The sequence below is a fragment of the Pseudomonas palmensis genome (assembly GCF_049942755.1).
GTDB classification, from domain to species: domain Bacteria; phylum Pseudomonadota; class Gammaproteobacteria; order Pseudomonadales; family Pseudomonadaceae; genus Aquipseudomonas; species Aquipseudomonas palmensis.
On sequence record NZ_CP187958.1, the window covers coordinates 2544791 to 2600270 of the forward strand.

The 55480-nt window shown below is 65.5% G+C and carries 50 protein-coding genes and 2 pseudogenes (2 of these 52 cut by a window edge); 27 read left to right on the forward strand and 25 right to left on the reverse strand.

Annotation, left to right across the window (positions count from 1 at the left end; genetic code table 11):
- Window positions 1-1037, reverse strand: the 5' portion of a protein-coding gene (locus ACPRTJ_RS11690) for an APC family permease (protein ID WP_213606477.1). The gene continues 328 nt to the left of window position 1, outside the view; the window shows 1037 of its 1365 coding nt (coding positions 1-1037); its start codon is at window positions 1035-1037; the stop codon falls past the left edge of the window.
- A 235-nt stretch (window positions 1038-1272) separates the two neighbouring features.
- Here ACPRTJ_RS11690 and ACPRTJ_RS11695 point away from each other — a divergent pair, with 235 nt between their 5' ends.
- Entirely contained in the window at window positions 1273-2946 is a 1674-nt protein-coding gene (locus tag ACPRTJ_RS11695) for a DUF4153 domain-containing protein (protein ID WP_426428890.1), read from the forward strand.
- A gap of 93 nt (window positions 2947-3039) precedes the next feature.
- Here ACPRTJ_RS11695 and ACPRTJ_RS11700 read toward each other — a convergent pair whose 3' ends face one another.
- A complete protein-coding gene (locus ACPRTJ_RS11700) occupies window positions 3040-4236 on the reverse strand; it encodes a class I SAM-dependent rRNA methyltransferase (protein WP_043860000.1) in 1197 nt (398 codons plus the stop codon).
- Window positions 4237-4312: 76 nt separating this feature from the next.
- A complete protein-coding gene (locus ACPRTJ_RS11705) occupies window positions 4313-4852 on the reverse strand; it encodes a type 1 glutamine amidotransferase domain-containing protein (RefSeq protein WP_043859999.1) in 540 nt (179 codons plus the stop codon).
- A gap of 137 nt (window positions 4853-4989) precedes the next feature.
- On the opposite strand from ACPRTJ_RS11705, the gene ACPRTJ_RS11710 reads away from it, so the two are divergent.
- Window positions 4990-5856 carry an HDOD domain-containing protein gene (locus tag ACPRTJ_RS11710; protein ID WP_043859998.1) on the forward strand — a complete coding sequence of 289 codons (867 nt, stop codon included), beginning with the start codon at window positions 4990-4992 and terminating at the stop codon, window positions 5854-5856.
- Between the two features lie 3 nt (window positions 5857-5859).
- On the forward strand, window positions 5860-6672 hold the full coding sequence (mutM, locus tag ACPRTJ_RS11715) for a bifunctional DNA-formamidopyrimidine glycosylase/DNA-(apurinic or apyrimidinic site) lyase (protein WP_058541780.1): 813 nt from the start codon (window positions 5860-5862) through the stop codon (window positions 6670-6672).
- 9 nt (window positions 6673-6681) lie between these two features.
- On the opposite strand, the gene ACPRTJ_RS11720 is transcribed toward mutM, so the two are convergent.
- From ACPRTJ_RS11720 to ACPRTJ_RS11730, 3 genes are all read right to left on the reverse strand, one after another.
- Entirely contained in the window at window positions 6682-6933 is a 252-nt protein-coding gene (locus ACPRTJ_RS11720; RefSeq protein WP_011531711.1) for a YfhL family 4Fe-4S dicluster ferredoxin, read from the reverse strand.
- A 109-nt stretch (window positions 6934-7042) separates the two neighbouring features.
- A complete protein-coding gene (coaD, locus tag ACPRTJ_RS11725; protein WP_043859996.1) occupies window positions 7043-7522 on the reverse strand; it encodes a pantetheine-phosphate adenylyltransferase in 480 nt (159 codons plus the stop codon).
- 239 nt (window positions 7523-7761) lie between these two features.
- Window positions 7762-9189 carry a coniferyl aldehyde dehydrogenase gene (locus tag ACPRTJ_RS11730; protein ID WP_426428893.1) on the reverse strand — a complete coding sequence of 476 codons (1428 nt, stop codon included), beginning with the start codon at window positions 9187-9189 and terminating at the stop codon, window positions 7762-7764.
- An 88-nt stretch (window positions 9190-9277) separates the two neighbouring features.
- Here ACPRTJ_RS11730 and ACPRTJ_RS11735 point away from each other — a divergent pair, with 88 nt between their 5' ends.
- Both ACPRTJ_RS11735 and ACPRTJ_RS11740 read left to right on the forward strand, forming a co-directional pair.
- Entirely contained in the window at window positions 9278-9943 is a 666-nt protein-coding gene (locus ACPRTJ_RS11735) for a TetR/AcrR family transcriptional regulator (protein ID WP_043859994.1), read from the forward strand.
- Window positions 9944-9979: 36 nt separating this feature from the next.
- The gene (locus ACPRTJ_RS11740; RefSeq protein ID WP_058541851.1) at window positions 9980-10834 is read left to right on the forward strand and encodes a sulfurtransferase; all 855 of its coding nucleotides are present in this window, start codon (window positions 9980-9982) and stop codon (window positions 10832-10834) included.
- Here the strand turns inward: ACPRTJ_RS11740 and ACPRTJ_RS11745 are convergent, their stop codons facing one another.
- From ACPRTJ_RS11745 to ACPRTJ_RS11760, 4 genes and pseudogenes are all read right to left on the reverse strand, one after another.
- Entirely contained in the window at window positions 10835-11830 is a 996-nt protein-coding gene (locus tag ACPRTJ_RS11745) for a hydrolase (RefSeq protein ID WP_426428896.1), read from the reverse strand.
- 303 nt (window positions 11831-12133) lie between these two features.
- A complete protein-coding gene (gene rsmD, locus ACPRTJ_RS11750) occupies window positions 12134-12730 on the reverse strand; it encodes a 16S rRNA (guanine(966)-N(2))-methyltransferase RsmD (RefSeq protein ID WP_043859992.1) in 597 nt (198 codons plus the stop codon).
- Window positions 12730-14097, reverse strand: a pseudogene (locus ACPRTJ_RS11755) (M16 family metallopeptidase); the annotation flags it as partial. The gene rsmD and the pseudogene ACPRTJ_RS11755, both read right to left, overlap by 1 nt.
- 103 nt (window positions 14098-14200) lie before the next feature.
- Entirely contained in the window at window positions 14201-15556 is a 1356-nt protein-coding gene (locus ACPRTJ_RS11760) for a M16 family metallopeptidase (protein ID WP_043859990.1), read from the reverse strand.
- Between the two features lie 229 nt (window positions 15557-15785).
- Between ACPRTJ_RS11760 and ftsY the strand changes: the two genes are divergently transcribed.
- The 4 genes from ftsY to rpoH all read left to right on the forward strand — a co-directional run bounded on the left by ftsY (window position 15786) and on the right by rpoH (window position 19908).
- The gene (ftsY, locus tag ACPRTJ_RS11765) at window positions 15786-17246 is read left to right on the forward strand and encodes a signal recognition particle-docking protein FtsY (protein ID WP_426428898.1); all 1461 of its coding nucleotides are present in this window, start codon (window positions 15786-15788) and stop codon (window positions 17244-17246) included.
- Entirely contained in the window at window positions 17243-17914 is a 672-nt protein-coding gene (gene ftsE / locus ACPRTJ_RS11770; RefSeq protein WP_043860122.1) for a cell division ATP-binding protein FtsE, read from the forward strand. Before ftsY ends, ftsE begins: the two co-directional genes overlap by 4 nt.
- A complete protein-coding gene (ftsX, locus tag ACPRTJ_RS11775; protein WP_043860123.1) occupies window positions 17911-18942 on the forward strand; it encodes a permease-like cell division protein FtsX in 1032 nt (343 codons plus the stop codon). The genes ftsE and ftsX overlap by 4 nt, the downstream gene beginning before the upstream one ends.
- Before the next feature lie 111 nt (window positions 18943-19053).
- Window positions 19054-19908: an RNA polymerase sigma factor RpoH gene (gene rpoH / locus ACPRTJ_RS11780; RefSeq protein ID WP_043860124.1), complete on the forward strand. Its 855-nt coding sequence runs from the start codon at window positions 19054-19056 to the stop codon at window positions 19906-19908.
- Window positions 19909-20003: 95 nt separating this feature from the next.
- Here the strand turns inward: rpoH and mtgA are convergent.
- Window positions 20004-20761 (reverse strand): annotated as a pseudogene (gene mtgA, locus ACPRTJ_RS11785) (monofunctional biosynthetic peptidoglycan transglycosylase).
- Between the two features lie 34 nt (window positions 20762-20795).
- Between mtgA and ACPRTJ_RS11790 the strand changes: the two are divergent.
- The 4 genes from ACPRTJ_RS11790 to trmB all read left to right on the forward strand — a co-directional run bounded on the left by ACPRTJ_RS11790 (window position 20796) and on the right by trmB (window position 23044).
- Window positions 20796-21167, forward strand: a complete 372-nt coding sequence (locus ACPRTJ_RS11790; RefSeq protein WP_043860126.1) for a DUF423 domain-containing protein — start codon at window positions 20796-20798, stop codon at window positions 21165-21167.
- A 101-nt stretch (window positions 21168-21268) separates the two neighbouring features.
- Window positions 21269-21469, forward strand: coding sequence for a sulfur carrier protein ThiS (gene thiS, locus ACPRTJ_RS11795; protein ID WP_043860147.1), 201 nt, complete (start codon window positions 21269-21271; stop codon window positions 21467-21469).
- Window positions 21470-21517: 48 nt separating this feature from the next.
- Complete coding sequence (locus tag ACPRTJ_RS11800) at window positions 21518-22312, forward strand: thiazole synthase (RefSeq protein ID WP_043860127.1); 795 nt, start codon at window positions 21518-21520, stop codon at window positions 22310-22312.
- Between the two features lie 9 nt (window positions 22313-22321).
- Window positions 22322-23044: a tRNA (guanosine(46)-N7)-methyltransferase TrmB gene (trmB, locus tag ACPRTJ_RS11805; protein WP_043860128.1), complete on the forward strand. Its 723-nt coding sequence runs from the start codon at window positions 22322-22324 to the stop codon at window positions 23042-23044.
- A gap of 113 nt (window positions 23045-23157) precedes the next feature.
- Here the strand turns inward: trmB and ACPRTJ_RS11810 are convergent, their stop codons facing one another.
- The 9 genes from ACPRTJ_RS11810 to ACPRTJ_RS11850 all read right to left on the reverse strand — a co-directional run bounded on the left by ACPRTJ_RS11810 (window position 23158) and on the right by ACPRTJ_RS11850 (window position 29763).
- The gene (locus ACPRTJ_RS11810) at window positions 23158-23481 is read right to left on the reverse strand and encodes a DUF3392 family protein (RefSeq protein WP_043860129.1); all 324 of its coding nucleotides are present in this window, start codon (window positions 23479-23481) and stop codon (window positions 23158-23160) included.
- A 9-nt stretch (window positions 23482-23490) separates the two neighbouring features.
- A complete protein-coding gene (hemW, locus tag ACPRTJ_RS11815) occupies window positions 23491-24705 on the reverse strand; it encodes a radical SAM family heme chaperone HemW (RefSeq protein ID WP_231390546.1) in 1215 nt (404 codons plus the stop codon).
- A complete protein-coding gene (rdgB, locus tag ACPRTJ_RS11820) occupies window positions 24702-25298 on the reverse strand; it encodes an RdgB/HAM1 family non-canonical purine NTP pyrophosphatase (RefSeq protein WP_043860131.1) in 597 nt (198 codons plus the stop codon). Before rdgB ends, hemW begins: the two co-directional genes overlap by 4 nt.
- Entirely contained in the window at window positions 25295-25729 is a 435-nt protein-coding gene (locus ACPRTJ_RS11825; protein ID WP_043860132.1) for a DUF4426 domain-containing protein, read from the reverse strand. Before ACPRTJ_RS11825 ends, rdgB begins: the two co-directional genes overlap by 4 nt.
- A 26-nt stretch (window positions 25730-25755) precedes the next feature.
- Window positions 25756-26376 (reverse strand): methionine biosynthesis protein MetW, encoded by a 621-nt coding sequence (gene metW / locus ACPRTJ_RS11830; RefSeq protein WP_043860133.1) that lies wholly within the window; start codon window positions 26374-26376, stop codon window positions 25756-25758.
- 7 nt (window positions 26377-26383) lie between these two features.
- Entirely contained in the window at window positions 26384-27523 is a 1140-nt protein-coding gene (gene metX / locus ACPRTJ_RS11835; RefSeq protein WP_043860134.1) for a homoserine O-succinyltransferase MetX, read from the reverse strand.
- A gap of 95 nt (window positions 27524-27618) precedes the next feature.
- Window positions 27619-28209 carry a YggT family protein gene (locus tag ACPRTJ_RS11840; RefSeq protein ID WP_054915542.1) on the reverse strand — a complete coding sequence of 197 codons (591 nt, stop codon included), beginning with the start codon at window positions 28207-28209 and terminating at the stop codon, window positions 27619-27621.
- A 10-nt stretch (window positions 28210-28219) separates the two neighbouring features.
- Window positions 28220-29038, reverse strand: coding sequence for a pyrroline-5-carboxylate reductase (gene proC, locus ACPRTJ_RS11845; protein ID WP_426428904.1), 819 nt, complete (start codon window positions 29036-29038; stop codon window positions 28220-28222).
- A 38-nt stretch (window positions 29039-29076) separates the two neighbouring features.
- Complete coding sequence (locus ACPRTJ_RS11850) at window positions 29077-29763, reverse strand: YggS family pyridoxal phosphate-dependent enzyme (RefSeq protein ID WP_426428906.1); 687 nt, start codon at window positions 29761-29763, stop codon at window positions 29077-29079.
- A gap of 66 nt (window positions 29764-29829) precedes the next feature.
- On the opposite strand from ACPRTJ_RS11850, the gene ACPRTJ_RS11855 reads away from it, so the two are divergent.
- A complete protein-coding gene (locus tag ACPRTJ_RS11855; RefSeq protein ID WP_426428908.1) occupies window positions 29830-30864 on the forward strand; it encodes a type IV pilus twitching motility protein PilT in 1035 nt (344 codons plus the stop codon).
- Here the strand turns inward: ACPRTJ_RS11855 and ACPRTJ_RS11860 are convergent.
- Window positions 30861-31499: a C40 family peptidase gene (locus ACPRTJ_RS11860; protein ID WP_043860139.1), complete on the reverse strand. Its 639-nt coding sequence runs from the start codon at window positions 31497-31499 to the stop codon at window positions 30861-30863. The two genes, ACPRTJ_RS11855 and ACPRTJ_RS11860, sit on opposite strands and share 4 nt — an antisense overlap.
- A gap of 156 nt (window positions 31500-31655) precedes the next feature.
- Between ACPRTJ_RS11860 and ACPRTJ_RS11865 the strand changes: the two genes are divergently transcribed.
- Window positions 31656-32078, forward strand: a complete 423-nt coding sequence (locus ACPRTJ_RS11865) for an NINE protein (RefSeq protein ID WP_043860140.1) — start codon at window positions 31656-31658, stop codon at window positions 32076-32078.
- Between the two features lie 40 nt (window positions 32079-32118).
- Here ACPRTJ_RS11865 and ACPRTJ_RS11870 read toward each other — a convergent pair whose 3' ends face one another.
- From ACPRTJ_RS11870 to ACPRTJ_RS11880, 3 genes are all read right to left on the reverse strand, one after another.
- On the reverse strand, window positions 32119-32811 hold the full coding sequence (locus ACPRTJ_RS11870; RefSeq protein WP_043860141.1) for an SPOR domain-containing protein: 693 nt from the start codon (window positions 32809-32811) through the stop codon (window positions 32119-32121).
- Window position 32812: 1 nt separating this feature from the next.
- On the reverse strand, window positions 32813-34549 hold the full coding sequence (gene argS / locus ACPRTJ_RS11875) for an arginine--tRNA ligase (protein ID WP_043860142.1): 1737 nt from the start codon (window positions 34547-34549) through the stop codon (window positions 32813-32815).
- 177 nt (window positions 34550-34726) lie between these two features.
- Window positions 34727-36946, reverse strand: coding sequence for a primosomal protein N' (locus ACPRTJ_RS11880; RefSeq protein WP_078481693.1), 2220 nt, complete (start codon window positions 36944-36946; stop codon window positions 34727-34729).
- 166 nt (window positions 36947-37112) lie between these two features.
- Between ACPRTJ_RS11880 and rpmE the strand changes: the two genes are divergently transcribed.
- The 3 genes from rpmE (at window position 37113) to ACPRTJ_RS11895 (ending at window position 39610) form a co-directional block, all read left to right on the forward strand.
- Window positions 37113-37328 carry a 50S ribosomal protein L31 gene (rpmE, locus tag ACPRTJ_RS11885; protein WP_043860144.1) on the forward strand — a complete coding sequence of 72 codons (216 nt, stop codon included), beginning with the start codon at window positions 37113-37115 and terminating at the stop codon, window positions 37326-37328.
- 32 nt (window positions 37329-37360) lie between these two features.
- Complete coding sequence (locus ACPRTJ_RS11890; protein ID WP_426428912.1) at window positions 37361-38158, forward strand: thermonuclease family protein; 798 nt, start codon at window positions 37361-37363, stop codon at window positions 38156-38158.
- Between the two features lie 183 nt (window positions 38159-38341).
- The gene (locus ACPRTJ_RS11895; protein WP_426428913.1) at window positions 38342-39610 is read left to right on the forward strand and encodes a malic enzyme-like NAD(P)-binding protein; all 1269 of its coding nucleotides are present in this window, start codon (window positions 38342-38344) and stop codon (window positions 39608-39610) included.
- 112 nt (window positions 39611-39722) lie between these two features.
- Here ACPRTJ_RS11895 and ACPRTJ_RS11900 read toward each other — a convergent pair whose 3' ends face one another.
- On the reverse strand, window positions 39723-42155 hold the full coding sequence (locus ACPRTJ_RS11900) for a penicillin-binding protein 1A (protein WP_426429107.1): 2433 nt from the start codon (window positions 42153-42155) through the stop codon (window positions 39723-39725).
- A 174-nt stretch (window positions 42156-42329) separates the two neighbouring features.
- Here ACPRTJ_RS11900 and pilM point away from each other — a divergent pair, with 174 nt between their 5' ends.
- The 9 genes from pilM to ACPRTJ_RS11945 form a co-directional block, all read left to right on the forward strand.
- On the forward strand, window positions 42330-43181 hold the full coding sequence (gene pilM / locus ACPRTJ_RS11905; RefSeq protein ID WP_426428915.1) for a type IV pilus biogenesis protein PilM: 852 nt from the start codon (window positions 42330-42332) through the stop codon (window positions 43179-43181).
- Window positions 43178-43708, forward strand: a complete 531-nt coding sequence (locus tag ACPRTJ_RS11910; protein WP_213606462.1) for a PilN domain-containing protein — start codon at window positions 43178-43180, stop codon at window positions 43706-43708. The genes pilM and ACPRTJ_RS11910 overlap by 4 nt, the downstream gene beginning before the upstream one ends.
- Complete coding sequence (locus ACPRTJ_RS11915; protein ID WP_078481688.1) at window positions 43705-44610, forward strand: pilus assembly protein PilP; 906 nt, start codon at window positions 43705-43707, stop codon at window positions 44608-44610. Before ACPRTJ_RS11910 ends, ACPRTJ_RS11915 begins: the two co-directional genes overlap by 4 nt.
- Before the next feature lie 24 nt (window positions 44611-44634).
- Window positions 44635-45906, forward strand: a complete 1272-nt coding sequence (locus ACPRTJ_RS11920; protein ID WP_426429109.1) for a type IV pilus secretin PilQ — start codon at window positions 44635-44637, stop codon at window positions 45904-45906.
- A 4-nt stretch (window positions 45907-45910) separates the two neighbouring features.
- Complete coding sequence (gene aroK / locus ACPRTJ_RS11925; protein ID WP_043859939.1) at window positions 45911-46429, forward strand: shikimate kinase AroK; 519 nt, start codon at window positions 45911-45913, stop codon at window positions 46427-46429.
- Window positions 46430-46529: 100 nt separating this feature from the next.
- Entirely contained in the window at window positions 46530-47627 is a 1098-nt protein-coding gene (aroB, locus tag ACPRTJ_RS11930; protein WP_043859938.1) for a 3-dehydroquinate synthase, read from the forward strand.
- Between the two features lie 16 nt (window positions 47628-47643).
- Window positions 47644-49239 (forward strand): AAA family ATPase, encoded by a 1596-nt coding sequence (locus ACPRTJ_RS11935; RefSeq protein ID WP_054915550.1) that lies wholly within the window; start codon window positions 47644-47646, stop codon window positions 49237-49239.
- A gap of 367 nt (window positions 49240-49606) precedes the next feature.
- On the forward strand, window positions 49607-54052 hold the full coding sequence (gene gltB / locus ACPRTJ_RS11940; protein WP_426428917.1) for a glutamate synthase large subunit: 4446 nt from the start codon (window positions 49607-49609) through the stop codon (window positions 54050-54052).
- 33 nt (window positions 54053-54085) lie between these two features.
- On the forward strand, window positions 54086-55480 hold the 5' portion of the coding sequence (locus ACPRTJ_RS11945) for an FAD-dependent oxidoreductase (RefSeq protein ID WP_043859935.1). It continues 24 nt past the right edge of the window; the window shows 1395 of its 1419 coding nt (coding positions 1-1395); its start codon is at window positions 54086-54088; its stop codon lies beyond the right edge, outside the window.

The window sequence follows — 55480 nt, forward strand, 5'->3', positions numbered from 1 at the left end:
AACACCGATACCACCAGGGTGGCGAACACCGGGGTGCCGAAGCGTGGCGAAAGGCGCCCGAACCAGCGCCGTGGCAGCACCTGGTCGCGGCCCATGGTGTACAGGATGCGCGACACCGCAGCCTGCGAGGCCAGTGCCGAACCCAGGCTGCCGGCCACGAAGGCCGCGGTGAAGAAGTTGGCGAGGAACTGCCCGCCGGCCTTGAACATCACTTCATTGGCTGCCGCATCGACGTTGGCGAAGTGGCTGCCCGGCAGTACCAGCTGGCTGACGTAGGCCAGCACGGTGAACAGCAGCCCGGCGCCCAGGGTGGTGAGCAGGATGGCGCGCGGCACATCGCGTTGCGGGTCGCGGGTTTCCTCGGCAAGGGTCGATACCGCGTCGAAGCCCAGGAAGGACAGGCACAGTACCGCTGCCCCGGTCATCAGGTGGCTGAACCCGGGCCGGGTGCCGTCACCGAGCAGGGGCGACAGCAGGTCGATGGGCGCGCCGTGCAGGCTCTTGATCGACAGTGCGGCGAACACGCCGATGAAGATGATCTGCGCGCCCACGATCAGGTTGCTGGCCTTGGCCACCGAATGGATGCCGATCACGTTGAGCACGGTCACCAGGGCGATGGCGGCGACGATGATGCCCCAAACCGGCAGGGCCGGGAAGGCGATGTTGAGGAACAGCCCGATCAGCAGGTAGTTGATCATCGGGATGAACAGGTAGTCGAGCAGCAGCGACCAACCGGCCAGAAAGCCGATGTTGGGGCCGAACGCCAGGTGGGTATAGGAGTAGGCCGAGCCCGCCACCGGGAAGCGTTTGACCATGAAGCTGTAGGACGTCGCGGTGAACAGCATGGCCAGCAGGGTCACCAGGTAGGCGCCTGCGGTGCGGCCACCGGTGAGCTCGGTGACGATGCCGTAGGTGGTGAAGATGGTCAGCGGCACCATGTACACCAGGCCGAAGAACACCAGGGCGGGCAGCCCCAGCACGCGGCGCAGTCGAGCGGTATCTGAAGTGCCAGGATGAGAGCGGTCGATAGAGGACATGGGTCGAACCTGCATTGTTTTTATTTTGATTGAGTCGATTTTTATCTGCTTATGTCGCCTGGATCAATGAAAAATTTGCCCTTATGGATTATTGGCCTGGATTTTTATCGATATATGTGCATGGCTGCATGGGGCCTGTGCGGCACTGCAATGAAGTCGACATGCTCTAGCCGTGCGGGGTCGCCTGGCCCTAGACTGCGCGCCTTGTGCATCACCCCTCGCAAAAGGACTTGGAATGCCCGTGCTAAACCGCTCCGTGCTGTATTACCTCGCCATCGCCCTGGTACAGGGGGCGCTGCTGCTCACCTTCATCCATTACCGCAACCCTGTGCTCGCGGTGTTCTGCGCCACGCTGGCCCTGGTGGGCGGCATCAATCTGCAACTGCTGGGCGGCGCGGTGCGTCAGCGCGGCACCTGGCTGCTGGTGGCCGGCCTGGCGTTGCTGATGGCCAGCGTGTCCGCCTGGCTGTATGCGCAATCGGCCGACGGCTGGCTATGGATGCGCTGGATACCGGCCTCGCTGGTGCTGGCCTATATCGGCGCGGCGTTCATCCTCAGTTGGCCGACCCGCGACGGCAATCGCCTGCGCTATCAGGACCTGTACCAGCACGCCTGGAACAATGCCTTCATCGTGCTGCTGGCGCTGCTGGTGACCCTGGCGTTCTGGTTGCTGCTGTGGCTGTGCGGGCGGCTGTTCACGATTCTGGGCGCGCCGGTGCTCAGCGATATCTTCGCCTCGCTCGAATTCATCTGCGTGTGCCTGCCGATCTTCTTCTCGCTGGGCATCCGCATGGGGCGCCAGAACGACAAGGCCATCGGCCTGCTGCGCAATGTGCTGCTCACTGTGTGCCGCTACCTGCTGCCGCTGTGTTCGCTGATTGCGGTGGTGTTCACTCTGGCGCTGGCGGTGACCGGGGTCGCGCCGATCTTCAACACCGGTTACTCCACCAGCATCCTGCTGTGCCTGGTGGGCAGTACGCTGTTTCTGCTCAACGGCGTGTTCCAGGACGGCGAGCACGATGCCGGTTATGCCAGGCCCCTGAAGCTGCTGGTGAACGCCAGCCTTGTGTGCCTGCCGCTGCTGATGGCGCTGGCGTGCTACTCGAGCTGGCTGCGCATCGACCAGTACGGCCTGACCCCGCAGCGCTTTCTGGCGATGCTGCTGATCGGCATCGCGCTGGTGCACAGCCTGGCCGCGCTGTGGGCCATTCGCCCGCGCCAGGCGGTGTGGCTGGGCAGCTTGCGGCGCAGCAACCCGTTGATCGCGCTGCTGAGTTTCGTGGTGCTGATGCTGGTGTTCACGCCGGTGCTCAACCCGTTGACCTACAGCGCCACCAACCAGATGGAGCGGCTGTTGAGCGGGCGCACCTCGGCGGATGCGTTCGATGCGCGCGCATTGCGCTACCGGCTCGGCAAGCCGGGGATCGAGCAGTTCGAGCGGTTGTCGCGCCTGGTCAAGGAGGGGCAGATCCTGGATGCGCCAAGCCGCGAGCTGCTGGCCGATCGACTGCTGGAGGCCGAACCGGTGAGCATGTCGCCGCGTGAGTACGGACCCAAGCTGGAATGGATCGGGCCTGCGCCGGAGGACAGTGCGCAGATGCTCAACCTGACCCTGATCGAGAGCCAATGCGGCAGTTCGGGGTGTGCTGCCTGGCAGGTGGACCTGGATGACGATGGGGTCAACGAAGTGCTGGTGGTTCCCAAGCACGAGTACTCGACGTCGGCGTTCGTATATGCGCGTCACGAGGGCTTCTGGCGTGATTATGCGCGGGTGGACGGGATCGGCACGGGGCGCGCACTGATCGAGCAGATTCGGGCGGGCACGCTCAAGCTGGCGAAACCGCGCTACAAGACCCTGGTGATCGACGGGCGAGAACTGGGAATGATGCCTTACCCGCAGCGCGATTGAGTGCACCTGCCTGCAGGAGCCGGCCTTGCCGGCGAAAGGCCGTTACAGGCAAAAAAAATCCCGGCACCTGGCCGGGATTTTCATTCAGCGCGATCAGCTGTTGGGCAGCAGCCGGCAGGTGATGCTCTTGATGTAGCGCGTTTCCGGGATCGCCGGGTGCACCGGGTGGTCCGGGCCCTGGCCGCCGCGTTCGAGCAGCTGCATGTTGCGGTCCAGGTGGCGGGCGCTGGTCAGCAGGATGTTCTGCAGGTCGTCTTCGGGCAGGTGCATCGAGCACGAGGCGCTGACCAGAATGCCGTCCTTGCTCAGCAGGCGCATGGCCTGCTCGTTCAGGCGGCGGTAGGCGCCTTCGCCGTTCTTCAGGTCCTTCTTGCGCTTGATGAACGCGGGCGGGTCGGCCACGATCACGTCGAAACGCTCTTCAGCGGCCTTGAGCTCGCGCAGCGCCTCGAACACATCGCCTTCCACGCAGGTGACCTTCTCGGCAATGCCGTTGAGCGCCGCATTGCGCTCCACGCCATCCAGGGCAAAGCCCGAGGCATCCACACAGAACACTTCGCTGGCGCCGAACGCACCGGCCTGCACGCCCCAGCCACCGATGTAGCTGAACAGGTCGAGCACGCGCTTGCCTTTGACGTAGGGTGCCAGGCGTGCGCGGTTCATGCGGTGGTCGTAGAACCAGCCGGTCTTCTGGCCTTCCATCACCGGCGCTTCGAATTTGACGCCGTTCTCTTCCAGCGCCACCCACTCCGGCACCAGGCCGAACACGGTTTCGACGTAGCGGTTCAGGCCTTCGGCATCACGCGCCGCCGAGTCGTTCTTGAACAGGATGCCGGTGGGTTTGAGCACCTGCACCAGGGCGGCGATCACGTCGTCCTTGTGCTGTTCCATGGTGGCCGAGGCCAGCTGTACCACCAGGATGTCGCCGAAACGGTCGACCACAAGGCCCGGCAGCAGGTCCGAGTCGCCGTACACCAGGCGGTAGAACGGCTTGTCGAACAGGCGCTCGCGCAGCGACAGGGCCACGTTGATGCGGTGCACCAGCAGCGACTTGTCCAGGGCCAGCTTGGCGTCGCGCGACAGCAGGCGCGCGCAGATCAGGTTGTTGGGGCTCATGGCGACGATGCCCAGCGGCTTGCCGCCGGCACCTTCGAGCACCGCCTGGTCGCCGGCCTTGAAGCCATGCAGCGGGGTCGCGGCGACGTCGATTTCGTTGCTGTACACCCACAGATGGCCGGCGCGCAGGCGGCGGTCGGCGTTGGCTTTGAGGCGAAGGCTGGGCAGGGACATGACGTCGCTCCGGAAAAAAGAGCGGGAGTATAGCGCGTCGGCCGGGCACGCGGCTCGGCCGGCGACAAATAGCCGATCAGGCGCCCAAAGCGCGCAGCAGCTGGGTGTTGAAGGCGGGAATATCGTCGGGCTGGCGGCTGCTGATCAGGTTGCGGTCGATGACCACGGCCTGATCCTGCCACTGCCCGCCGGCATTGGTGATGTCGTCGCGCACGGTCTTGTAGCTGGTCATCTTGCGGCCCTTGACCAACTGGCTCGACACCAGCAGCCAGGCGCCATGGCAGATCACCGCCAGGGGCTTGCCGCTGGCGTCGTGGGCCTTGACCAGCTTCTGGGCGCCGGGGTCGATGCGTATGGTGTCGGAGTTCTGCACGCCGCCGGGCAGCACGATGGCGTCGTAGACCGCGACGTCGGCCTTGTCGAAGGTGTTGTCCACAGTGAAGTCGTCGGCGGGCTTGTCATGGTTCCAGCCCTTGACCGTGCCCGGTTTGGCCGAGAGGATGTCGACGCGCACGCCGCTTTGCTCGAGGGCCTGCTTGGGCCCGGTGAGTTCTACCTGCTCGAAGCCGTCGGTGACCAGCATGGCCACGCGCTTGCCGTTCAGTTGGGTCGTCATCTGCATGCTCCTGTTGAGTTGAACCTGTAGTAAGCAGGCAGCCCTGGGGCAGGCAAAGTTCCTTCTGAATCCATCAACGGGTGTTTCCCGGCCCGCCTGCAGGGTTAGAATCGCCCTTCAGCCCCGAGTGTGTATCTATGTCCCAGGAACTTACCGCCGAACAGATCCAGCAAGCCCTGCAGGGCATCAGCGTACCGCCCCAGCCGCAGATCATGGTCGACCTGCAGTTCGAGCAGTACATGCCCGACCCGGACCTGGAGACCATCGCCAAGCTGATCTCCCAGGACCCGGGCCTTTCCGGCGCACTGCTCAAGCTGGTCAATTCGCCGTACTACGGGCTGACCAACAAGATCGCCTCGATCCAGCGCGCGGTGAACCTGCTGGGCAGCCGCTCGATCATCAACCTGATCAACGCGCAGTCGATCAAGGGCGAGATGAGCGACGACACCATCGTCACCCTCAACCGCTTCTGGGACACCGCCCAGGACGTGGCCATGACCTGCCTGACCCTGGCCAAGCGCATTGGCTCGCAGGCGGTGGACGAAGCCTATGCCCTGGGGCTGTTCCACGATTGCGGCGTGCCGCTGATGCACAAGCGCTTCCCCGACTACATGCATACCCTGGAGCAGGCCTACGCCGAGGCCGGCCCCGACAAGCGCGTGGTCGACACCGAGAACCGCACGTTCAACACCAACCACGCCGTGGTCGGCTACTACACGGCCAAGTCGTGGCGCCTGCCCGAGCACGTGAGTGCCGCCATCGCCAACCACCACAATGCCCTGGCGGTGTTCAGCGACGACTCGGCGCGCAATACCCAGCTCAAGAACCTGCTGGCCATCCTGAAGATGGCCGAGCACATCTGCAGCTCGTACCGGGTGCTGGGCAACCAGAGCGTGGACCACGAATGGAACACCGTCGGGCACCTGGTGCTCGACTACGTGGGCCTGTCGGAGTACGACTTCGAGAACCTCAAGCAGACCATCCGCGAAATGGGTGCGCACTGACCCATGCCCGAGCTACCTGAAGTCGAGACCACCCGCCGCGGCATTGCGCCGTACCTTGAAGGGCAGCGTGTCAGCCGTGTGGTGGTGCGTGAACGGCGCCTGCGCTGGCCGATACCCGAAGACCTCGACGTACGCCTGTCGGGGCAGCGCTTCGTGTCGGTGGAACGGCGTGCCAAGTACCTGCTGCTCAACGCCGAGGTGGGCACGCTGATCAGCCACCTGGGCATGTCGGGCAACCTGCGGCTGGTGGAGATCGGCCTGCCGGCGGCCAAGCACGAGCATGTGGACATCGAGCTGGAGTCGGGGCTGGCGCTGCGCTACACCGACCCGCGCCGGTTTGGCGCGATGCTCTGGGCCCCCGACCCGTTGCAGCACGAGCTGCTGCTGCGCCTGGGCCCGGAGCCGCTGACCGACCTGTTCGATGGCGAGCGGCTGTTCCAGCTGTCGCGCGGGCGCTCGATGGCGGTCAAGCCGTTCATCATGGACAACGCGGTGGTGGTGGGGGTGGGCAACATCTATGCGACCGAGGCGCTGTTCGCGGCGGGCATCGACCCGCGGCGCCCGGCCGGGGGCATTTCGCGGGCACGCTACCTGCGCCTGGCCATCGAGATCAAGCGCATCCTGGCCGCCGCCATCGAGCGTGGCGGCACCACCCTGCGCGACTTCATCGGCGGCGACGGCCAGCCGGGCTACTTCCAGCAGGAACTGTTCGTGTACGGGCGCGGGGAAGAACCGTGCAAGGTGTGCGGCACGGTGCTGCGCAACGTGACCCTGGGCCAGCGCGCCAGCGTGTTCTGCCCGCGCTGCCAGACCTAGCGGCCTGTATCAGGCCTTGCCGGTGATCCTGCGGTACTTGGCCATCAGCTCGTCTTCGGTTTCCGGGTGCGCTTCATCCAGCGGGATGCAGTCGACCGGGCAGACCTGCTGGCACTGCGGTTCGTCGTAATGGCCAACGCACTGGGTGCACAGGTTGGGGTCGATCACGTAGATCTCTTCGCCCTGGGAGATGGCGGCGTTCGGGCACTCGGGTTCGCAGACGTCGCAATTGATGCAATCGTCGGTGATGATCAGGGACATGGGGACTCCGGCCGGGGCGTCAGGCCCGGGCATATGAAAACCAATGGGCACAATTGTGCCGCATTAACGCCCGCAGTGCACGCGGGCGCGGTTTTCGATGCGGGCGCGGTTACTTCTTGAAGCGCTCGGTGAGTGCGTCAGCCACTACCGGGTGCACGAACTTGGTGATATCGCCGCCCAGCGCCGCGATTTCGCGCACCAGGGTCGAGGATATGAACGAATAGCGCTCGGACGGCGTCAGGAACAGGCTTTCGACGTCGGGCGCCAGTTGCCGGTTCATGTTCGCCAGCTGGAACTCGTACTCGAAGTCCGAAACCGCGCGCAGGCCGCGCAGGAACACATTGGCCTGCTGCTCCTTGGCGAAATGCGCCAGCAGCGTGGAGAAGCCGATGACCTGCACGTTGGGCAGGTGCTTGGTGACCTCACGCGCCAGCTCTACCCGTTGTTCCAGGGGGAACAGCGGGTTCTTCTTGGGGCTGGCGGCGACCGCGATGATCACCTCGTCGAACAGCCGGGAGGCCCGCTCGACCAGATCGCCATGGCCTTTGGTAATAGGGTCGAATGTACCTGGGTACAACACTCGGTTCATCGCGTCGTCCTGGCAGGAGTGCGTTTGGGAGTCGGATGGTATCGCAGCAGCTGCGGTCGGCCAAGTCGCCATCGCCGGCTCAAGGCACTATAGACAGGCGTGATAATGCTTGTCACCCGCTGCAGGCCGAGTGTCTGGTGCCTTGAAAGTATCGACCCCATCGCGGGTCAGGCCCGCTCCCACAGGCTATGCATCTCTTTGTGGGAGCGGGCCTGACCCGCGATGGGGTCGCTGTAACGTCAGCGAATGAACAGACGATAGACCCACCGCTGCAGCGCCTTCCCATACGGCGGATAGATCAGCCGCGCCGCATTCACCCGCGACTTGGCGAACACCGCCCGGGCATGACTGAAGGTCTTGAAGCCCTCGTGCCCGTGGTAGTTGCCCATCCCCGACGGCCCGACCCCGCCAAACGGCAGGTCGTCCTGGGCCACGTGCAGCAGGGTGTCGTTCAGGCACACGCCGCCGGAATGGGTCTGCTCCAGCACCCGCCGCTGCTCGGCACGGTCGTGGCCGAAGTAGTACAGCGCCAGCGGGCGCGGGCGCTGGTTCACATAGGCCAGCGCCTCGGCCAGGCTGTCATAGGGCACCACCGGCAGCAGCGGGCCGAAGATCTCGTCCTGCATCACCTGCATGCTGTCATCGACCTGCAGCAGCACCTGCGGCGGCAGGCGCCGACCTTCGCGGGCTTCGCCGGGGTACAGGTCGAGCACGCTGGCGCCCTTGTCGCGGGCATCGCGCAAATAGCCTTCCAGGCGCGCCAGGTGACGCACATTGATGATCGCGCTGTAGTCCGGGTTGTTTCGCACCTGTGGATAAAACCGCAGCACCGCCTCGCGATAGGCCTGCACGAAGCCCTCCAGGCGCTCGCGCGGTACCAGCGCGTAGTCCGGGGCAACGCAGGTCTGCCCGGCGTTGAGGGTCTTGCCGAAGGCGATGCGCTCGGCCGCCTGGGCCAGCGGTACACTGGCCGACACGATGGCCGGCGACTTGCCGCCCAGCTCCAGGGTCACCGGGGTCAGGTTGGTGGCTGCCGCCGCCATCACCTGGCGGCCGATGCTGGTGGCGCCGGTGAACAGCAGGTGATCGAACGGCAGGCGCGAGAAGGCCTCGCCCACGCCAGCATCGCCCAGCACCACGCTGACCAGGTCGTCGGGAAACACTTCGCCCAGCAGGCGCTGAAGCAGCGCCGCGGTGGCCGGGGTGGCTTCGCTGAGCTTGAGCATCACCCGGTTGCCCGCTGCCAGCGCCGCGGTGAGCGGGCCGATGGCCAGAAACAGCGGGTAGTTCCATGGCACGATGATGCCCACCACGCCCAGCGGCTGGTACAGCACCCGCGCGCTGGCCGGCTGGAACGCCAGGCCCACCGTGCGCCGCACCGGCTTCATCCAGCCCTTGAGGTGGCGCTCGGCGTGGCGAATGCCCTGCACGCTGGGCATCAGTTCGGCCAGCAGGGTCTCGTCGGCACTGCGCCCGGCAAAGTCGCGGTCGATCGCCGCGACCAGGGCCAACTGGTTCGCCAGCAGCAGCCGGCGCAGGCTGGCAAGCCACTGCAGGCGCTGCGCCGCCGGCGCCATGGGCAGCCCGGCAAAGGCCCGGCGCTGCTGTTCGAACAGGGTCTGGAGGGGCATGCGGGCTCCGTGGCAGGGCAAGTGTGCCTGGAGCATATACGCCGGTTGTGCAGGTGGTACATCCCGTGGCGGATACGCCGTAAGATAAGCCTATTCCTTCAAGCTCATGCCTTTGGAGCTGACCATGGCACCGCGCATCAAGACCCGCGAGCTCATCGTGCAGAACAGCCTCGAGCTGTTCAACCAGCAGGGTGAACGCAGTGTCAGCACCAACCACATTGCTGCGCACATGGAAATCTCGCCTGGCAACCTCTATTACCACTTCGCCAACAAGCAGGCGATCATCGCCGTGCTGTTCACCCAGTACGAGGCGCTGGTGGAAGGCTTTCTGCGCCCGCCCCAGGGGCGCGCCGCCACCGTCGAGGACAAGCGCTTCTACCTCGAGGCGCTGCTGTCGGCGATGTGGAACTACCGCTTCCTGCACCGCGACCTCGAACACCTGCTCGGCCACGACCCGACCCTGGCTGCGCGCTACCGACGTTTTTCGCAGCGCTGCCTGCTGCAGGGCCAGGCCATCTACCGAGGTTTCGTCGAGGCCGACATCGTGGCCATGGACACCGTGCAGATCGAATCGCTGACCCTCAATGCCTGGATCGTGCTGACCTCCTGGGTGCGCTTTCTGTGCACCACCCGCGAGCACTCCGCGCACCTGAGCGAAGAGGCGATCAAGCGCGGCGTGTACCAGGTGCTGGTGCTGGAGCTCGGTTTCGTCACCGCCAGCGCGCGCCCTGCAGTGGATGCGCTGTGCAAGGAATTCTACGTGCCGCTGGACCAGGCACTGGAACAGTAGGCCGCCCACCCCCTTTGAATCGATATGGAGACCGACATGCCACTCGCGCAACTGATCGCACCCCAGCAACTGGCAGAGCGCCTGGGCGCTCCGAAGCTGGTGATTCTCGATTGTCGCTTTGCCCTGGAAGACGTCGACTATGGCCAGCGCAGCTATGCCGAAGGGCATATCGCCGGCGCGCACTTCGCCGACCTGGAGCGTGACCTGAGCGGGCCGGTGGTCAAGGGCGTGACCGGTCGCCACCCCTTGCCCGACCCGCAGCAACTGATCCAACGGCTGCGCAGCTGGGGCATCGACAACGACAGCGACGTGGTGCTCTACGACGATGGCCCCGGAGCCTTTGCCGCGCGGGCCTGGTGGTTGCTGGCATGGCTGGGCAAGCGCGACGGGGTGGCGATCCTCGATGGCGGGCTCAAGGCGTGGCACGCGGCGGGGTTGCCGCTGAGCCTGGATGCCTGTGACAAGCGTGAAGGCAGCTTCAGCGGGCAGCCCGATGCGAGCCTGGTGCTGGACGCCGCCGAGTTGGCCAATGGCCTGGGCACGCCCGACCTGACCCTGCTCGACGCCCGTGCGCTGCCGCGTTTTCGCGGCGAGGTGGAGCCCATCGACCCGGTGGCCGGGCATATCCCCGGTGCGCATTGCGCGGCCTTCACCGACAACCTGGGGCCCGATGGTCGTTTTCTGTCGCCCCAGCAGCTCAAGCAGCGCTTTGCCGCCTTGCTCGGTACGCGCCAGCCGCAGGCGCTGGTGGCCTATTGCGGCTCGGGGGTGACGGCCTGCCATAACCTGTTCGCCCTGGCCTTGGCCGGTTATCCGCTGGCACGGCTGTACGCCGGTTCGTGGAGCGAGTGGATCACCGACCCGCAGCGTCCGGTGGCCAAGGGCGACTGATCAGGCCCCGCTGGCCAGCCACTGTGGAATGCGCCGCTCCAGGTAGTAGCCGGGCTGGCGCAGGCTGCCGTCGACAAAGCCCACGTGACCGCCATGACGGTGCAGTTCCAGGGTGGTCTGGCTGGCCAGTTCGGCGGCCCCTGGCAGGCTGTGGCTGAACACGAACGGATCGTCCTGGGCATGGATGATCAGCGTGGGCGTACGGTTTTCACCCAGGTAGTAGCGGCTCGACGAGCGCTGGTAGTAGTCGTGGGCGTCGCTGAAGCCGTTCAGCGGTGCGGTCACACGGCCGTCGAAATCCCAGAAGGTGCGCAGGTTTTCCAGCGGGCCGAGGCGGTCCAGGGTTGCCAGGCCCTCATGGTGACCGTGGTGCTGGAAGTGGCGCTGCTTGTCCTTCACGTAGCCCAGCATGGCGCGCATGAAGTGCGCCTGGTACACCCGTGAAAACCCCAGGCCGATGCGATCGGCGCACTGGTCCAGGCGAAACGGCACCGACACCGCCACGGCCGCCTGCAGCTGGCTGGCCGTACCCGCTTCCCCCAGGTGCTTGAGCAGCACGTTGCCACCCAGCGAATAACCCACCGCGTACAGCGGTGCCTGCGGGCGCTGGGTGCGCAGGTGGGCGATGACTTCGGCCAGGTCTTCGCTGGCGCCGGAGTGGTAGCTGCGCGGCAACATGTTCGGCTCGCCCGAGCATCCGCGCCAGTTGACCGCCACGCTGGCCCAGCCCTGCGCCGCCAGGGCGCGCTGCAGGCCGATGACGTAATGGGAGGTCGACGAGCCGGTCAGGCCGTGCAGTACCACCACCAGTGGCGTGGTGGTGGCAAGCGGGCCGTGCCAGTCCAGGTCGAGGAAATCGCCGTCGGCCAGCCACAGGCGCTCGCGCCGATGTGCCAGCGGTGGCGACTTGCGCCAGAGCGGGCCCCAGAGCGTCTGCACATGGGGGTTGCGCAGGCCGGTGGCTGGCTTGAACGGGGGTGGGGTGGCGCTGGACATCGTCGAGGTCTCTTGAGCGGGCGGCAGACCCTGTGATCAGTGTATGTGCGCAAGCGCAGGTCTGCTGCCGCCAAAGCATATTCAGCAGGTGTCACTTCGGGCAAGGGCTGTCGGTTGGCGAGGCTGAGGTCGTGGAAGGGTGTGCTGGGCGAGTGCCGGGCTGCTGAGGGTCAGCAGCCCGGCGGTGGTGCAGGCGGCACGCACAAGCCGGTTGGTGATCGGTGCCGTACCTGGGGGCGCCGGAGCACGATCAGGCAAAGCACCTCAGGCGGCGGCTGCAGTTTGGTGGAGGCGGGGCGACGTTCAGCCGCGCTCCCACAAGGCATAGTGCACCTGACCGGCCTTCTTTTCCCGGTGCAGGCGCCAGTTGCCCGGCAGTTGCAGGGTCGACGGCGCGGTTTCGCTTTCGGTGTAGATCCACGCGTGCTCGGCCAGCCAGTGGCGCTCTTCGAGCAGTGCACAGGTGGCCGGCAGCAGGTCCTGGTGGAAGGGCGGGTCGAGGAACACCACGTCGAACGGGGCCTTGGGCTCGCCTTGCAGGTAGCGCACCACGTCGGTCTGGATCACCTGCCCGGTGGGGCAGCGCAGCAGCTCCAGGTTGTCCTTGAGGTTCTCGATGGCGGCGCGGTTGCTGTCCAGCGCCACGGCCGAGGCCGCGCCGCGCGACAGCGCTTCGAGAAACAGCGCGCCGCTGCCGGCAAAGGCATCCAGCACGCGGGCGCCCTCGATGTGCGCGGTCAGCCAGTTGAACAGGGTTTCGCGCACCCGGTCGGGGGTAGGGCGCAGGCCCGGTGCGTCAGGAAAGCTCAGGCGGCGGCTGCGCCACTCGCCGGCGATGATGCGCAACTGGCCCTGGCCGCCGTGGGCGGCGGCCTTGGATTTGGCGGATGGACTGGCCATTAATGCTCCGGTACGCCAAGCGGCTGCTCGGCGGGTTTGTCAGTGGGCGGTGGCAGCGGCTGTTGCGCCACCTTCGGCCCGGCGGTCACGATGACCATCTTGTCGGCGGCCAGGTGCTTGTTGAGGGCAGCACGCACCTGCTCGACGGTGAGGCTCTGGGACTTCTGCATGAAGTCCTCGAGGAAATTCAGCGGCAGGTCATAGAAGCCGATGGCCCCCAGTTGGCCGACGATGCTCGCATTGCTGGCGGTGGACAGCGGGAAGCTGCCGGCCAGTTCGCGCTTGGCATCGTCCAGCTCCTGCTGGGTGGGGCCGGTCTTGAGGTAGTCGCGCAGGATGTCCTGTACCAGCTTGAGCGTGCCTTCGCTGAGTTCGGCACGGGTCTGCAGGTTGATCATGAACGGGCCACGCACCTGCATCGGGCTGAACACCGAGTACACGCCGTAGGTCAGGCCGCGCTTTTCGCGCACTTCGCTCATCAGGCGGGTGCCGAAGGCGCCGCCGCCGAGGATCGAGTTGCCCAGCGACAGGGCCGCGTAGTCCGGGTCGGCGCGGTCGATGCCCAGCTGGGCCAGCATCAGGTGGGTCTGCTTGGACGGGAAGTCGATGTGGTTGACGCCAGGCTTGGGTTCGCTCGGTTGTGCCAGCTTGGGCAGCGTCGGGCCCTTGGGCAGCGCGGCGGAGACCTGCGCGGCAATCGCCTCGGCTTCAGTGCGGCTGAGGTCGCCGACCAGTGCGATCACCACGTTGCCGGCGGCATAGGCCTTGGCATGGAAAGCGCGCAGCTGGTCCAGGGTGATCGGCGGGATGCTCCTGGCGTCGCCATCGCTGGGGTGCCCGTAGGGATGCTTGCCGTAGAGCTTCTCGAACAGCTCGATGCTGGCCAGCTTGCCGGGGTTCTGCTTCTGGTACTCGAAGCCGGCGAGCATCTGGTTCTTGATGCGCTTGAGCGCGTCTTCAGGGAAGGTCGGCTTGCCCACCACTTCGGCGAACAGCTTCAGGGCCGGCTCGCGCTTGTCCTTGGCGCTCAGGCTGCGCAGCGAGGCCACCGCCATGTCGCGGTAGGCACCGTTGCCGAAATCCGCGCCCAGGCCTTCGAAGCCGGCGGCGATGGCGCCGACGTCCTTGCCCGCCACGCCTTCGTTGAGCATGGCGTTGGTCAGGGTGGCCAGGCCCGGCAGGTTACCGTCCTGGCTGCTGCCGGCGGCGAAGGTCAGGCGCAGGTCGAACATCGGCAGTTCGTGGGCTTCGACGAACAGCACCTTGGCGCCTTCGGCGGTGTTCCAGGTCTTGATGTCGAGGTTGCGTCGGCTCGGTGCCTTGCCGTCCAGCTCGGCCAGCGATTGCAGGTTGGCGCCGGGCTTGGCGGCCGCGGTGTCGGCATGGGCGGGGCCGGCCAGGCACACGGCGCTCAGCAGCAACGCGCCGAATACGCCGCGGCCCTTCGGGGTGTGGCGTGGGGTGGTGTGCTCAGTCATGCGCCTGCTCCTCGGGCAATACATGCGCAACGCTCAGGCGTTCGCGGGTGAAATAGGTGCGGGCGGCACTCTGGATGTCGGCCGGGGTCACGCTCTTGAGCTCGTCGAGCTCCTTGTCGATGAGCTTCCACGACAGCCCGACGGTCTCCAGTTGGCCGATGGTGGTGGCCTGGCTGCTGATCGAGTCGCGGTCGTAGACCAGCCCGGCAATCACCTGGGCGCGCACGCGCTCCAGCTCTTCAGCGGTTGGCGGGGTGGTTTTCAGCTCGTCGAGCAGCTTCCAGACGCCGCTTTCGACCTCGGCCAGGGTCTTTTTCTTCTGCGTGTTGGGCACCGCGGAGAGCACGAACAGGCTGTCGCCACGGGTGAACGGGTTGTAGCTGGCCGACGCGCCGGCCACCAGTTCCTGGCCGCGTTCCAGGCGGGTGGCCATGCGCGCGCTGTAGCCGCCGTCGAGCAGGGCCGCGATCAGGCGCAGGGCGTGCACGCTGCGCGGGTCCTTGGCGGTGGCCAGGCCCGGCACGTTGAAGCCGTAGATCAGGCTCGGCAGTTGGGTGCGCACATGCACGGTGAGCTGGCGCAGGCCCGGCTCGGCCAGTTCCAGCGGCAGTTTGGCAGGGGGTGTGGCGCGCTTGGGGATGGCACCGAAGTAACGCTGGGCCAGGCCCTTGACCTCGTCGGCGGTGACGTCGCCGACCACCACCAGGGTGGCGTTGTTGGGCACGTACCAGGCTTCGTACCAGTGGCGCAGCTCTTCGACCTTCATGCGTTCGAGGTCGGCCATCCAGCCGATGGTAGGGGTGTGGTAGCCGCTGGCCGGGTGGGCCATGGCGCTGAACAGCTCCATGGCCTTGGAGTTGGGCTGATCGTCGACGCGCAGGCGGCGCTCTTCCTTGATGACCTCGATTTCGCGGCTGAACTCTTCGGGCGGCAGGCGCAGGCTGCCCATGCGATCGGCTTCCAGTTCCAGGGCCACGCCCAGGCGGTCGCGGGCCAGCACCTGGTAGTAGGCGGTGTAGTCGTCGCTGGTGAAGGCGTTCTCTTCGGCGCCCAGGTCACGCAGGATGCGTGAGGCTTCGCCAGGCCCCAGCTTGTTGCTGCCCTTGAACATCATGTGTTCCAGGGCATGGGACAAGCCGGTCTGACCCGGGGTCTCGTAGCTGGAGCCGACCTTGTACCAGACCTGCGATACCACCACCGGGGCGCGATGGTCTTCACGCACGATGACCTTGAGGCCGTTGTCGAGGGTGAATTCATGGGTGGGCTGGACGTCGGCGGCAACCGCCACCAGGGGCATGACAATTGTGCTGAGCAGCAGGCCGGCGGCGCGGCGGGCTAGAGCATTCATTGATGATTCAACCTGTAGGGCTGCCCGCATGGCCTTAGCGTCGGCGGGCTAGGAGGTGCTAGGATACTGATCCGGTTGCCTGACGACCATGCCTGTCGAGATCAAGCGTTGCAGGCGTCCCGACAAAATGTTGCGCATGAACCAGTCGGCTTGACCATAGTCTGTTCTGCGTTAGAAGAATTTTGAGGCGCCACACTGGCGCATCGCTACCCTGAGATAGCCGTCTTCCATGTTTGGTTCCAACGACGACAAAAAGACCCCGGCCGCGGCCGGTGAAAAGAAAGGCCTGTTCGGCTGGCTGCGCAAAAAGCCCCAGCAACCTGTTGTCGAACAGCCCGAAACCCCAGTGCCAGAGGCGCTGGAGCCTATCGCCCCGACTTTGCCTGAGCCGGTAGCCGTCGAGCCCGCCCCGGTCGCGAGCGCGCCCGTCGCCGTCGAGGATCACCCCAGCAGCCTGGTGCTGCCGGTGCCCGAAGAGCCGGTGGCGCTGGTGGCCGACCTCGAGCCCCACGTCCCCCCGCCGATTCCCGAGCGCCCAGCCCCCGAGCCTGCCCCGCAGTACGCTGCGCCCGAGCCTGTTGAAGCGCCTGCGCCGCAGTACGCCGCGCCCGAGCCGGTGATCGAGCCTGCCCCGCAGTACAGCGCACCCGAGCCGGTGGTCGAGCCGCCTGCAGTGGTGGTGCCCGCACCTGTTGCGGCCACCGAGGTCGCCCTGCCTGTTCCCGAGGCCGCCCCGTCGGCGCCTGAAACCACCACCAAGGCCGGCTTCTTCGCCCGCCTCAAGCAGGGCCTGTCCAAGACCAGCGCCAGCATTGGTGAGGGCATGGCCAGCCTGTTCCTGGGCAAGAAGGTCATCGACGACGACCTGCTCGAAGAGATCGAGACCCGCCTGCTGACCGCCGACGTTGGCGTCGAGGCCACCTCGGTGATCGTGCAGAGCCTGACCCAGAAGGTCGCACGCAAGCAGCTGGCCGATGCCGATGCCCTGTACAAGTCGCTGCAGGGCGAGCTGACCGACCTGCTCAAGCCGGTCGAACAGCCGCTGAAGGTGCATGCCGCGAACAAGCCGTTCGTGATCCTGGTGGTCGGCGTCAACGGCGCCGGCAAGACCACCACCATCGGCAAGCTGGCGAAAAAGCTCCAGCTCGAAGGCAAGAAGGTCGTGCTGGCCGCCGGCGATACCTTCCGTGCTGCCGCGGTGGAGCAGCTGCAGGTATGGGGCGAGCGCAACCAGATCCCGGTGATCGCCCAGCACACCGGCGCCGACTCCGCTTCGGTGATCTTCGACGCGGTGCAGGCGGCCAAGGCGCGCAACATCGACGTGCTGATCGCCGACACCGCCGGTCGCCTGCACACCAAAGACAACCTGATGGAAGAGCTGAAGAAGGTTCGCCGCGTGATCGGCAAGCTGGACGCCGACGCGCCGCACGAGGTGCTGCTGGTGCTGGACGCCGGCACCGGGCAGAACGCCATCAACCAGGCCAAGCACTTCAACCAGAGCGTGGAGCTCACCGGCCTGGCGCTGACCAAGCTCGACGGCACCGCCAAGGGCGGGGTGATCTTCGCCCTGGCCAAGCAGTTCGGCCTGCCGATCCGCTACATTGGTGTGGGCGAAGGCATCGATGACCTGCGCACCTTCGAAGCCGAGCCCTTCGTACAAGCCTTGTTTGCCGAGCGGGAGCCTTCATGATCCGATTCGAACAGGTCGCCAAGCGTTACCCTAACGGTCACGTTGGCCTGCATGAATTGAGTTTTCGGGTGCGTCGGGGCGAGTTCCTGTTCGTCACCGGCCATTCCGGCGCGGGCAAGAGCACCTTGCTGCGCCTGCTGCTGGCCATGGAGCGTCCGACCAGCGGCAAGCTGCTGCTGGCCGGCCAGGACCTGGGTCAGATCAGCAACGCGCAGATCCCGTTCCTGCGTCGCCAGATCGGCGTGGTGTTCCAGAACCACCAGCTGCTGTTCGACCGTACCGTGTTCAACAACGTCGCCCTGCCGCTGCAGATCCTGGGCCTGTCCAAGGTCGAGGTGGCCAAGCGTGTGGACGCGGCGCTGGAGCGTGTGGCCCTGTCGGACAAGGCCCAGCTGTTCCCCGGCGACCTGTCCACCGGCCAGCAGCAACGGGTGGGCATTGCGCGTGCCATCGTGCACCGTCCGGCCCTGTTGCTGGCGGATGAACCCACCGGCAACCTCGACCCGCGCCTGGCGGCCGAGATCATGGGTGTTTTCGAAGATATCAACCGCCTGGGCACCAGCGTGCTGATCGCCAGCCACGACCTGGCGCTGATCGCGCGCATGCGCCATCGCATGCTGACCCTGCAGCGCGGCCGCTTGATCGGCGATGGGGAGGCCGGGCAATGAGTGCAACACGTAGTCCCAAGGTGTCCGAGCGGGTGGCCCCTGCGGCAGCCGAGCCAAGCCCTCAGAAACAGAAAAAGCGCCGTGATGATGACGATGACGGCCCGGATTTCAGCACGCTGCTGCACGCCTGGCTGGAAAGCCATCGCTCCAGCCTGCTCGACAGCCTGCGTCGCCTGGGCAAGCAGCCGATCGGCAGCTTCTTCACCTGCCTGGTGATGGCCGTGGCCCTGAGCCTGCCGATGGGGTTGTCGCTGCTGCTGAGCAATGTCGAGCGCCTGGGCGGCTCGTGGCAGCGTGCAGCGCAGATTTCGCTGTACCTCAAACTTGACGCCAGCGTGAGCGAAGGCGAAGCCCTGCGTACCCAGATCAAGGGCATGCCGGGGGTGGCCGATGCCGAGTATGTCAGCCGTGAACAGGCCCTCGACGAGTTCCAGCAGCAGTCCGGGCTGGGCGAGGCCTTGCGCGAGCTGCCGGAGAACCCCTTGCCTGGCGTGGTCGTGGTGACCCCGGCCGAAGTCGACAAGCCAGCGCTGGAGGCCCTGCGCCAACGCCTGGCCGAACTGCCCAAGGTGGAACTGGCCCAGCTCGACCTGGTTTGGGTGGAGCGGCTGGCGGCGATCCTCAAGCTGGGTGATCGCTTTGTCTTCGGCCTGACCGTGCTGCTGGTGTCGGCGCTGCTGCTGGTCATCGGCAACACCATTCGCCTGCATATCGAGAACCGCCGTACCGAAATCGAGGTCATCAAGCTGGTGGGCGGTACCGATGCCTACGTGCGCCGGCCGTTCCTGTACATGGGCGCGCTGTATGGCCTGGGGGCAGGCGTACTGTCCTGGGGGGTACTGGCGTTCGGCCTCAACTGGCTGGATGACGCGGTCGTCGGCCTGTCGGGTCTTTACGGCAGCGATTTCTCGCTGGCCGGGGTGCCGCCTGCCGATGGTCTGTCGCTCTTGCTTGGTGCGGTGCTGTTAGGGTATATCGGTGCTTGGATTGCGGTCGCTCGGCATCTGCGTGAGCTTGCACCGCGATAGTGTCTTCCAGCCGTCATTGACTATCGTGTATTTCGGGAACTTGTTTCGCGGTTCCCGGTCAATGGTGGCAGTGCCTGATGGCACAATTCAGTGAGTCGGAGGTTTTTTCGTATGACCACTTCGTTGCAACCTGCCTATGCCTTGGTCCCGGGTGCGAACCTGGAGGCCTATGTGCACACGGTCAACAGCATTCCATTGCTGACGCCCGAGCAGGAGCGTGAACTGGCCGAGAGTCTCTACTATGAGCAGGATCTGGGGGCGGCTCGGCAGATGGTGCTCGCCCACCTGCGTTTTGTCGTACATATCGCGCGTAGCTATTCGGGCTACGGGCTGGCCCAGGCCGACCTGATTCAGGAAGGCAACGTTGGCCTGATGAAAGCGGTCAAGCGTTTCAACCCCGAGATGGGTGTGCGCCTGGTGTCCTTTGCCGTGCACTGGATCAAGGCCGAAATTCACGAATTCATCCTGCGCAACTGGCGCATCGTCAAGGTCGCGACCACCAAGGCGCAGCGCAAGCTGTTCTTCAACCTGCGCAGCCAGAAGAAGCGTCTGGCCTGGCTGAACAACGATGAAGTGCATCGTGTGGCCGAAAGCCTGGGTGTGGAGCCGCGTGAAGTGCGCGAGATGGAAAGCCGCCTGACCGGTCAGGACATGGCCTTCGACCCGGCCAGCGAGGCGGACGACGACAGCGCGTTCCAGTCGCCGGCCAACTACCTCGAAGACCACCGTTACGACCCGGCGCGTCAGCTGGAGGATGCGGACTGGAGCGACAGCTCCTCGAACAACCTGCACGAGGCGCTGCAAGGCCTGGACGACCGTAGCCGCGACATCCTGTACCAGCGCTGGCTGGCCGAAGAGAAGGCCACGCTGCATGACCTGGCGGCCAAGTACAGCGTGTCGGCCGAGCGTATCCGGCAGTTGGAGAAGAATGCGATGAACAAGGTGAAAGCCCTGATCGCTGCCTGATCTGCGGGACCCTGAGGGCCCCTTCACCGGCAAGGCCGGCTCCTACAACAATCCCTGTAGGAGCCGGCCTTGCCGGCGAAGGGGCCCTCTTTGTTTCAGTTGGCCCAGGGCGCCTTGCGCGGCTCATCCAGTTGCACCAGGTAGCCGCTGCCGCCCAGCTGGCTCATCTGCTGACGGATCCACGCCGCCCGTCGCGCCACATAGCTGCTGGGCCGGCTTGCGCTCCAGTTGCGCGGGCTGGGCAGTACCGCCGCCAACAGGCTGGCCTGCTGGCGCGTCAGCTTGCTCGCATCGGTACCGAAGTGATGGCGGGCCGCTGCCTGGGCGCCGAACACGCCGTCATCCCACTCGGCGCTGTTGAGGTACACCTCCAGGATGCGCTCCTTGGACCACAGCAGCTCGATCAGTGCGGTAAACCATGCCTCCAGCCCTTTGCGCAGCCAACTGCGGCCGGCCCACAGGAACTGGTTCTTGGCCACCTGCTGACTCAGTGTGCTGGCGCCGCGAAGCGTGCCGCCACGCTCGTTGTGTGCCAGTGCGGCCTGGATGGCATTGAAGTCGAAACCCCAGTGCCCGGCGAACTTCTGGTCCTCGCCGGCAATCACCGCCACCTTCAGTTCATCGGAGATCTCACCCCATGGGCGCCAGTCGCGTTGCAGGTCGATGGGCTGGCCGTCGACCCACGATTCCACCTTGCGCTCGACCATCAGCATGGTGCCCGGCGGCGGTACCCAGCGAAACAGCAGCACCAGCAACACGCTGGCAACGGCGAACCAGAGCAGGGCGCGGGTGAGGCGGCGGATCAGGGATGAAAGCATAGAGATGGCTTGGCCGAACCGAATGAGCGGGCCATTATACAGACCCTGTGCCCCCAAGGAGTCTTGCGCATGCTTCGCAGCTTTCTGTTGCTCGCCGCCTTTTTCGGCTTTACCGGCGTGGCCCTCGGTGCCTTCGCTGCCCATGGCCTCAAGGGCCGCCTGAGCCAGGAGTACCTGGCGATCTTCCATACCGGCGTCACCTACCAGCTGGTACACGCCCTGGCCCTGCTGGGCGTGGCAGTGCTCTGGGCGCACTTGCCCGGGCGACTCACGGCCTGGGCCGGTGGTCTGTTCTGCCTGGGCATCGTGCTGTTTTCCGGTAGCCTGTACCTGTTGACCCTGAGTGGCATCGGCAAGCTCGGCATCATCACCCCTTTTGGCGGCCTGGCCTTCCTCGGCGGCTGGCTGTGCCTGGGCCTGGCGGCCTGGCGCCTGGGTTGACCCGCGGGTCCGGATCGAGACGAATGGCGCCGCTTGGCCTTGGGTTCAGCCCCGGATAGGGGCTAGAATGCGGGCCCCTAAAAACAATGGCGGCCGTGCGCATGCGCATTCAACTGAACGGTGAACCTTTCGAATTGCCCGACGGCGAAAGCGTCGCGGCCCTGCTGACCCGGCTCGACCTCGCAGGTCGCCGGGTGGCGGTGGAGCTGAACCTGGACATCGTGCCGCGCAGCCAGCACGACGCCACCGCCCTGCGCGAAGGCGACCAGGTCGAGGTGGTTCACGCCATCGGCGGCGGCTAGGCCCACGCGCTTCACCTGCAAGTCCCTCAACCTTCAAGAGGATTACCGATGAGCAATGTTCGTAGCGACAAGCCCTTCACGCTGGCCGGTCGTACCTTCCAGTCTCGCCTGCTGGTCGGTACCGGCAAGTACCGCGACATGGAAGAAACCCGCCTGGCCATCGAGGCCTCGGGTGCCGAGATCGTCACCGTCGCCGTGCGCCGTACCAACCTGGGCCAGAACCCGGGCGAGCCGAACCTGCTCGACGTGCTGCCACCGGACCGCTACACCATCCTGCCGAACACCGCCGGCTGCTACGACGCGGTCGAGGCCGTGCGCACCTGCCGCCTGGCCCGCGAACTGCTCGACGGGCACAACCTGGTCAAGCTCGAAGTGCTGGCCGACCAGAAGACGCTGTTCCCCAACGTGATCGAAACCATCAAGGCCGCCGAAGTGCTGGTCAAGGACGGTTTCGACGTGATGGTCTACACCAGCGACGACCCGATCATCGCGCGTCAGCTGGCCGAAATCGGCTGCATCGCGGTCATGCCGCTGGCAGGCCTGATCGGTACGGGCCTGGGCATCTGCAACCCGTACAACCTGCGCATCATTCTCGAGGAATCGAAAGTGCCGGTGCTGGTCGATGCCGGTGTGGGTACCGCGTCGGACGCCACCATTGCCATGGAAATGGGCTGCGAGGCAGTGCTGATGAATTCCGCCATCGCCCATGCCGAACAACCGGTGATGATGGCCGAAGCCATGAAGCACGCCATCGTGGCAGGCCGCCTGGCCTACCTGGCCGGCCGCATGCCGAAAAAACTCTATGCCAGCGCCTCGTCGCCGCTGGATGGTCTGATCAAGTAAGAGCCCCTGATGACTGAATCGCAAGAATCGCCGATCACCGCCGAAGGCGAAGAACGCCAACACCGCCGCATCAAGAGTTTCGTGATGCGTGCCGGGCGCATGACCGAAGGCCAGCAGCGCGGCCTGGACCAGGGCGCGCCGCTGTTCGTGCTGCCACTGGCCGACAGCCCGGTGGATTACGACCAGGTGTTCGGCCGTTCGGCGCCGCGCACCCTGGAGATCGGCTTCGGCATGGGCCATTCCCTGCTGGAGATGGCCGCCGCCGCGCCCGAGCAGGACTTCATCGGTGTCGAAGTGCACCGCCCGGGCGTGGGCGCGCTGCTCAATGGCGTGCTGACCCAGGGCCTGCAGAACCTGCGGGTGTATGACTGCGATGCCATCGAAGTGCTGAACAAGTGCGTGGCCGACAACAGCCTGGACCGCCTGATGCTGTTCTTCCCGGACCCGTGGCACAAGAGCCGTCACCACAAGCGTCGCATCGTGCAGCCGGAATTTGCCGAGCTGGTGCGCAGCAAGCTGAAGGTGGGCGGCGTGTTCCACATGGCGACCGACTGGGAACCGTACGCCGAGTACATGCTGGAAGTGATGAATGTCGCGCCGGGGTACAGGAACCTGGCCGAAGACGGCAAGTGCGTACCTCGCCCTGCCGAGCGTCCGATCACCAAGTTCGAACGCCGTGGCGAGCGCCTGGGGCATGGGGTGTGGGATCTGAAGTTCGAAAAACTGGCCTGATTGCCGGTGAGCGCTGCGCGCTCGAATCGCGGGTCAAGCCCGCTCCCACAGGTACAGCGCTGACCTCGAAATCAGCGTGGTACCTGTGGGAGCGGGCTTGACCCGCGATGCTTCTAGCGGCGGTCTGCGACCACGCCAAGCAACACCAGCACCACCAGCAGCACCGGCGCCAGTGCATAGTTGTTGAACTGGCTCAGCCCGCGTACCACCCACGGCGTGGCATAGATCAACGCCGCACCACTGCCGATCAGCACCAGCAGGGCCATGAACGGCACGCGCAACGCACCTGCCAGCCCGCCCAGGCGCTGTTCGACCCAGCCCTTGATGTCGGTGCCGAACAACACCAGCAAACAGCCTACAAGCGCCAGAGAGATCTCCGACAGGTTACTGCGGCTCCAGCGGGAGACGGTCGAGAGCAGGTCGAGTACCAGGTCCATTCGCTATCCTTAGGTCAAGAAATACTGCAGCAGGTCGTTGAGAAACAGCTGGCCCCGCGGTGTCGCCACCAGCCGCGTCGGTTCGACCTGCAAAAGGCCCTTTTGTTCGGCTTCACGGCGCGCCGCCGCCAGTTGTTCCAGCGGCAGGCCGGTACGCTGCGCGAACAGCGCGGCCTCCACGCCCTCGGTCAGGCGCAGGGCGTTCATCAGGAACTCGAACGGCAGTTCGCCCACCGCCAGCAGCTTGTCGCCCGCCTTGAACGCCTTGGCCGGGTTCAGGTAGTCCTTGGGCAGCCGGGTCTTCCAGGTGCGCACGATGCGCCCGTCCGGGTGGCTGAGCTTGCCGTGGGCACCGGCGCCGATGCCGATGAAGTCGCCAAAGCTCCAGTAGTTGAGGTTGTGCCGCGCCGGGCGCCCTGGCTGGGCGTAGGCCGACACTTCGTACTGGCGGTAGCCGTGCTCGGCCATCAGCGCCTGCCCGGCCTCCTGGATATCCCACAGGATGTCGTCCTCGGGCAGCAGCGGCGGCTGGTTCCAGAACACCGTGTTCGGCTCCAGGGTCAGCTGGTACCACGACAGGTGGGTAGGGTTGAGCGCGATGGCCTGGCGCAGGTCGCCCAGCGCATCGTCCAGCGACTGGTCGGGCAGGCCGTGCATCAGGTCCAGGTTGAAGTTGTCGAACCCCGCCGCACGCGCCATGCCGGCCGCACGAACCGCCTCGTCACCGTTGTGGATGCGCCCCAGCGCCTGGAGCTTGGCCTGCTGGAAGCTCTGCACGCCGATCGACAGGCGATTGATGCCCAGTTGCCGGTAGGCCTTGAACTTCTCCTGCTCGAAGGTCCCGGGGTTGGCCTCCAGGGTGATCTCGATGTCGGCGGCGAACGGGATGCGTTGCTCCACGCCCGCCAGCAGGCGGCCCAGCGCACGGGCACTGAACAGGCTCGGGGTACCGCCGCCAAAGAAGATCGAGCTGATCGGTCGCCCGTACACCGCGCCCAGCTCCTGGTCGAGGTCGGCGAGCAGGGCGTCGACGTAGGCCTCTTCCGGCAGCTGCGGGGTGGCGGCATGGGAGTTGAAGTCGCAGTACGGGCATTTGCGCACGCACCACGGGATATGGATGTACAGCGACAGCGGCGGCAGCTGCGCGAGTGCCGCCCGAGGTGCGTTGGAGCTGAAGCCAGCCTCGCCCAGATGCAGTGGCTGTGCCGGCGTGCGGTCGGTCATTGCAGGCCCAGGCGCTGACGCAGCAGGCTCATGGCGCGGGCGCGGTGGCTGATCTGGTTCTTGTCTGCGGGGCTCAGCTCGGCGCTGGAGCAGTCGCGCTCCGGTACCCAGAACAGCGGGTCGTAGCCAAAGCCGTGGGCACCGCTGGCCTGGTGCAGGATGCGTCCATGCCACAGGCCCTCGCACAGGATCGGCAGCGGGTCGTCGGCATGGCGTACCAGCGCCAGCACGCACACGAACTGCGCGCCGCGCTCGGCGTCCGGCACGTCCTTGAGTACCTCGAGCAACTTGGCGTTGTTCGCCGCGTCGCCCTGGCCATCGGCGTAGCGCGCCGAGTAGATGCCCGGCGCACCACCGAGAAAGTCCACCGCCAGGCCCGAGTCGTCGGCCAGGGCCGGCAGCCCGGAGATACGTGCGGCATTGCGCGCCTTGAGGATGGCGTTCTCGACGAACGACAGGCCGGTTTCCTCCGGCTCGACGCTGCTGAATTCGCCAATCGAACGCAGTTGCACGGTGTCACCGAGCATGGCCTGCAGTTCCTTGAGTTTGCCGGCGTTGTGGCTGGCCAATACGAGTTGCTGGATGTTCATCATTCGCCTGGGAAGAGCTCTTGGTTGAAACTGATGGTCTCGGTCTTGCCACCAATTGCAACATTGATCGTGAAGGTGCGGGTTTCCTGCTGCTCCACCGGGAACTGGGCGATGTAGTAGATCGCGCCCTGTTCGGTGATCTGCTTGAAGCTGAGCGGCACCGTGCGGCTGCTCAGGTCCTTGACGCTGCCGCTGACCTGGGTCACCTGCGGCTTGCCGGCCTTGATCACCGACACGTTGATCACGCCCTGGTTCTTGCTGCGCACCAGTTGCGCCGCCTTGGCGATGTCCGGCTGCAGGAAGGTGGAGATGAAGGTGCTGTAGTGCACCGTGGTGTCACCGAAGACTTCCTTGCGCTCGCCCTTGATCGCATCGGCAGCAAGCGCCGTCGTGCTCAGGCAGGCAACCAGTAAAAAGCTCAACAAGCGACCCATGATCTGTCTCCTCCAGTGTGGGTTGTTCAAACCGCGACCTTGTGTTCCTGCAGGCCCGGGCTGCTGACACGGTAAATGCCGATCTCCCCTAGAAGATTAGGCCATAGCTTGCTCGCCCACCCATGCCGGTGCATATGGTCGACCGCCAGGCGGTCGAGCACCTGGGCGCGACGTTCGCTGCACAGCGCCTCGAAATCCTCGAAGGTGCAGAAGTGGATGTTCGGCGTGTTGTACCAGGTATACGGCATGAAGTCCGACACTGGCATGCGACCCTTGGTCGCCAGGTACCAGCGGCAGCGCCAGTGGCCGAAGTTGGGGAAGGTGATGATGCACTGGCGGCCCACGCGCAGCATTTCGTCGAGGATCCGGTCGGGGTACTCCACGGCCTGCAGGGCCTGGGTCATGACCACCACGTCGAAGCTGTTGCTGGCGAAGTTGCCCAGGCCCTTGTCCAGGTCCTGCTCGATGACGTTGACGCCCTTGGCCACGCACTGGGCGATGTTGTCGGGGTCGATTTCCAGGCCGTAGCCAGCCACCTGCTTGGTGTCACGCAGCGAGGCGAGCAGCTCGCCAGTACCGCAACCGAGGTCGAGTACCCGGCTGCCGGCGGGGATCCAGTCTTGGATGATTTCCAGGTCGGCTCTCATGGGGTCCTCAGCAGACGATGCGGTTCATGTAGTTCGTGAATCCCGTGATGTAGCGCGGGGTCGGGATCAGGAAGGCATCGTGGCCATACGGCGAGTCGATATCCAGGTAGCACACGTTCTTGCGCGCGGCGATCAGCGCATCGACGATCTCCCGCGAGCGCGCCGGCGAGAAACGCCAGTCGGTGGTGAACGACATCACGCAGTAGTCGGCGGTGACGTGGGCCAGGGTCGCGGCCAGGTCGCCGCCGTGGCTGGCGGCGGGGTCGAAGTAGTCCAGCGCCTTGGTCATCAGCAGGTAGGTGTTGGCATCGAAACGCCCGGAGAACTCCTCGCCCTGGTAGCGCAGGTAGCTTTCGACCTGGAACTCGACGCTGTGAAAGTCGTAGTTGAGCTTGTCGCTCTTGAGCTCGCGGCCGAATTTCTCGCCCATCGAGTCATCCGACAGGTAGGTGATGTGCCCGACCATGCGCGCCAGCATCAGCCCGCGCTTGGGGATCACGCCTTCGGCCTGGAACGAGCCGCCGTGGAACTCGGGGTCGGTGAGGATGGCCTGGCGCGCCACTTCGTTGAAGGCGATGTTCTGCGCCGACAGCTTGGGTGCCGAGGCGATGTCCAGGCAGTGGCGCACGCGGTCGGGGTAGGTGATGGTCCATTGCAGCGCCTGCATGCCGCCCAGGCTGCCGCCCACCACGGCGGCCCACTGGCCGATGCCCAGGCGATCGGCCAGGCGCGCCTGGCTGTGCACCCAGTCTTCCACGGTGAGTACCGGGAAGTCGGCGCCGTAGGGCTGGCCGGTGGCCGGGTTGACGCTGCTGGGGCCGGTGCTGCCGTTGCAGCCGCCGAGATTGTTCAGGCTGACCACGAAGAAGCGGTTGGTATCGATCGGCTTGCCCGGCCCGATGCAGCTGTCCCACCAGCCCGGCTTGCGGTCGTCGGGGCTGTGGTAGCCGGCGGCATGGTGATGCCCGGACAGGGCATGGCAGATCAGCACGGCATTGCTGGCCGCGCTGTTGAGGGTACCGTAGGTTTCAAAGACCAGCTCGTAGCTGGCCAGCGAGCGACCGCAGGCCAGGGCCAGGGGCTCATCGAATCGCGCCAGTTGCGGTACTACCAGACCGACCGAATCTTCGGGAAAGACAGTGGACATCGACCCTGCTCACGCTTGAATGAGGCGTAAGTCTAAAGACCGCCACCCCCAGCGGCAAGCAACATGGCGCGGCTTGCGGCCGGGGGTGGTGCGGGTCAGATCATGCGGAACAGTTCCTGCGGCATTCCGGCGTAGGCGGCCAGCGGCGGCATCACGAACGACTGGATCACCTGGATCGCCAGGAAGGCGAAGATCGGCGAAATATCCAGGCCTCCGAGGTTGGGCACCAGCTTGCGAAACGGTGCCAGCACCGGCTCGCTGATCTGGTAGGCCAGCTCGGCGGCGGGGTTGTGGCTGCCGGGGGCGATCCACGACACGATCACCATCACGATCATCGCGACCCAGAAGATCTTCAGGAACAGCGAGGTGACGCCGATGACGGCCCACATCAGCAGGTGCGGGATGTCGCCGAAGGTGCCGTAGGTGACCATCAGCACGAACGCCATCAACAGCGCCTGGATCACGATCGACAGGATCAGCGATGAGGTGTCCAGCCCGAACACGCTGGGGATGACGCGCCGGATCGGCTTGAGCAGCGGCTGGGTGGCGCGCACCGCGAACTGGCTGAGCGGGTTGTAGAAGTTGGCCTTTACCAGCTGCAGCACGAAGCGCAGCAGCACGATGACCAGGTACAGGCTGACCAGTGTTTGCACCACGAAGATCGCGGCGCCCGAAAGTGCATTCATGCAGAGCTCCTTAGTTGCCCAGTTGTTCGGCCATTTCGGCCGAGCGGTGCGCCGCGGCGCCCAGTGCTTTTTCTACCAGCGCCTCGAACCCGTTGGCCTGGAACGACTTGATCGCCGCCTCGGTGGTGCCATTGGGGGAGGTGACGCGCCGGCGCAGTTCGCTGGCCTCGACATCGCTGGCCACGGCCATGTGCGCCGCGCCCAGGGCGGTTTGCAGGGTCAGCCGAGAGGCGACGTCGCGGGGCAGGCCGAGTTTTTCGCCGGCTGCGGTCATCGCCTCGATCAGCAGGAAGAAATACGCCGGGCCGCTACCGGAGACCGCGGTCACTGCATCCAGTTGCTGTTCGCTGTCGACCCACAGGGCCACGCCCACTGCCGAGAGCAGTTGCTCGGCTTCGGCGCGTTGTTCGGCCGATACCTGCTCGGTGGCGTACAGACCGCTGACGCCCTGGCGCAGCAGCGCCGGGGTGTTGGGCATGCAGCGTACCAGCGGTTGCTCGCCCAGCCAGTTGCGCAGGCTGGCGCAGGTGATGCCGGCGGCAATCGACACCACCAGCTGGTTGGGCTTGAGGCTTGACTTGAGCGCCTGGCACACCGCCTTCATGGCTTGCGGCTTGACCGCGATCAGCACCACGTCGGCGCCATCGACGGCCTGGGCGTTGTCTTCGAACAGCTGGATGCCGTGTTCGGCGTGCACCCTGGCGCGCGTCTCGGCACCCGGGTCGCTGGCGCGGATCTGCGCGGCGTCCACACCCTGGGCGCGCAAGCCGCCGATCAGGCTGGCGGCCATGTTGCCGGCGCCGATGAAGGCAATTCGAGTCTTGCTCATGTCAGGTCCTTGGTTGAAGAAGGTGAACGATGCATGGGTCAGGCCTGGTCGTAGTCGCGGGCACCGAACAGGGCGGTGCCGATGCGCACCCAGGTCGCGCCCTGGGCAATCGCTGCTTCCAGGTCGTGGCTCATGCCCATCGACAGGGTGTCCAGGCCCAGGTTCAGGCTGTCCTGCAATTGGCGTACACGGGCGAATGCGGCCGCCTGGGCGGCCGGGTCGTCGGTGGGTTCGGGAATCGCCATCAGGCCGCGCAGCTTCAGGTGCGGCAGCGCCGCGATGGCCTGGGCCAGCGCCGGCAGCTCGTCGGGGTTGCAGCCCGATTTGCTGGCCTCGCCGCTGACGTTGACCTGCACGCACACATTCAGTGCGGGCAGCCCGGCAGGGCGTTGTTCGCTGAGGCGTTGTGCGATTTTCAGTCGGTCCACCGAATGTACCCAGTCGAAGTGCTCGGCGATTGCTCGCGTCTTGTTCGATTGAATGGGGCCGATGAAGTGCCAGGTCAAGGGCAGGTCGGTCAATTCGAGCTGCTTGGCCAGGGCTTCCTGCAAGTAGTTTTCGCCCACGTCGCGCACGCCGGCCGCATACACTTCGCGTATCGCGGCAGCCGGCTTGGTCTTGCTCACGGCCAGCAGGCGGACCTGCCCGGGGTCACGCCCGGCGGCCTGTGCAGCGCTGCGGATGCGGTCGGCAAGCGTGGAAAGGTTGTCTGCTATGGTGGACATGGATCAACGCCAGCGGCTGTTCGGGTCTGCGGCATTCTACCTGCTTGGCGATGTTTGGGGAGTGTTATGGACATGACCGGGCTGATGGCCCTGGCGCTCAGGGAAGGCGCCTCCGATCTGCACCTGGCGGCCGGCAGTGCGCCGATGATCCGCCGTGACGGGCAGATGCAGCCGCTGGGGCCGGCGGCGTTGAGCAGCGACAACCTGCATGCCCTGCTGGCGCAGCTCATGAGCCCACAGCAGCAGGAGGACTTCGCCAGGCTGCAGGACCTGGACTTTGCCGTGGCCGTGCCCGGGCTGGGGCGCTTTCGGGTCAACGCCTTCGTGCAGGTGCGCGGGCCGGCGGCGGTACTGCGCCTGATACCCGACCAGGTGCCGACGCTGGCGAGCCTGCAGCTGCCGGAGGTGTTTCGTCGCATTGCCGAGTCGCCGGCCGGGCTGGTGCTGGTGACCGGCCCCACCGGCTCAGGCAAGTCGTCCACCCTGGCGGCGCTGGTCGATCACCTCAACCGCGAGCGCGCCGTGCACATTCTGACCCTGGAAGACCCGCTCGAATTTATCCACAGCCCGCTGCGCAGCCAGCTCAGCCAGCGTGAGATGGGGCGTCACAGCCAGGGGTTCGCCCAGGCGCTGCGGGCTGCGCTGCGCCAGGACCCGGACGTGATCATGCTTGGCGAGCTGCGCGACCTGGAGACGATCCGCCTGGCCCTGACCGCCGCCGAAACCGGCCACCTGGTGCTGGCGACCCTGCACACCGCCTCGGCGGCCAAGGCCATCGACCGGCTGGTGGACGTGTTTGCCGCGCAGGAGAAGGCCCTGGTGCGCACGATGCTCGCCGACGCCTTGCAGGCGGTGGTGGCCCAGGTGCTGGTGCCCAGGGTGCAAGGCGGGCGAGTGGCCGCGCACGAGGTCCTGCTGGCCACGTCGGCGGTGCGCAACCTGATTCGCGAGGGGAAGGTGGCGCAGCTGTATTCGGCCATGCAGACCGGCGCGGCGTTAGGCATGCAGACCCTGGACAGCAGCCTGCAGGGCCTGGTGAGGCGGGGAGTCGTCAGCCTGGAAACGGCCAGGGCGAACGCGCGTTCGCCCGATCAGGTCTAGCGTTTGGCCAGGCGCAGCTGGGTTTGCGGCTGCTCCTTGGGCAGTACGCGCTTGGCGACCACGTAGTGGCTCTGCCAGTAGGGCTTGTTCAGGGTATCGATGCTGACCCGCTTGCCGCGCCGTGGCGCGTGGATGAAGCGGTCGTTGCCCAGGTAGATGGCCACGTGGTTGACGCGGCGACTCTTGATGTTGAAGAACAGCAGGTCGCCGGGCTTGAGATCCTTGCGGTCGACTTTCACGCCGTGGCCGCTGGCCATGGCGTTGGAGGTACGCGGCAGGTCGACCTCGTCGATGTCGTTGAAGGCGTACTTGACCAGCCCGCTGCAGTCGAAGCCCTTGCTCGGGCTGCTGCCGCCCCAGCGGTACGGAGTGCCCAGCACGTTCACCGCGCGGCTGAGCACATCGCTGCTCTGCTTGGCCGGCATCGAGGCGACCTGGCGGGTGGTCTTGGCGACCTTGGAAGAGGCGGCGGACGAGGTGACCTTGGCGTGGGCGCCCTTGGTCGAGCGTACGGCTGCGGTGCTGGTGGTGTGCACGTTGAAGCCGTTGGGAAGACGTTGCTCACGGTTGGTGGCGTGGGCGGCCAGTGGCAATAAAAGGCAAACAGTCAGCCATGTCTTGAAAAAAGGTCGCATGGGCAGGGCTCTTGTTGGTTAAGCGCGCAACTTTATAACAGCTTTTTGATCGAATTCTGGTCCGTTGGTCGATTGCAGAGGCGCCATACGTCGGCTGAGCACGTAAAAGTCACATTTTTTCTTAGAAAATTTCTCTCTAAACCGTGGAGGCTATGAATGAACAGTTATCAGCAACAGGCGCAGCCCCAGGACACCCACAGCAAGGTCCTCGGCTACCTGCTGTGGATCTTCGGTTTTACCGGGTCGCACCGTTTCTACTACGGCAGGCCGGTGACCGGCACCATCTGGTTCTGCACTCTGGGCCTGCTCGGTATCGGCTGGCTGATCGACCTGTTCCTGATCCCGAAGATGGACAGCGAGGCCGACCTTCGCTTTCACGCCGGCCCGCTGGACTACAGCCTGGCCTGGATCCTGCTGACCTTCCTGGGGATATTCGGCGTGCACCGCATGTACCAGGGCAAGTGGATCAGCGGCGTGATCTATGCCTTCACCGGCGGGCTGTTTCTGCTGGGGGTGCTGTACGACTTCTGGACGCTGAACACCCAGGTATCGCTCAAGAACGTGCAGGCGCGGGCCTGAAAGCAGGCGGCCCGCTGCTGCGGGCCGCCGAACATCGGGGTTACTGGCGTATCTGGCGCTGTTGCAGCAGCAGGTTGTTGAAGCCGCTGCCGGCCAGTTGCTTCTGCGCCACGGTCAGCTGTTCGCGATTGCTGAACGGGCCGACCAGCACGCGGTACCAGGTCTCTTCCTTCACCGTACCGGACTCCACCTTCACCGCCTGGCCGAGCAGGATGATCTGCGCACGCACCTTGTCGGCATCGGCCTCTTTGCGGAACGAGCCCGCCTGCAGGTAGAACTGCGTGGTGGCGGCCGGCTTGATCACCGGCGGTGCCGGTGGCGGGGTCTGCCCCAGCAGCGCGGCCTGGGCGCGGGCGGTGTCGATCTTGGCCGCCTCGGCCGGGGTCACCGGTGGCTGCGCCGGAACCGGCGGGGTTTTCTCCGGCACGGCTTCGGGCGGCACGATCACTTCCGACTCGGGCAGCAGTGTGTAGAAGTCGTACTTGGGCTTGACCGGCTGCTGCGGGCTCGGCGCGGTCTTGTTCGCCTCGGCGATCTTCTCGGCCTTCTGCTGGGCTTCAGGCTTGGTGCGCTTGACCTCGTCGCGGCTGGGCTCGAGTTTCATCAGGAACACGATGAACGCACCGACCGTGAGGCCGATGGCCAGCCACATCCAGCCCGGTATCGGTTGCTTGGCCGGGGCCTGATAGCGGCTGGCGCCGCGCTTGGGAGCAGGTTTTTTCTTGGCAGCCAACTTACATGCGCTCCAGGGTTTCCAGGCCAAGCAGTTCCAGGCCCTGCTTGAGGGTGCGACCGGTCAGGGCGGCCAGGCGCAGGCGGCTCTGCTGCTGTTCGGGTGTTTCTGCGGCGAGGATCGGGCAGTTCTCGTAGAAGCTGGAGAACAGGCCGGCCACGTCGTAGAGGTAGCTGCACAGTACGTGCGGGGTACCTTTTTCGGCGACGTTGTTCAGGATTTCGCCGAACTGCGCCAGGCGCGCGGCCAGGTCCTGTTCCTGCGGTGCCTGCAAGCGGATCTCGCCTTCGACCTGGTCGAAGCCCTTGCCCAGCTTGCGGAACACGCCGGCCACGCGGGTGTAGGCGTACAGCAGGTACGGGGCGGTGTTGCCTTCGAAGTTGAGCATCAGCTCGAAGTTGAAGCTGTAGTCGCTGGTACGGTGCTTGGACAGGTCGGCGTACTTGACCGCGCCGATGCCCACCACCTTGGCGATGGCGCGCAGTTCTTCTTCAGGCAGCTGCGGGTTTTTCTCCTTGACCAGGGCGTAGGCACGCTCCTTGGCTTCGTTGAGCAGGTCGATCAGCTTCACGGTGCCGCCGTCGCGGGTCTTGAACGGGCGGCCGTCGGCGCCGTTCATGGTGCCGAAGCCCATGTGCTCCATGTCCATCGGGTGGGTCACGAAGCCGGCCTTGCGGGCCACCGCGAACACCTGCTGGAAGTGCAGGGCCTGGCGCTGGTCGACGAAGTACAGGGCGCGGTCGGCCTTGAGCACGCCGCTGCGGTAGCGCACGGCGGCCAGGTCGGTGGTGGCGTACAGGTAGCCGCCGTCGGCCTTGACGATGATCACCGGCAGCGGCTCGCCCTCGGCGTTCTTGAACTCGTCGAGGAACACGCACTGGGCGCCGTTGCTTTCCACCAGCATGCCCTTGGCCTTGAGGTCCTCGACCACATTGGCCAGGTCGTCGTTGTAGGCGCTCTCGCCCATCACGTCGGCCATGGTCAGCTTGACGTTGAGCAGCTCGTAGGTCTTCTGGCAGTGCGACAGCGAGATGTCCTTGAAGCGGGTCCACAGCTTCAGGCACTCGGGGTCGCCGGCCTGCAGCTTGACCACCAGGCCACGGGCGCGGTCGGCGAACTCGCTGGACTCGTCGAACCGCTTCTTGGCGGCGCGGTAGAAGTTCTCCAGGTCCGACAGCTCTTCGCTGGTGATCGGGTTCTCTTCCAGGTACGCCATCAGCATGCCGAACTGGGTGCCCCAGTCGCCCACGTGGTTCTGGCGTACCACATCGTCACCGAGAAACTCCAGCACACGGGCCACGGCGTCGCCGATGATGGTCGAGCGCAGGTGGCCGACGTGCATTTCCTTGGCCAGGTTGGGCGCCGACATGTCGATCACGACCTTCTGCGTGGCGCCGGCCTTGTGCACGCCGAGCCTGGCGTCGGCCAGTGCGGCATCCAGGCGCGAGGCCAGGGCCTGGGTGTTCTGGAAGAAGTTGAGGAAGCCCGGGCCTGCGATCTCCACCTTGCTGACCTGCGGGTCGGCGGGCAGGGCGGCGATGAGTTTCTCGGCCAGGTCGCGCGGCTTGAGGCCGGCGGGCTTGGCCAGCATCATCGCGATGTTGCTGGCGAAATCGCCGTGGGTCTTGTCCCGGGCGTTTTCCACCTGGATCGCCGGCGTCAGCCCGTCAGGCAGCACACCGTCGTTGACGAGTTGGGTGAGGGCTTGCTGGATCAGCTGGCGAATGGTGTCTTTCATGGGCTTCTCTTTCGACCGCAAGCGCGGCGGCGCCTGGATGCGCAGGTGGAAAAACTGGGTATTATCCGTTGCCGGGGCGAGGTTGCCAACCTTTAGGGCCCTTTGGCCAACAATGCAGGCTCTGCAGAGGGCCAGGGCTCATCAAACCTGTAGGAGCCGGCGTTGCCGGCGAAGCGGTCAGTACAGGTCGACCGGGTCCACATCCAGCGACCAGCGCACCTGTCGCCCGCTCGGCATCTGCTCCAACACTAACAGCCAGGCGCTCATCAGACGATGCAAGGATGCCCTTGCATTGGCCTGCAACAACAATTGCGCACGAAAACGTCCCGCCCGTCGCTCCATCGGCGCCGGCACCGGGCCCAGCAGCTCGATGCCGTGCAGGTCGTGCTCTGCCAGCAACTGCTCGGCGGCGCTGCAGGCCTCGTCGAGAAAGCTCTCGGCCTGCCCCGGCTTGTGCGCCTCGGCGCGCAGCAGCGCCAGGTGCGCGAAGGGCGGCAGGCCGGCGGCGCGGCGCTCGCTCAGGGCCTGTTCGGCAAACGCGAAATAGCCCTGCTCGGTAAGCTGTACCAATAGAGGATGATCGGCCAGGTGCGTCTGGATGATCACCTTGCCTGGCTCCTCTGCACGCCCGGCACGCCCTGCCACCTGCACGATCAGTTGGGCCATGCGCTCGCTGGCGCGAAAATCCCCGGAGAACAGCCCGCCATCGGCATCCAGGATCGCCACCAGGGTGACCCGCGGAAAGTGGTGCCCCTTGGCCAGCATCTGGGTGCCGACCAGGATGCACGGCTCGCCGCGCTGCACTGTGGCGAACAGCTGGTTCATCGCGTCCTTGCGCGAGGTGCTGTCGCGGTCCACGCGTAGCACCGGTACATCCGGAAACAGAATGCTCAGGCGCTCTTCGGCGCGCTCGGTGCCTGCACCTACCGGGCGCAGGTCCACATGGTTGCACTGCGGGCACTGGCGCGGTACGCGTTCGTCATAGCCGCAGTGGTGGCAGCGCAGTTCGCCGGAGCGCTGATGCACGGTCATGCGCGCATCGCAGCGCGGGCATTCCGACAGCCAGCCGCAGTCGTGGCACAGCAGCGTGGGGGCAAAGCCGCGACGGTTGAGGAACACCAGCACCTGCTGGCCTGCGGCCAGGGTCTGGCCGATGGCCTGTTGCATCGGCCCGCTGATGCCGCTGTCCAGGGGCCGGCTCTTGACGTCCAGGCGCAGGAAGCGCGGCGCCTTGGCGCCGCCGGCGCGGTGGTTCATGCGCAGCAGGCCGTAACGGCCGGAGTAGGCGTTGTGCAGGCTTTCCAGCGATGGCGTGGCCGAGCCCAGCAGGATCGGGATGTGCTCCTGGTGCGCGCGCACCAGGGCCAGGTCGCGGGCGTGATAGCGCAGGCCTTCCTGCTGCTTGTAGGAGCCGTCGTGCTCCTCGTCGATGATGATCAGGCCCGGGTTCTTCATGGGCGTGAACAGCGCCGAGCGGGTACCGATGATGATGTCGGCCTCGCCATCACGGGCTGCCAGCCAGGCTTTGAGGCGTTCGCGGTCGTTGACTGCCGAATGCAGCAGGGCAATGCGCGCATTGAAGCGCTGCTCGAAGCGCGCCAGGGTCTGCGGCCCGAGGTTGATCTCCGGAATCAGGATCAGCGCCTGCTTGCCGGCCTCCAGGGTCTCGCGGATCAGTTGCAGGTAGACCTCGGTCTTGCCGCTGCCGGTGACCCCGGCCAACAGAAAGGCATGGAAGCTGCCGAACCCGGCCTGCACCGCATGAAACGCCGCCTTCTGCTCATCGTTGAGCGGCAGTTCGGGCTGTGCCAGCCAGTGTTCGTGGCGCGCCGGCGGGGCATGCCGGCGTACCTCCACCTGCACCAGCTCCTTGGCCAGCAGCAGGTCGAGGCTGTCCTTGCTCAGTTTGAGCTTGCTCAGCAGGCCGTGGGCCACGCCGTGCGGATGCTGCGCCAGGGTGGCCAGGGCATCGCGCTGGCGCGGTGCGCGGGCGATGCGCGGGTCGTCGTGGCGAGCCCCCGGGGCCACCTGCCAGAAGCGTTCCTGGTGCGCTTCGGCCGGCTCGCCCTGGCGCAGCAGCACCGGCAGCGCCCAACTCAGGGTGTCGCCCAGGCTGTGCTGATAGTACTGCGCGGTCCACACGCACAGCTTGAACAGGGCTGGCGGTATCGGCGATACCGGGTCAAGCAGGGCGATGGCGGGCTTGAGTTTGTCGGCGGGCACCTCGCTGTGCTCGCACACCTCCACCAGGATGCCGATCATCTCGCGGCGCCCGAACGGCACGCGCAGGCGCATGCCGGGGGTGAATGCGGTGTGCGCCATGCTTGCCGGGGCCCTGTAGTCGAACAACCGCCGCAGGGGCGAGGGCAAGGCAAGGCGAAGGATGACGTCGGACACGCGCAGGGTCTCTGAAGGGCAATTCGGTAGCCGCCGAGCCTAGCAGACGACAGTCGGTACAAGCGACAACTTGCGCTGATGGCATGCTCTGGTATTATTCGCCGCCTAATTACGTGCGGTATTCAACAATGGTGTTGGGTGGCGGCACGCAGTCGAGGAAGTGACCATGAAACCAGAAATTCATCCGAATTATGAAGCAGTCGCAGTCACCTGCAGCTGCGGCAATGTGTTCCAGACCCGTTCGACCCTGTGCGCCCCACTGGCCACCGACGTCTGCAACGAGTGCCACCCGTTCTACACCGGTAAGCAGAAAGTGCTGGACACCGGCGGCCGCGTACAGAAGTTCGCCGACCGTTTCGGCATGTTCGGTGCCAAGAAGTAAGACGGCGCGAAGCTGGCCCCATGGGCTTGGCAATGCTGTTGAAGAAGGCGTCCCTGGTGGGCGCCTTTTTTGTGGCCGCGATCTGGCAGTTGCCGGCGCAGGCGCTGTGTACGCTGCCGGCCGACCTCCAGGGCGGGGTGCAGAGCGTTGCGGTACGCCAGGTGATCGACGGCGATACCTTGCGTCTGAATGATGGGCGCAATGTGCGCCTGATCGGCATCAATGCTCCCGAGATCGGGCGCAAGGGGCGGCCCAGCGAGCCCTATGCGGTGGCCGCGCGCCAGCGTTTGCAGGCCCTGGTCAAGGCCAGTGGCGGGCGGGTCGAGCTGCTGCCGGGTACAGAGCCGCGCGACAAATACAAGCGCACCCTGGCCCATGTGTTCGACCGCTCTGGTCACAATCTGGAAGAACAACTGCTGGGCGAGGGTCTGGGTTATCGCATCGCGGTAGCGCCCAACACCGCCCTGCGCGACTGCCATCAACAGGCTGAACAGGCCGCCCGCAGCGCCCGCGCGGGGCTGTGGGGCCAGCCGCCGGTGATCGCGCCGGGGCACCTGCGCCAGGCCGGCTTTGCGCTGGTCGCTGGCCAGGTTCAGTCGGTCGAGCACAGGGGTGGCGCCATCTGGATCGAGTTGGGCCATTCGCTGGTGCTTCAGGTGCCGGCCAGGTTGTCGCGCAATTTTGCGCCTGATTTCACCGACGGTCTCGAAGGCCGACGCGTCGAAGCCCGCGGTTGGGTGCTGGATCGTTCCCGCAGGGCCGGGCTCAAGCCGGGTCAGGCGCGCTGGATGCTGCCACTCACCGACCCGACGATGCTGGAAAGACAATAAAGATAATAAATTGTGAACATTTTAAAAATGGATTGTACACACTGAAAGCCTTGCGGGCTGCGGCTCTTGGCTTAAAGTCGTAGGCTAAAGGCCTTGACACAAGTGACCGGGCAGTCTTGTCGGCCCATTGCTCTTTGCGTATCCTCGGCGGTCCGTCAGAACAGTAAAAGCGGAATGCCCATCATGTCAGATTTGAAAACTGCCGCTCTCGAATACCATGCTCAGCCTCGTCCGGGGAAACTGAGCGTAGAGCTCACCAAACCGACCGCGACTGCTCGCGACCTGGCGCTGGCCTACAGCCCGGGTGTTGCCGAGCCAGTACGTGAAATCGCCCGTGACCCGGAGCTGGCCTACCAGTACACCGGCAAGGGCAACCTGGTAGCAGTCATTTCCGACGGCACCGCCATCCTCGGCCTGGGCAACCTGGGCCCACTGGCGTCCAAGCCGGTGATGGAAGGCAAGGGTGTTCTGTTCAAGCGTTTCGCCGGTATCGACGTGTTCGACATCGAAGTCGATGCCGAAAGCCCGCAGGCCTTCATCGACACCGTCAAGCGCATCTCGATCACCTTCGGCGGCATCAACCTGGAAGACATCAAGGCACCCGAGTGCTTCGAGATCGAGCGCGCGCTGATCGAGCAGTGCGACATCCCGGTGTTTCACGATGACCAGCACGGCACCGCGATCGTGACCGCGGCCGGCATGATCAACGCCCTGGAAATCGCGGGCAAGACCCTCGCCGATGCCAAGATCGTCTGCCTGGGCGCCGGTGCTGCGGCCATCTCCTGCATGAAGCTGCTGGTGAGCATGGGCGCGAAGATCGAAAACATCTTCATGGTCGACCGTACCGGCGTGATCCACGCTGGCCGTGACGACCTGAACCAGTACAAGGCGGTGTTCGCCCACGCTACCGACAAGCGCAGCCTGGCCGATGCCCTGGAAGGCGCTGACGTGTTCGTCGGCCTGTCCGGTCCGAACCTGCTGAGCCCTGAAGGCCTCAAGTCGATGGCACCGAACCCGATCGTGTTCGCCTGCTCGAACCCGGACCCGGAAATTTCGCCGGAGCTGGCCCACGCCACCCGCAGCGACGTGATCATGGCCACCGGTCGTTCCGACTACCCGAACCAGGTCAACAACGTGCTGGGCTTCCCGTTCATCTTCCGTGGTGCCCTGGACGTTCGCGCCAAGCGCATCAACGAAGAGATGAAGATCGCTGCCGCCAACGCCCTGAAGGACCTGGCCAAGCTGCCGGTGCCCAAGGAAGTCTGCGCTGCCTACGGCGTCGACGCGCTGGAATTCGGTCGTGAGTACATCATTCCGAAGCCGATGGACGCACGCCTGATCACCGTGGTTTCCGATGCCGTGGCCAAGGCTGCGATCGAAAGCGGTGTGGCGACCCTGCAGTATCCGAAGAACTACCCGCTCAAAAGCGTGGATGACGTGTTCAACGGCTGAGCCGTTGTAGCGTTGTAGCAAAAAGCCCCGGCTCGCGAGAGTCGGGGCTTTTTGTTTGGGGCTGGTAATTGTGCTGGCCAATGGGCTGCAGGGCAGCCCCCGGGTTACCCCATCAGAACAGATCGATCGGCGCCGACTCGTCCGCCGGCAGCGGGCTGCCTGGCGCGCTGCCACCCAGCTCGTTGACCGACGGCGGGGTGTCTTCGGCCTTGAACAGCTCGAAGTACGCATCAGGCGTGCTCGGCGTGGCCGCACGGCCGCTCACCGGGTCCACCCGCAGGCTGAGGATGCCTTCAGGCTGCGGCAGCGTGTGCATCGGCTTGTCCTTGAGCGCGGCGCCCATGAAGCTCATCCAGATCGGCAGCGCCACGGTACCGCCATACTCGCGACGGCCCAGGGTCTCGGGCTGGTCGAAGCCGCTCCATACGGTGGTCACGTAGTCGGCGTTGTAGCCGGAGAACCACGCATCCTTGGACTCGTTGGTGGTACCGGTCTTGCCCGCCAGGTCGGTGCGCCCCAGCGCCAGGGCACGTCGTCCGGTGCCACGCTTGATCACGTCCTGCAGCATGCTGGTGAGGATGTAGCTGGTACGCCCGTCGATGATCTGCTCGGCCACCGCCGGCACCTGCGGCGCCACCGCACTCACGTCGGCGCCCAGTGCCGCATCGGTGACGATCGGCGTTTCGGCGGCGCCAATCCCGGCCTCGTCCTGATGCCCCCGAGGCACGCTGGGCGGGTTGGCGGTGAACAGCGTCTCGCCATTGCGGCTTTCGATGCGGTCGATCAGGTACGGGGTGATCTTGTAGCCGCCGTTGGCAAACGCGCTCCAGCCGGTGGCGATCTCCATCGGCGTGAGGGTCGCGGTGCCCAGCGCCAGCGACAGGTTGCGCGGCAGGTCCTGCTTGTTGAAGCCGAAACGGGCGATGTAGTCGATGGTCTTGTCCACGCCCATGGCCTGCAGCAGGCGGATCGATACCAGGTTGCGCGACTTGTACAGCGCCTCGCGCATGCGGATCGGGCCAAGGAAGGTGTTGGTGTCGTTCTTGGGTCGCCACACCTTGTCCAGGTACTCGTCGACGAACACGATAGGGGCGTCGTTGACCAGGCTGGCGGCGGTGTAGCCGTTGTCCAGCGCCGCGCTGTAGACGAACGGCTTGAAGCTCGAGCCCGGCTGGCGCTTGGCCTGCATGGCGCGGTTGTAGTTGCTCTGCTCGAACGAGAAGCCGCCCACCAAAGCACGGATGGCGCCGTTGTTCGGGTCCAGGGTCACCAGTGCGCTCTGGGCGCCCGGCACCTGGCTGAACTTCAGTTCGCCCTCGCCGGTGCGTTGCACGCGGATCACGTCGCCGACCTGGGCCACATCGCCCGGCTGCTGCGGGGCGCGGCCCTGGCTGTTGGTGTTGAGGAATGGGCGGGCCCATTTCATGGTGTCCCAGGCCACGCTCTCGGTCTGGCCCGACTTGGTCAGCACCTGCAGGCCGGTCTTGTCGACCTGGGTGACGATGGCCGGTTCCAGCCCGCCCAGTGGGCGCAGCTTGGTCAGTTCCTGCAGCCAGGCGGCCTGGGTCTTGCCCGGCAGGCGCGACTCGGGGCCGCGGTAGCCGTGGCGGTGGTCGTAGGCGCTGAGGCCATCGAGCACGGCGCTGTTGGCCATTTCCTGCAGGTCGCTCGGCACCGTGGTGGTCACGCGGAAACCTTCGGTGTAGGCGTCGCTGCCGTAGCGGCCGACCATCTCGGCGCGGGCCATCTCGGCGATGTACGGGGCATTCACCTCGGGCGTCGGCACGTGGTAGCTGGCGTTGATCGGTTCGGCCAGGGCAGCCTGGTAGCTGGCTTCGTCGATCTTGCCCAGCTTGTACATGCGCCCCAGGATCCAGTCGCGGCGTTCCTTGGCGCGCGTCGGGTTGGCCAGCGGGTTGAAGCGCGACGGTGCCTTGGGCAGGCCGGCGATCATCGCCATCTGCGCCAGGCTCACGTCACGGATCGACTTGCCGTAGTACACCTGCGCTGCGGCTTCGATGCCGTAGGCACGGTTGCCCAGGTAGATCTTGTTCACGTACAGCTCGAGGATCTCGTCCTTGGTCAGCTCGCGCTCGATCTGCAGGGCCAGCAGGATCTCGTTGGTCTTGCGCGAGAAGCTGCGTTCGCTGCTGAGGAAGAAGTTCTTCGCCACCTGCATGGTGATGGTGCTGCCGCCGGTCTGGATGTGCCCGGACTTGAGCAATTGTGTTGCAGCGCGCATCAGGCTGCTGGGGTCGACCCCATAGTGATTGGCGAAGTTGTCGTCTTCGGCGGACAGCAAAGCCTGGATGAAATGCGGGGGAATGTCGGCGAAACGGATGGGAGAACGCCGCATCTCGCCGAACTCGGCAATCAGCTTTCCATCGCTGCTGTATACCCGCAAAGGGATCTGCAACTGGATGCTTCTCAGGGCCTCTACCGAGGGCAGGCTGGGGCTAAGATACAGAAACGCGCCGCTCAGACCGAGCACGACGGCACAGATGACTGCGACGAAAGACCACCAGAAGAACTTCAGCAGGCGTATCAAGGCTTTGGGGTGTCCAGTTTGAAATATGGATTGAGCGCAGGGCTGATCGACGAGAAAAAACGCTGGGCATTATAAGCAATTTTCACTGTGCCGCGTGGGTTGCGCGGTGCACGGGCTGACCGGTGCCCTGTCTGGGGGCCGGTCGAAGCAGGCGGATGCCAGGGAAAGCCAATGTTTGGACGTTTCGGCAAGGATGCCGGTTCACTGCTGGGTATCGATATTTCATGTTGCGCGGTGCGATTGCTGCAGCTGCGGCAGGTGGCAGGGTCCTTCGAGGTGCGTGCGCAGGCCGTGCAGACGCTGGCGGCGGGCGTGCTGCAGGACGGCCGGGTGGCCGACCCGGCACAGTTGGCGCAGGTGCTGGGCGATGCCCTGGCCCGCAGCGGTGCCACCTTGCGCGAGGCGGCGCTGGCGATTCCGGCCACGGCCGTGCTGAGCAAGACCGTGCAGGTGCCGGCGGGGCTGGCAGAGGATGCCCTGTTTGCCCGCCTGTGCCATGAGGCCGAACCTTTCATACCCTTTGCCCTGGACGAGGCGGCCTTTGATTTCGAGTGCCGCGGCTCGGTCGCGCACGACCCGTGCTACGAGGCGGTGGGGGTGTATGCCTGTCATCAGGGCTGGCTCGATGGGCTGGAGGCGGCACTGGAGCTGGCAGGCCTGCGTGCGCGGGTGGTCGAGACCGACAGCCTGGCGTTGTTGCGCGCGGTCGGGGCGGACGATGACGCGGTCGCCGTGGTGCGGGTCGAGCCAGGGCACTGGGCGCTGCATGCACAGCACCAGGCATGGCGTGCCGACGCGGGTGCAGCGGCCGATGTGCCGCAGGCGTTGGCTGCCTGCATCGAACGCTGGTTGCAGGCCCTGGAGGGCCCGGCACCGGCGCGGCTGGTACTGACCGGGGCGGCTGCCGATTCGGCCCAGGCGCTGGAAGTGCAGCGTCGGCTGGGTATCGAAACCACGGTGTTCGATGCCGCCGAGCCCGCCCTGGCGCTGGCCTATGGGCTGGCGATGAGGCGTGCACCGTGAGGCGCGATATCAACCTGCTGCCGTGGCGGGCCTGGCAACGCCAGCGCAGTGTGCGGCAGTTGCAGGGGTTGATGCTGGTGGCTCTGCTGCTGGGGGTCGCCATCGTGGTGCTGCTGGACCGGCATGGCGCCTATCGCCTGGCGCAGCAGGGGCAGGCCAATGCGGCCCTGCGCGATGCCATCGCACGGCTTGAGGGCCCGCTGGCGGAACTGGCCGACCTGACCGCCCGGGGCGATGCGCTGCAGGAGCGCATCCAGGGGCTGGATGCCGTGCTGCGCGCCGCATCCCCAGGTGGTCAGGTGCTTGCACCGCTGGCCACGCGGGTGCCACAAGGGCTGCAACTGACTGCACTGGCGCTCGAGGGCAGCGCGCTGCGCCTGGAGGGGGTGGCACAGGGGCGGGCGTCGGTCACTCAACTGCTGCGCAATCTGGATCAGGCCCCTGGCCTGGGCGCTGTGCAGTTGCAGGAGATCAAGGCCACCGCCGCCGGCGAGGTGTTCCACCTCCGTGCGCAGGTGCAGCCATGAGCTCGGCTCTCGACTGGTACCTGATGGCAGCGTGGCCTCGGCGGTACAAGGCGCTGTTGCTGGCGGCTTGCCTGCTGCTGGCGCTCGGTAGCGGTTATGGGCTGCACCTGCGCGGGGCGAACGCTTCGCTTGAGCGGGCGCTGGCGCGTGGAGCCGAGTTGCAGCAGGCCTGGCAGGCGCAGGCAGAGCAGGTCGCCCGGCTGGACGAGCAGCAGGCCCGCTTGCTCGGCCTGGAGCAACGCCTGCGGGAGGCCCAGGCCCGGCTGCTGCCAGCGGGCGGCATGCCCGGCCTGCTGCAGGCTGTCGCCCGGGCCGGGCGGGGCCTGGTGTTCGAGCAGGTGAAAGTGTTGCCGGCGCAGCCGCAGGCCCTGCATGCCGAAATGCCGGTGCACCTGCAGGTGGTGGGCGACTTCGCCGCGCTGGCCGGTTTTGTCGACGCCCTGGCCACGCTGCCTGAGCGCGTGACCCTGCATGACCTTCACCTGGCGCCGCTGGCGGGGCGTGGGCAACTGCGTCTGCAGATGCACCTCAAGGCCTATGCGTCCGGCCTGCCGGTCGACCCCGTGGCGCAGCCGGCGCCGGTGCTGGCGGAGGCGCGCGATCCCTTTGCCGCGCCGCCGCCCGCAGCGCTCGAATTTGCGCTGGAACACGTGCCGCTGGAACAGATGGAACTGGTCGGGCACCTGGCCGACCGTCGCGGCGGGGTCGCGTTGATCCGTGTTGCGGGGGCGCTGTACCCGTTGCGCGAAGGTGACCGGCTGGGGCCGGACAAGGGGCGGGTGGTGCGCATCGATGCGCAGCAGGTCGAGCTCGAGGAGCAGGTATGGGTCGAGGGCGCCGGCTGGGTGGAGCGCTCGCAGGTGATCGAAGCCAATGGGGTGGCTCGACACGTCGTCAACTGACCAGGGAGGTCGTGGATGAACAGGATGTTCAGCCTGTGTGCGGTACTGATGGTGGCGCTGCCGGTAGCAGGTGCAGGCCTTGGGGCCGAGGGGGCAGGGTATGGCGGCGAGCCGCTGTCGTTGAGTTTCCAGGATGTCGAGGTGCGTTCGGTGCTCAAGGTGCTGGCCGACTTCACCGGGGTCAACCTGGTGGCCAGTGATGCAGTACAGGGCAAGGTGACCCTGCGTCTGCACGAGGTGCCCTGGGAACAGGCACTGGACCTGGTGCTGCGCAGCAAGGGCCTGGGTCGGCGTCAGGAGGGCAACGTGCTGCTGGTGGCGCCTTTGGCCGAACTGGCCGGGCACGATACCCAGGCCCGTGCGGCGCAGGCCTCGCCAACGCTGGTGCGCGAACTGCTCACGGTCAGCCATGCGCGGGCCGGGGACATCGTGCAGCTGTTCCAGGCCATGGTCGAGGACGACGACCCCGGCGCTATCACGGTCGACGAGCGCACCAACACCATCATTGCCAGCCAGCCGTCGGCACGCCTGGCCGACCTGCGGCGGCTGCTCGCGCAGCTCGATGTACCGGTTCGCCAGGTGATGATCGAGGCGCGCATCGTCGAGGCCAATGTCGATTACGAAAAAAGCCTGGGGGTGCGCTGGGGCGGGGCGGTGCAACTGGGCGGCGGCCTGCGCGCAGGCGGGTTGGCCGCCGACGGGCTGCCCTTCGTCGACCTGGGGGTGGAACGGGCCACCTCGGGTATCGGCCTGGGGTTGGTGCGCGACAGTGTGCTGCTCGACCTGGAGCTCAGCGCGATGGAAAAGACCGGCAATGGCGAAATCATCTCCCAGCCCAAGGTGGTCACCGCCGACAAGGAAACCGCGCGCATCCTAAAGGGTACCGAGGTGCCGTATCAGGAGTCGGGCGCCAACGGCACCACGTCCACCACCTTTCGCGAGGCCTCGCTGTCGCTGGAGGTGACCCCGCAGATTACGGCCGACAACCGGGTGATCATGACGGTCAAGGTCACCAAGGACGAGCCGGACTACCTCAATGCCCTCAACAGCGTGCCGCCGATCCGCAAGAACGAGGTGAATGCCAAGGTTCAGGTGGGGGATGGCGAGACCATCGTGATCGGCGGGGTGTATGCCACCGTGCAAAGTAATGTTGTCGACAAGGTGCCATTTTTCGGCGATGTGCCGTATGTTGGGCGGCTGTTTCGTCGCGCTGTCATCCAAGAGAAAAAATCCGAGCTGCTGGTCTTCCTGACTCCGCGTATCATGAGTGACCGGGCGATTGCTGTGAGTCGTTGATTCTGTGCGAAATTTGATACTTGTAGGGCCGATGGGTGCCGGTAAGAGCACCATCGGTCGCTTGCTGGCCAAAGAGCTGCGCCTGCCGTTCAAGGATTCCGACAAGGAAATTGAGCTGCGCACGGGCGCCAACATCCCGTGGATCTTCGACAAGGAAGGCGAGCCCGGCTTTCGTGATCGCGAGCAGGCGATGATCGCCGAGCTGTGCGAGGCCGACGGCGTGGTGCTGGCCACCGGCGGCGGCGCGGTGATGCGCGATGCCAACCGTGCGGCGCTGCATGCCGGGGGGCGCGTGATCTACCTGCACGCCTCGGTGGAGCAGCAGGTGGGGCGTACCGCCCGCGACCGCAACCGGCCGCTGCTGCGCACGGCCAACCCGGAGGCCACGCTGCGTGCCTTGCTCGAGTTGCGCGACCCGCTTTATCGGGAAATCGCCGACCTGGTGGTGGAAACCGACGAGCGGCCGCCGCGCATGGTAGTTCTGGATATTCTGGAGCGCTTGCAGAAGTTGCCGCCCCGTTAAGGCTTGACTATCCTCGGCGGCCAGTCATGCCCTGGCAGGGCACTTCGTTATTGCGCGGGTCGGGTCTTCGATGCCGCGCCTTTGTTCTTTGTGGGGACACATGCAGACACTTAAGGTCGAACTGGGCGAACGCAGCTACCCGATCTACATCGGCGAAGGCCTGCTGGATCAGCCTGAACTGCTGGCGCCGCACATTGCCGGCAAGCAGGTCGCCATCGTATCCAACGAGACTGTCGCGCCCCTTTACCTGCAACGCCTCACTCACAGCCTGGGGGCCTATTCGGTACTGCCGGTGGTGCTGCCCGACGGCGAGGCCTTCAAGAACTGGGAAACCCTGCAACTGATCTTCGACGCCCTGCTGACGGCGCGCCACGACCGTCGCACCACCGTGATCGCCCTGGGCGGCGGGGTGATCGGCGACATGGCCGGCTTTGCCGCCGCCTGCTACCAGCGCGGCGTGGACTTCATCCAGGTGCCCACCACGCTGCTGTCCCAGGTGGACTCGTCGGTGGGCGGCAAGACCGGCATCAACCACCCGCTGGGCAAGAACATGGTCGGTGCCTTCTATCAGCCCAACGCGGTGCTGATCGATACCGCCAGCCTCAAGAGCCTGCCGCCGCGCGAGCTGTCGGCGGGCCTGGCCGAGGTGATCAAGTACGGTCTGATCTGCGACGAGCCGTTTCTGGGCTGGCTCGAAGACAATGTCGATGCGCTGCGTGCGCTCGACCAGGCTGCACTGACCCGCGCCATCCAGCGCTCCTGCGAGGCCAAGGCGGCCGTGGTGGGGGCTGACGAGCGCGAGTCGGGCGTGCGTGCCACGCTCAATCTCGGTCACACCTTTGGCCACGCCATCGAAACCCACATGGGCTATGGTGTGTGGCTGCACGGTGAAGCCGTGGCGGCTGGCACGGTAATGGCCCTGGAAATGTCCATGCGCCTGGGCTGGATCAGCCAGGCGCAGCGCGACCGCGGCATTCGCCTGTTCCAGCGCGCCGGCCTGCCGGTGGTGCCTCCGGCCGAAATGACCCCGGCCCACTTCATGGAACACATGGCGGTCGATAAAAAGGTGCTCGACGGTCGTCTGCGCCTGGTCCTGCTGCGCCATATGGGCGAAGCCGTGGTGACCGACGACTATCCGCAAGAGATTCTTCAGGCCACGCTGGCGGCGGATTACCGCGCAATCGTGGCCCAGCTTTGAGGTTGACGAGAGTTCGATGACTAGTTTGCATGCCGACGAGGCCTTTCTCGGCCATTACCAGTTGAACCATGACCCCTTCGCTGCGCGGGTGCCTGGCTTCAAGTTCTTCCCTGCCCAGCGCAAGCCGGTGCTGGGCCAGTTGCATCACCTGGCCCGCTACAGCCAGCTGCTGCTGGTGGTCACAGGCCCTCTGGGCAGCGGCAAGACCCTGCTGCGCCAGGCCCTTGTGGCCAGCACCAACAAGCAGTCGGTGCTCAGCGTGGTGGTTTCGGCGCGTGGCGCCGGCGATGCAGCCGGCCTGCTGGCCCAGGTAGCGCAGTCGCTGAATGTGGCCAAGGCGCAAGTCACCGAGATCCTCGCCCAGATCGTGCAGCTGGCGCTGACCGGTCAGGAAGTCTACTTGCTGGTGGACGATGCGGAACAACTTGGCGAGTCGGCACTCCAAGCCTTGCTGGAACTGGCGGCGGGCACACCGGAAGGTCGCCCGCACGTGTTCCTGTTCGGCGAGCCGTCACTGATCGCAGCCCTGGATGAACTCAATGCCGAGCAGGAGCGTTTCCACGTCATCGAGTTGCAGCCCTACACCGAGGACGAAACCCGGGAATACCTGGAGCAGCGTCTGGAAGGTGCCGGGCGCGGTATCGAGGTGTTCACCAGCGAGCAGATCGCCGAGATTCACGAAAACTCGGACGGCTGGCCTGGAGCAATCAACCAGGTGGCCCGCGATACCATGATCGAAGCCATGCTCGCCACCCGCTCGCCGGTGAAGCGACCATCAATGGGGTTCAATATGCCGAAGAAACACGTGCTGGCGTTGTCTGCCGTGGTAGTGGTTGCCGTGGCGGCAGCCGTGCTGATGCCCAAGAAGGGCGACCAGGTGCCGGCCACTGCGCCTGCCGAGCAGGCGCAACTGCCCCTGGGCCAGGGCAAGCCGGGCAATGCCCAGTCGAACAACGGTGGCCCGGCCATCGAGTTCGCCGGTTCTTCGCAGCCGATGCCGCTGCCACTGGTGGGCCAGTCCCAGCCGGTGATGCGCGGCCCGCTGGCCGAGGCGGCCGGCATGGGTGATGGCGAGGAATCCGGCCCGGCTGGCGACACTGCACTGCAGCCGCCTACCGTTACCACCACTGCACCGCCCGCCGGTGTCACTGCAGGCCCGGCGCCTACGATGGCCCAGCCGGTTGTACCGGCGCAGCAGCCTGCCGCGCCAGTGGCCAGCAAGCCGGTTGCACCTGCCGCCAAGCCCGCCCCTGCACCCGTGCAGGTGGCCACGGCCAAGCCGGCACCCAAACCTGCAGAAAAACCCGCTGCCAAGCCCGCTGCGGGCGGTAGCTGGTACAGCGGACAGGCGCCAGGCAACTACGTGGTGCAGATCCTGGGCACCAGTTCCGAGGCATCGGCCCAGGCGTTCGTCAAGGCCGAGGGTGGCGACTATCGCTACTTCAAGAAAACCCTGCAGGGCAAACCCCTGTACGTGATCACCTACGGCAACTTCTCCAGCCGCGATGCAGCCGTCGCTGCAATCAAAACCTTGCCAGCCAAGGTCCAGGCTGGTAAACCTTGGCCTCGTACCGTTGCCAGCGTCCAACAAGAACTGGCTGCGACCCGCTGATACATGGTCGGGTGGCACTACCCCCGCCACCTGCTGAGCGACTCCTGAACCCCGGTCTAGCCTGCTGCGTAACACGCGGCAGGCTTTTCTGTCCCAGACTGCCGGCCACAAGCCCCTGTTGCAGTCCAGGCTGAAACGCTTCAGACTCAAGCAATTCCGTTACCACGGATTCTTGTATAAAAACATTCAAAAATGCGACATGGATTTTCACTGATGCGTCAGTAAATTTGTGGGCTTCACTGTCGCTGTGCAACAATGGCATCCGTATTGCCCCCGCAAAGCTGACGTTCGTTCGGCGTGGATGGTAAGTGGTTGTATTAAAAAGAGATTTGCCTTGGTGAGAGGCGAACCTGGTGAGAAAGTGTCTATGAAAACAGGTCTGTACCATCCCGAAGAATTCAAGGATAACTGTGGTTTCGGCCTGATCGCCCATATGACGGGCGAACCCAGCCACCACCTTTTGCAAACGGCTATCCAGGCCCTGACCTGCATGACCCACCGTGGTGGGATCAACGCCGACGGCAAGACCGGCGACGGCTGCGGGCTGCTGATGCAGAAGCCCGATCGGTTCCTGCGGGCCGTGGCCCTGGAACAGTTCGGCAGCGAACTGCCCCGCCAGTACGCGGTCGGCATGGTGTTCTTCAACCAGGACACCGCCAAGGCCGAAGCCGCACGCGACAACATGAACCGCGAGATCCTCGCTGCCGGCCTGAGCCTGGTGGGCTGGCGCAAGGTGCCGATCGACACCAGCGTGCTCGGTCGCCTGGCGCTGGAGCGCCTGCCGCAGATCGAGCAGGTGTTCGTCGGTGGCGAAGGCCTGAGCGATCAGGAATTCGCGATCAAGCTGTTCAGTGCCCGGCGTCGCTCGTCGGTGGCCAACGCCGCCGATGTCGAACACTACATCTGCAGCTTTTCGCACAAGACCATCATCTACAAAGGCCTGATGATGCCGGCGGACCTCACCGCCTTCTATCCGGACCTGAGCGACGAGCGCCTGCAGACCGCGATCTGCGTGTTCCACCAGCGCTTCTCCACCAATACCCTGCCCAAATGGCCGCTGGCCCAGCCATTCCGCTTCCTCGCCCACAACGGCGAGATCAACACCATCACCGGCAACCGCAACTGGGCCCAGGCGCGGCGTACCAAGTTCGCCAACGACCTGATCCCGGATCTGGAAGAGCTCGGCCCGCTGGTCAACCGCGTGGGCTCCGACTCCTCGTCGATGGACAACATGCTCGAGCTGATGGTCACCGGTGGCATCGACCTGTTCCGTGGCGTGCGCATGCTGGTACCGCCGGCCTGGCAGAACGTCGAGACCATGGACCCCGACCTGCGCGCGTTCTATGAATACAACTCCATGCACATGGAAGCCTGGGACGGCCCGGCGGGCATCGTGCTCACCGAAGGCCGCCATGCCGTGTGCCTGCTCGACCGCAACGGCCTGCGCCCGGCGCGCTGGGTCACCACCAAGAACGGCTATATCACCCTGGCGTCGGAAATCGGCGTGTGGGACTACAAGCCCGAAGACGTTATCGCCAAGGGCCGCGTGGGCCCGGGGCAGATCTTCGCGGTCGACACCGAGACCGGCCAGATCCTCGACACCGATGCGATCGACAACCGCCTCAAGTCGCGCCACCCGTACAAGCGCTGGTTGCGCCAGAATGCCCTGCGCATCCAGGCCGACCTGAGCGACGACCAGGGTGTGGCCAGCTACGACGGCGACCAGCTCAAGCAGTACATGAAGATGTTCCAGGTCACCTTCGAGGAGCGTGACCAGGTGCTGCGCCCGTTGGGTGAGCAGGGTCAGGAAGCCGTGGGCTCGATGGGCGACGACACGCCGATGGCGATCCTGTCGCAACGCGTTCGTTCCACCTACGACTACTTCCGCCAGCAGTTCGCGCAGGTCACCAACCCGCCGATCGACCCGCTGCGCGAAGCCATCGTGATGTCGCTGGAGATCTGCCTGGGTGCCGAGCGCAACATCTTCCAGGAATCCCCCGAGCACGCCTCGCGGGTGATTCTCAGCTCGCCGGTGATTTCGCCGGCCAAGTGGCGCTCGCTGATGAACCTCGACCGCCCGGGCTTCGAACGCCAGGTGATCGACCTCAACTACGAGGAAAGCATCGGCCTGGAAGCGGCCGTGCGCAACATCACCGAACAGGCCGAAGAAGCCGTGCGCAGCGGCAAGACCCAGCTGGTACTGAGCGACCGTCATATCGCACCCGGCAAGCTGCCGGTGCATGCGTCGCTGGCCGTGGGCGCCGTGCACCATCGCCTGACCGAACTGGGCCTGCGCTGCGACAGCAACATCCTGGTCGAGACCGCCACCGCCCGCGATCCACACCACTACGCGGTGCTGATCGGGTTCGGCGCCTCGGCGGTGTACCCGTATCTTGCCTACGAAGTGCTGGCCGACCTGATCCGCACCGGCGAAGTGCTCGGTGACCTGGACGAAGTGTTCAAGTACTACCGCAAGGGCATCTCCAAGGGGCTGCTCAAGATCCTCTCCAAGATGGGCATCTCGACCATCGGTTCCTACCGGGGCGCGCAGCTGTTCGAAGCCGTGGGCCTGTCCGAGGAAGTGGTCAACCTCAGCTTCCGTGGCGTGGCCAGCCGCCTCAAGGGCGCGCGCTTCGTCGACATCGAGAACGAGCAGAAGCTGCTGGCCGCCGAAGCCTGGAGCCCGCGCAAGCCGATCCAGCAGGGCGGCCTGCTCAAGTTCGTGCACGGTGGTGAATACCACGCCTACAACCCGGACGTGGTCAATACCCTGCAAGCCGCCGTGCAGCAGGGCGACTATGCCAAGTTCAAGGAATACACCGCACTGGTCGACAAGCGTCCGGTGTCGATGATCCGCGACCTGCTCAAGGTGAAAACCCTGGAGCAGCCGCTGGACCTGAGCGAAGTCGAGCCACTGGAGGCCATCCTCAAGCGCTTCGACTCGGCGGGTATCTCCCTGGGCGCGCTGTCGCCTGAGGCCCACGAAGCCCTGGCCGAGGCGATGAACCGCCTGGGCGCGCGCTCCAACTCCGGCGAGGGCGGCGAAGACCCGGCCCGCTACGGCACCATCCGCAGTTCCAAGATCAAGCAGGTGGCCACCGGCCGCTTCGGCGTCACCCCCGAATACCTGGTCAACGCCGAAGTGCTGCAGATCAAGGTGGCCCAGGGCGCCAAGCCGGGCGAGGGTGGCCAGCTGCCGGGCGGCAAGGTCAACGGCCTGATCGCCAGGCTGCGCTATGCGGTGCCGGGCGTGACCCTGATCTCGCCACCGCCGCACCATGACATCTACTCGATCGAAGACCTCTCGCAGCTGATCTTCGACCTGAAGCAGGTCAACCCGCAGGCGCTGGTCTCGGTCAAGCTGGTGGCCGAAGCCGGGGTAGGCACCATCGCCGCCGGCGTGGCCAAGGCCTATGCCGACCTGATCACCATCTCCGGCTACGACGGTGGTACCGGCGCCTCGCCGCTGACCTCCATCAAGTATGCCGGTGCACCGTGGGAACTGGGCCTGGCCGAAACCCACCAGACCCTGCGCGGCAACGACCTGCGCGGCAAGGTGCGGGTACAGACCGATGGCGGCCTGAAAACCGGCCTGGACGTGGTCAAGGCCGCGATCCTCGGCGCCGAGAGCTTCGGCTTCGGCACCGCACCGATGATCGCCCTGGGCTGCAAGTACCTGCGCATCTGCCACCTGAACAACTGCGCCACCGGCGTGGCCACGCAGAACGAAAAACTGCGCAAGGACCACTACATCGGCACCGTCGACATGGTGGTCAACTTCTTCACCTACGTGGCCGAGGAAACCCGTGAATGGCTGGCCAGGCTGGGCGTGCGCAGCCTGGGCGAGCTGATCGGGCGTACCGACCTGCTGGAAATGCTCCCCGGTGAAACCGAGAAGCAGAAGCACCTGGACCTCAGCCCGTTGCTGGGCAGCCCGCACGTTCCGGCCGACAAGCCGCAGTTCTGCGAAGTGGACCGCAACCCGCCGTTCGACAAGGGCGTGCTGGCCGAGAAGATGGTGCAGATGGCCCTGCCGGCGATCCGTGACCTGGCCGGCGGCGAGTTCGAGCTGGATATCTGCAACTGCGACCGCTCCATCGGCGCGCGGATCTCCGGTGAAATTGCCCGCCTGCACGGCAACCAGGGCATGGCCAAGGCGCCGCTGACCTTCCGCTTCAAGGGCACTGCCGGGCAGAGCTTCGGGGTGTGGAACGCCGGTGGCCTGAACATGTACCTCGAAGGTGATGCCAACGACTATGTCGGCAAGGGCATGACCGGCGGCAAACTGGTGATCGTGCCGCCAGCGGGCAGCCCGTTCGAAACCCAGCACAGCGCCATCGTCGGCAACACCTGTCTGTACGGCGCCACGGGCGGCAAGCTGTTCGCCGCCGGTACCGCGGGTGAGCGCTTCGCGGTGCGCAACTCCGGTGCCCACGCCATCGTCGAGGGCACGGGCGATCACTGCTGTGAATACATGACCGGGGGCTTTGTCTGTGTATTGGGCAAGACCGGTTACAACTTCGGTTCCGGGATGACCGGTGGTTTTGCCTACGTGCTCGACCAGGACAACAGCTTCGTCGACAAGGTCAACCACGAACTGGTGGAGATCCAGCGTATCAGCGGCGAGGCGATGGAGGCCTATCGCAGCCACCTGCAGCGCGTGCTGGGTGAATACGTCGAAGAAACCAACAGCGAATGGGGTCGTGAGCTCTGGGAAAACCTGGATGACTACGTGCGTCGCTTCTGGCTGGTCAAGCCGAAGGCGGCCAGCCTGAAGAACCTGCTGTCCAGCACCCGTGCCAACCCGCAGTGATATGCGCCTGAAGAGTTTGATGAGGTTTTGAACATGGCTGAACGTCTGAGTAATGACTTCCAGTTCATCGAGGTCGGGCGCAAGGATCCGAAGAAGAAACTGTTGCGTCAACGCAAGAAAGAGTTCGTGGAAATCTACGAGCCCTTCAAACCCCAGCAGTCGGCCGAACAGGCCCACCGCTGCCTGGGCTGTGGCAACCCGTACTGCGAATGGAAGTGCCCGGTGCACAACTTCATTCCCAACTGGCTCAAGCTGGTGTCGGAGGGCAACATCCTCGCCGCCGCGGAACTGTCGCACCAGACCAACACCCTGCCCGAAGTGTGCGGCCGGGTGTGCCCGCAGGACCGCCTGTGCGAGGGTGCCTGTACCCTCAACGACGGCTTCGGCGCGGTGACCATCGGCTCGGTGGAGAAGTACATCACCGACACCGCCTTCGCCATGGGCTGGCGCCCGGACATGTCCAAGGTGGTGCCCACCGGCAAGCGCGTCGCGGTGATCGGTGCCGGCCCTGCGGGCCTGGGTTGTGCCGACGTGCTGGTGCGCGGCGGGGTAACCCCGGTGGTGTTCGACAAGAACCCCGAGATCGGCGGCCTGCTGACCTTCGGCATCCCCGAGTTCAAGCTGGAAAAGACCGTGCTCAGCAACCGCCGCGAAGTCTTCACCGGCATGGGCATCGAGTTCCGCCTGAACACCGAGGTGGGCAAGGACGTCACCATGGACCAGTTGCTCGAGGAATTCGATGCGGTGTTCATGGGCATGGGCACCTACACCTACATGAAGGGTGGCTTCCCTGGCGAAGACCTGCCGGGTGTGCACGACGCGCTGGATTTTCTGATCGCCAACGTCAACCGCAACCTGGGCTTTGAAAAGTCCCCGCAAGACTTCGTCGACATGAAGGACAAGAAGGTCGTGGTGCTGGGCGGCGGCGACACTGCGATGGACTGCAACCGTACCTCCATCCGCCAGGGCGCCAAGGCCGTGACCTGTGCCTACCGGCGTGACGAAGCGAACATGCCCGGCTCGCGCAAGGAGGTGAAGAACGCCAAGGAGGAGGGCGTGAAGTTCCTCTACAACCGCCAGCCGATCGCGATCGTGGGGGAAGACAAGGTCGAGGGCGTGAAGGTGGTCGAGACCCGTCTCGGCGAGCCGGATGCCCGTGGCCGTCGCAGCCCGGAGCCGATCCCGGGTTCCGAAGAGATCATCCCGGCGGACGCTGTGGTCATCGCCTTCGGTTTCCGCCCCAGCCCTGCGCCGTGGTTCGAGCAGTTCAGCATCCAGACCGACAGCCAGGGCCGTGTGGTGGCGCCGGAGCAGAACCGCTTCAAGCACCAGACCAGCAACCCCAAGGTGTTTGCCGGTGGCGACATGGTGCGCGGTTCGGACCTGGTGGTGACGGCTATCTTCGAGGGGCGCAATGCCGCCGAGGGG

What these genes read in the sequence shown, in the direction of transcription:
- ACPRTJ_RS11825 (WP_043860132.1), bottom strand. Translation starts at nt 25,729, where the DNA reads ATGGGTCGCTTGTTGAGCTTTTTACTGGTTGCCTGCCTGAGCACGACG.
- proC (WP_426428904.1), bottom strand. Translation starts at nt 29,038, where the DNA reads ATGAGCAAGACTCGAATTGCCTTCATCGGCGCCGGCAACATGGCCGCC.
- metX (WP_043860134.1), bottom strand. Translation starts at nt 27,523, where the DNA reads ATGTCCACTGTCTTTCCCGAAGATTCGGTCGGTCTGGTAGTACCGCAA.
- gltB (WP_426428917.1), top strand. Translation starts at nt 49,607, where the DNA reads ATGAAAACAGGTCTGTACCATCCCGAAGAATTCAAGGATAACTGTGGT.
- ACPRTJ_RS11915 (WP_078481688.1), top strand. Translation starts at nt 43,705, where the DNA reads ATGAGCTCGGCTCTCGACTGGTACCTGATGGCAGCGTGGCCTCGGCGG.
- rsmD (WP_043859992.1), bottom strand. Translation starts at nt 12,730, where the DNA reads ATGGCCAGTCCATCCGCCAAATCCAAGGCCGCCGCCCACGGCGGCCAG.
- argS (WP_043860142.1), bottom strand. Translation starts at nt 34,549, where the DNA reads ATGAAAGACACCATTCGCCAGCTGATCCAGCAAGCCCTCACCCAACTC.
- ACPRTJ_RS11935 (WP_054915550.1), top strand. Translation starts at nt 47,644, where the DNA reads ATGACTAGTTTGCATGCCGACGAGGCCTTTCTCGGCCATTACCAGTTG.
- metW (WP_043860133.1), bottom strand. Translation starts at nt 26,376, where the DNA reads ATGAGAGCCGACCTGGAAATCATCCAAGACTGGATCCCCGCCGGCAGC.
- hemW (WP_231390546.1), bottom strand. Translation starts at nt 24,705, where the DNA reads ATGACCGACCGCACGCCGGCACAGCCACTGCATCTGGGCGAGGCTGGC.
- ACPRTJ_RS11730 (WP_426428893.1), bottom strand. Translation starts at nt 9,189, where the DNA reads ATGCTCCAGGCACACTTGCCCTGCCACGGAGCCCGCATGCCCCTCCAG.
- thiS (WP_043860147.1), top strand. Translation starts at nt 21,269, where the DNA reads ATGCGCATTCAACTGAACGGTGAACCTTTCGAATTGCCCGACGGCGAA.
- ACPRTJ_RS11895 (WP_426428913.1), top strand. Translation starts at nt 38,342, where the DNA reads ATGTCAGATTTGAAAACTGCCGCTCTCGAATACCATGCTCAGCCTCGT.
- aroB (WP_043859938.1), top strand. Translation starts at nt 46,530, where the DNA reads ATGCAGACACTTAAGGTCGAACTGGGCGAACGCAGCTACCCGATCTAC.
- ACPRTJ_RS11710 (WP_043859998.1), top strand. Translation starts at nt 4,990, where the DNA reads ATGTCCCAGGAACTTACCGCCGAACAGATCCAGCAAGCCCTGCAGGGC.
- mutM (WP_058541780.1), top strand. Translation starts at nt 5,860, where the DNA reads ATGCCCGAGCTACCTGAAGTCGAGACCACCCGCCGCGGCATTGCGCCG.
- trmB (WP_043860128.1), top strand. Translation starts at nt 22,322, where the DNA reads ATGACTGAATCGCAAGAATCGCCGATCACCGCCGAAGGCGAAGAACGC.
- ACPRTJ_RS11920 (WP_426429109.1), top strand. Translation starts at nt 44,635, where the DNA reads ATGTTCAGCCTGTGTGCGGTACTGATGGTGGCGCTGCCGGTAGCAGGT.
- rpoH (WP_043860124.1), top strand. Translation starts at nt 19,054, where the DNA reads ATGACCACTTCGTTGCAACCTGCCTATGCCTTGGTCCCGGGTGCGAAC.
- ACPRTJ_RS11865 (WP_043860140.1), top strand. Translation starts at nt 31,656, where the DNA reads ATGAACAGTTATCAGCAACAGGCGCAGCCCCAGGACACCCACAGCAAG.
- ftsX (WP_043860123.1), top strand. Translation starts at nt 17,911, where the DNA reads ATGAGTGCAACACGTAGTCCCAAGGTGTCCGAGCGGGTGGCCCCTGCG.
- ACPRTJ_RS11840 (WP_054915542.1), bottom strand. Translation starts at nt 28,209, where the DNA reads ATGAATGCACTTTCGGGCGCCGCGATCTTCGTGGTGCAAACACTGGTC.
- ACPRTJ_RS11860 (WP_043860139.1), bottom strand. Translation starts at nt 31,499, where the DNA reads ATGCGACCTTTTTTCAAGACATGGCTGACTGTTTGCCTTTTATTGCCA.
- ACPRTJ_RS11850 (WP_426428906.1), bottom strand. Translation starts at nt 29,763, where the DNA reads ATGTCCACCATAGCAGACAACCTTTCCACGCTTGCCGACCGCATCCGC.
- ACPRTJ_RS11890 (WP_426428912.1), top strand. Translation starts at nt 37,361, where the DNA reads ATGCTGTTGAAGAAGGCGTCCCTGGTGGGCGCCTTTTTTGTGGCCGCG.
- ftsY (WP_426428898.1), top strand. Translation starts at nt 15,786, where the DNA reads ATGTTTGGTTCCAACGACGACAAAAAGACCCCGGCCGCGGCCGGTGAA.
- ACPRTJ_RS11705 (WP_043859999.1), bottom strand. Translation starts at nt 4,852, where the DNA reads ATGACGACCCAACTGAACGGCAAGCGCGTGGCCATGCTGGTCACCGAC.
- ACPRTJ_RS11790 (WP_043860126.1), top strand. Translation starts at nt 20,796, where the DNA reads ATGCTTCGCAGCTTTCTGTTGCTCGCCGCCTTTTTCGGCTTTACCGGC.
- ACPRTJ_RS11800 (WP_043860127.1), top strand. Translation starts at nt 21,518, where the DNA reads ATGAGCAATGTTCGTAGCGACAAGCCCTTCACGCTGGCCGGTCGTACC.
- coaD (WP_043859996.1), bottom strand. Translation starts at nt 7,522, where the DNA reads ATGAACCGAGTGTTGTACCCAGGTACATTCGACCCTATTACCAAAGGC.
- ACPRTJ_RS11720 (WP_011531711.1), bottom strand. Translation starts at nt 6,933, where the DNA reads ATGTCCCTGATCATCACCGACGATTGCATCAATTGCGACGTCTGCGAA.
- rdgB (WP_043860131.1), bottom strand. Translation starts at nt 25,298, where the DNA reads ATGATGAACATCCAGCAACTCGTATTGGCCAGCCACAACGCCGGCAAA.
- ACPRTJ_RS11735 (WP_043859994.1), top strand. Translation starts at nt 9,278, where the DNA reads ATGGCACCGCGCATCAAGACCCGCGAGCTCATCGTGCAGAACAGCCTC.
- ACPRTJ_RS11700 (WP_043860000.1), bottom strand. Translation starts at nt 4,236, where the DNA reads ATGTCCCTGCCCAGCCTTCGCCTCAAAGCCAACGCCGACCGCCGCCTG.
- ACPRTJ_RS11855 (WP_426428908.1), top strand. Translation starts at nt 29,830, where the DNA reads ATGGACATGACCGGGCTGATGGCCCTGGCGCTCAGGGAAGGCGCCTCC.
- ACPRTJ_RS11760 (WP_043859990.1), bottom strand. Translation starts at nt 15,556, where the DNA reads ATGAATGCTCTAGCCCGCCGCGCCGCCGGCCTGCTGCTCAGCACAATT.
- ACPRTJ_RS11745 (WP_426428896.1), bottom strand. Translation starts at nt 11,830, where the DNA reads ATGTCCAGCGCCACCCCACCCCCGTTCAAGCCAGCCACCGGCCTGCGC.
- ftsE (WP_043860122.1), top strand. Translation starts at nt 17,243, where the DNA reads ATGATCCGATTCGAACAGGTCGCCAAGCGTTACCCTAACGGTCACGTT.
- ACPRTJ_RS11740 (WP_058541851.1), top strand. Translation starts at nt 9,980, where the DNA reads ATGCCACTCGCGCAACTGATCGCACCCCAGCAACTGGCAGAGCGCCTG.
- ACPRTJ_RS11810 (WP_043860129.1), bottom strand. Translation starts at nt 23,481, where the DNA reads ATGGACCTGGTACTCGACCTGCTCTCGACCGTCTCCCGCTGGAGCCGC.
- ACPRTJ_RS11695 (WP_426428890.1), top strand. Translation starts at nt 1,273, where the DNA reads ATGCCCGTGCTAAACCGCTCCGTGCTGTATTACCTCGCCATCGCCCTG.
- rpmE (WP_043860144.1), top strand. Translation starts at nt 37,113, where the DNA reads ATGAAACCAGAAATTCATCCGAATTATGAAGCAGTCGCAGTCACCTGC.
- pilM (WP_426428915.1), top strand. Translation starts at nt 42,330, where the DNA reads ATGTTTGGACGTTTCGGCAAGGATGCCGGTTCACTGCTGGGTATCGAT.